Here is a 40592-nt window from a genome sequence, read left to right on the forward strand (position 1 = left end):
ATCCTCACCATCGCCGCGATTTACGGCTGTTTCATCGCCGCGCAATCCATTCTTGTGTATCGCCGGCTAACCGCACGGGCCCGCGCGTGGCGCCCGGGAAAGGATCACCATGAGTATTCTGCACTGTGACAACCTGGTCTGCGGCTACACCCACCCGCTGTTCAGCCCGATCACGTTCACCCTCAACGGCGGGGACACCCTCACCGTCATGGGCCGCTCGGGCGTGGGGAAAACAACCCTCCTCACCACGATTCTGGGGATGCACAAACCCATCTCCGGCACCATCGAGCTAACCGACACCAATATTCACCGCCTCCCCTTCAACCGCCTCGCGCGCCTGCGTTCCACAACCATCGGCACCGTTTTCCAGCACGGCGAACTCATGGCCGGATACACCGCCCTCGATAACGTGATGCTTCCGCGCCTGCTGTGGAACCGTCATGATGGCGACGTCGCCACCGAGGCCAGCGAGCTCCTCGGCACCCTAGGTGTCCTCCCCCAAACGATGGCTGAAAACCTCTCCGGCGGGGAACGCCAGCGGGTAGCGCTGGCCCGGGCGCTCATTAATCACCCGCGCCTGCTGGTGGCTGATGAACCGACCGGAGCGCTGGATACCGAGCTGCGCGATGAAGTCCTCAGCCTCATCCTCGATACCGTGCGCGAACGCGATTGCGCCCTGCTGCTCGTCACCCACGACCCGAGCATCGCCGCCCGCACCGACCGCACCCTCATCCTCCAGCCGATCCTCCCGCCGAACGCCGAGCTAAAGAACGCACGTACTACCGCTGCCGCGGGGTAATCGGGCGTGATAGGTTGTCCCTGAGAACACCGGGGTTCTCATCACTTTCCTCGAGATTGCGAAGAATCATGAAACTCAACCGTGTTCTTGCGATTATTATCCTCATCGGAATCGCGATTGTTATCGGTACAATTCTCTACGCCTCCCAGCTTTACTGGCCCAAGGTTGCCGATGAATATCCCTCAACACGCTCCGATCTGATCGCCCTGGTTTTCTTCGGAGGATTCCTCCTGCTTCCGCTGCTCGCCTCGGCGCTGTGGGCGACGATGCCACAAACATCCACGGCAAAGAAAGCACTCGGCGCAATCGGATGTATGATTCTTGGAATCTCGGGCTTCGTGATTTTCCGGTGGGGGCCGGAATGGATGGATACGCTGCGCGGCTATACCGATTTCCCGGTGTTCTACCGTAGCGTCAATACAATCCCGGAAACAGCTATTGCCCTAGCCCCATTTCTCCTGGTCACGCTGGTGACCGCGATCCTGACCTTGCGAAAGACCCGAAGAACACCACGCGGGCGGTAAAATCGAGGAAAAGCCGAAAGGATGAACGTGACTCGAGCCGCCGCACCCCACCACCCCGCGCTCGCGTGGGAACCCGATCTCCTCGGCGCCGGTTACGAACGCCTCACCCTTCCTCTTCCCGACGACGACGAAGGTGCCGTCATCGCCACCCTTATCCGCGCACTGCCACCCGCGGGCGCGCCTACCCCGAGCTTCGCTTTCCTCGCCATTCACGGCTGGAATGACATGTTCTACCAGTGGGCCCTTGCCGAAGCGGTCACAGCTGCCGGCGGAGCTTTCTACGCAATCGACCTGCGTAAATATGGCCGCTCCTGGGATCCGCAGCGGCAAAGCTACGGCTACACGGATAGCATGCGGGTGTATTTTGCCGATATTGATGCGGCCCTGGCCGCCATGCGAACCGACCTCCCCGCGCGCTTCGGCCCTGCCGCAGCCCAACTCCCTACTATCCTGTACGGGCATTCCACCGGCGGCCTCACCGCCACCCTCTACGCCGGCTCGCGCCGCGGGAAAGATCTGGCTGGCCTGGTGCTTAATTCACCGTGGTTGGATTTGCAGGTGGGTGCGGCCGGGAGCGCCGTCGTCGTACCTGTGGCGGAACTGGCGGCGCGTACCGCACCGAAAAAACCGCTGCCCGTACACGACCCGGGCTTTTACGGGATGGTGCTCGACGCGTGGCGCCCGGAAGGAATGACGCGGGTGCCCGGGGCACCGGAAGGCACCAGCGATCCGTTTTGGACCACCGGGTGGACGCCGGCCTGGGATATGCGCCCGGATCCCGCGCCGATTCGCGGCGGCTGGCTGCACGCGGTTATCCGGGCGCAGCGGTACGTGGCGCGGAATGTGCGGCTGCGGCTGCCGGTGCTCATGCTCACCGCTGCGCGCAGCATCGTGGCCACCGCGTGGAGCGAGGAACTGCGCGGGGCCGATACGGTTTTGGACGTTGAGCAGATGTGGGCGCGGGCCGCGGAAATTGCCAGCGATGTGCATATCCTGAAATTGGATCATGCCGTGCATGACGTACTGCTCTCCCGCGCGCCGGTGCGCGAAGCCGGATTCGCGGAGATTCGGGAGTTTTGCCAGCGGCAGGTGCGGCGGGAGCAGCGGGCGCGCTAAAGGCAGCATATGAAAAGGGGAGGCTCCCGGAAAATCCGGGGCCTCCCCTTTCTCTTGCACTAGGTGCTGCTAGTTGTTAGCGGCGGACGATGGGGGTATCAACACCATCCCCGTCCCAGTCACCAACCAGCATCTGGTCACCAGCCCGGCCATAATGCAAGGTGATATCAGCGTTCCCGCTCTTGAGCGAGTTCGCCACAAACACCTGGTTACCACGCCGAACAGCGAAGGTATCCTTACCATCGCCATCCCAGTCACCAACAAAGATCTGGTCACCGGCCCGGCCGTAGGAGAAGGATGTTTCAGCCTTGCCGCCCGTGAGGGTGTTATTCACGAAGAACACATTCCCACGCTGCACCGCGAAGGTATCCTTGCCATCCCCGTCGAAATCACCGGCGAGCAGCACGTCGGCCTCGCGCCCGAAGCTGAATACCTGGTCGGCATCCCCCGAGCGGATCGAGTTGAGGACGAATACCTGGTTGCCGCGGCGTACCGCGAAGGTATCCTTACCGTCTCCGTCCCAGTCACCAACCACGATGGTGTCATCGGCGCGCCCGAAGGAAATCACTTCATCAGCCACGCCTCCGGTGAGGCTGTTCTGAATGAAGATCTGGTTACCGCGGCGCACCGCCAAGGTTTCCTTGCCGTCTCCATCCCAGTCACCGATCAACACTTGGTCTGCGGCTCGCCCGTAGGAGAAGACCTGCTGAGCAACCGTGGAGACCCAATCGTTGGACAGGTAGAACACGTTCCCGGTATCACCCGGCTTGCTCGGCGTGCCCGGTTCGGGCGCCGGAGTACCCGGCGTACCAGGCGTACCCGGCGTCGGGTTCGGCGCAGGAGTCGGGTTCGGCTCCGGCTGGCCCGGCGTCGGATCCGGAGTACCCGGTGTGCCCGGCTCACCCGGAGTGGGAGACGGCGCCGGAGCGCTCTCCTGAGTCACCGTAACCTTAACGGTCTTGGTCACGGCAGCCCCGGCAGCATCGGTGGCAATGAGGGTCACCGTATTCTCGCCCGGGTTGAGCACTGTGCCCGATGCCAGGGTGAGAGCGGTATCGCCCGCGGCCCCAGCTGCGCCGTCGTCCTTCACCGTGTACTTGGCGAGTACCTCGGCGGCCAGGGCCTGCCGGTCAAGAGCGCCGGCGGGCGCCGTGAGTTCCACGGTGTCCGGGCCCTCGATCACGGGCAGGCTGTCCTTCGTGAAGGAGATGGACTGCGCGGTGGAGTTACCGGCCAGGTCGGTACCTTCCACCGTGAGGGTGTAGGTACCGGCCGCCAGCTCCGCGGTTTCCACGGTGTAGTTGAGAGCGGTCGCGGCATCACCGGTGGTATCGCCAGCTGCGGCGTCGTCGGCAACCGGAGCATCGGCCTCAGCCATAAGTCCAGCCGCATCCTTCACGCCCGCAACCACGCGTGCGGCGTCGTCCTTATCCGCCACGCCGTTCGCATCGGTCTTGACGGCCTTCGCGGCATCCGCACCGTTCGCACCGGCATCGTTTCCTCCACCGAAGTAGGTCTTGACGTCCACGAGGCTGTCCTCAACGGTCTGGCCGAGCAGGCCCGCATCGGTGCTCTGCTCGCTGAGCACGTTCCCGTTGAGGAGAACGCGCGCGGCCTTGAGGTTGGGGTCGGTCACGCTGGTGGCAATGGCAGCGCCGTCGCGAATAACCGCGCCGTCCGTGCCGTCGATGCTCACCGCCGGGCCTTCCTTATCCACCACCACGGGGATGGTGTTGAGCAGGGTATTGCCCATGCTGTCACCGAATTGCACAAGGACCGTATCGCCGTCCGCAACCGGGAATGCCTGGTTGAAGCTGCGGGTATTGGTCTTGGTGCCGCCCACGGTGTGGTCGATAATGCTGCGCACCACCGAACCGTTGATCTTGAGTTCGTAGCCCCAGGCGTCATCGGAAGCGGTACCCGCGAAGGTGACCTCATCCGAATTCGCGTAGAGCACGCCGTTGTACAGGGTCGGTTCCGTGAAGGACACCTTGGGGTACCCGGTATCCCAGAACACGCGCAGGATGCTATCCATGCGGACCTTACCTTCGGTATCGGTCACCTTCATGTGGAAGGCGTTAATACCGGTGGTCACCGGCACCGCGGTTTCGAAGGTGCCATCGGCCTGCACGCTCACGTTAATCGGGTCCGGAACCACGTAGGCGCCGGCCTCGTTCACGGTCACGCGCGGCTGGAGCACAAAGGCGGACACGCCCTGCGCCTTACCGCGCAGCACCAGCTTGCCGTCCGCCGTGGTTTCCGCGGTGGACATATCCGGCAGGCAGGTGGTGCCGAAGCACTGCACATTCGTGAAGGTGGGTGCTTGGTACGACGACGTATCTTCCGCCACGACCTCCCGGCCTTCGTAGGTGACCGTTTCGGTGGTGGTATTCCCACCATCGGAGGCCACCACGGTGGCGCTGACGGCGTCAGCTTCCGGGGTGAAGGTCGTGGTGAATCCGCCGCTGGCATCCACCGTGACATCCTTGCCATTCACCTTGACGGTGAGGGTGGCGCCGGCGCGCTCATCGCGCACATTACCGGTGATCGTAACCGAACCATCCTCAGCCACCGGCTGCTTACCGCCGGCATTAAGGGAGGTAATCGCCACGCTCGGGGCCACCGTATCGTAGGTGACGGTGAGCACCGTGCGGGTGATTTCGCGGCCGTTATCACCGTAGGCAACCACGGGGATCTCCTGGGTACCCGCGGTGAGCGGGACCTGAGCGGCGAAGAATCCACCACCGAGCTCCGCATCGGTGCCGGCCACGCTCACGCGGGCCACCGCATCGGAGGCCAGGCCGAAGACGGTCAGCTTGCCGTCCTTGACGAGGCGGTGATTCGGGGTGAAGACCTGGGTGTTGTAGGTGTTCAGGCTCGGGATCTCGATGGCGTTCGCGCCCAGCACCTTGGTGACCATGGTGTTATTCATGCCCTGGTCAGCCACGGTAACGATCACGTAGGAAACGCCTTCGGGGAGCACCACTTCGAAGGAAGAATCGGAATTCTTGGTAACCGGCTTGATCTGGGTGCCCTTATCCGTTTCCACCATCGGCGAGGAGAAAATCCCCGATCCGGTTTCAGTCACGGTGAAGGGCAGGATCTTCTGGCCGTCACGCTCGAAGGGTTCACCCACGGAAACTTCGGGGGCAACGGTATCCACACCGAAGGGCATATCGAGGGTCTGCCAGTCGAAACGATCACCCAGGCGCGCCTTGACGCGGTAGGTGTAGCGCCCGTCCGGAATCGCCTTGAAGCTCGCGCTGGCCGCATCCCACACCGTGCCATCGAAAGCATGGGTGCGGTAGGCCTGCGCAATATTCTTCGTGCCCAGGGCAGTACCGGCGATCTGGCGGGAAAGTTCCTGTTCCTCACCCACGCGCGTCACGAGCTTGCCGGCCGCATCGTAGATTTCGAACTGGGCTTCTTCCGCGTTACGCAGCTGCGTCAGGTTCGGGACAACCGCATCAACGTTATTGTCCTTATTGGGCGAGAGCCAGAATTCCCCGAAGATATTGTTCTTCATGGGCAGGGTCATCCCGAAGATCGTGGTGGTCAGCTGGGAGGTGGAGGTATTTCCCTCACCCCAGGTCTGGCCCGGAGCCACGAAAATGGGTTCGGCGTTCCAGTCCCCGGCGAAGCCCAGGTAGGGCACCTTAATATCCGGGGTTTCCTGCACGCCTTCGAGGACCGCCCAGCCTTCCACGAAGTGGTTACCCTTGCTCGGGGTGAGCGTGAAGGTGACCTGCGTGGTTTCCCCGGGCGCCACGGTGAGGACCTTGCGGTCCGCCGTCAGCGTTTCCTTGGAAATGAAGGTGGAGGTGGTGTCGTTCGCGTTATTCGTTTCATTCACGACTTCCTGGCGCGGAATCGCGTAGGCGGCTTCCTTATCGCCGTGGTTGGTGAGGGTCACGGTGAAGGACACCGGCCCGTTCACCTGACCCAGGGCCACCGAATTGGCGCCGTCCACGCGGGCGTGCACCTGGGAAGCCAGGGCGTGATCCACGCGCACCAAACCGGCGCCGATCTGGCGCGGAGCGTAAGGAACGCCGTCGTGCCGCGGAATCTCCGCGGTGTTCATGAGCAGCGTTTCCGCCAGGCTGAGGCGATCCGCCCGAGACATCTCCGGGAAGCGCTCACCGAGCACCTGGAGCACGCTGGCCATGGAGCCGGCCACGTTCGGGGCGGCCATGGAAGTACCGGACATTGAGCCGTAGGTATTGGAATTCAGCGTGGAGTAGACGTTGCCGCCCACACCCGAAATATTCGGCTTGAAGTCCAGGTTGGAGGTCGGGCCCCAGGAGGTGAAGTTGGAGGGCGCGCCGGCCGTGGCCGAGGGCGTGGTCCGAGCTTCATCCGTGAGGGCGATGGTGACCGTTGTTCCGGCCTTGATCGCCTCCACGAGGCGCAGCGCATCGGAGCGGAACATCACGCCACCGGGGAAGGTGTATTCGTCAATACCGCCCATGGAGATCATGGAATCCCCGCCGGCTTCGTGGTTGTAAATAATCACACCGGCCGCACCGGCTTTTTGCGCATTACCGAACTTTTCCCCGAAGGTGATGCCGCCACGCTCAATAAGAGCATATTTACCGGCGGTGTTTTCCGGGAATTCTTCCGGCTTACCGGTGCCGGCGGCTACCGCTTCGCGGGCCACATTATCCGGCTTACCGGTGGCAAGTTCGTAGAAAATATCTTCAGACTTGTCCCCCACGGTCACGCGGGCGACCGAGCGGGTTTCGAAATTATTATCAATCGAGGCAACCGAAAGCGTGGCATCGTGAGCCGAGGGCGAGCCAATAACGCCGTCGTCCCATTTACCGAACATATCGTCTTCCCCGCCGCTCGGCGAGAAATTGAGCCCGGAGTTACCGGCGGAAATCACCGGGAGCACGCCCTTAGCGCGCGCTTCTTCAATGGCCAGGCCCGCGCCGTTGGAGTATCCGAAGCCGTTATCGGAGCCCAGCGAGAGGTTAATAACGTCGGCGCCCAGCTTCACGGAATCTTCAATGGCGGCAATAATATCGCCGTCAGCCGCGCCGCCGGCACGTGCCGGGTCATTGGAGAAGACCTTCATTGCCAGCAGCTGGGCATTGGGGGCCATGCCTTCCACCCGGCCGGTGGTCGCGAAGGTTTGGCCTTCATCCAGGCCGTTTGCCGCGGCAATACCCGCCACGTGCATGCCGTGCATGGACGAGGTGGTATCGACGATCTCGAAATTATCATCGGCGTAGTTGTAGCCGTTGGGAACCTTGCACGTGAAAGCGGGATTCGCAGCGGTATTAATATTCTTAATCTTCGCGGTATCGCAATTATCGATGCGCATATCACGGTGAGTCGGGTCGATACCCGTGTCCACAATCGCAATAACCATGCCGGTGCCATCCGCGCCGGCATCAGCCAGGGCCGCGGGCGCGCCCTGCATATCGCGCGAGGCATCTTCGAGGGGCACATTTTCCTGCGGCTGCGTTGCGAGGGCGCCCTGGGCGAGCGCCTGCGTGGCACCCGCGTTCTGGGCGAGCGCGCTTTGGGCGACGGCGCGGGAAATATCCGCAGCGCGCTCGGTCGCGGCCACGTCTGTTGTCTGGTAGACGCGCTCACGCTTGACCGAGGCCACCGCAGCTTCCGCTTCCAGAGCCGCCATCTTATCCGCCGGCATCGTCGCGGCGAAACCATTGACGAGGTAGCCGAACTGGCGCTCAAGCTGCAGACCGTACTTCTCCGACCACTGTGCCACCAGGTCTTCCTGCGTGGCCAGGCTCTGCGCCTCACCGGTATCGCTGCCTAGGCGAGACTGGTCCTTGAGGAGCACAATAACCCGCACCCGCTCATTGGAGCCCTGCAGATCCTGGAAGGCAGCCAGCTCGGGGTTATCGGGAGAGAAGAGACCGGCAAAAGCGCCGGCGGGATTCGACGGCGCTGGCTGATCCGCAGCGAGCGCCGGAGTAGTGAGTACGCTTAAGGCGAGCGCAGCCGTGACGGATAATCCGCCCAGGCGGCGCCAGTTAAAACCTGTCACACCTTCTCCTAACTTCGTGACGGGAGGGATCCCGTCGGGGAATCCGGTGTTGTCATTCCTGCACGGAGGCCAGGGATCGGGAGAGGTAGGGCGACGGCGCACGCGGCGCAGCCTCCCCACCCCGCCGCGCATATCTACCAACCAGTGGAGAAGTTATGCACCCCTCCCGCTCAGCCTCTCACCCTTGAGCGATAGACCGGCAGTGCGTGACGCGTGGGAATACCGGATGCGGGCTATCATCGCAAAGAATGGTGCGCATCCGTCCAGAGCGTCCACAACGTGAACACTTCCGTTAGGCCATTGATATTTATGCGCTTAAAATTCGGCGCGCCCGTTACTGGCGCGGCTGCCGGATCAGCGGCCAGGGATCCAGAGTTTCCAAGGCCGCAACAATAGAAAGCAGCAGCTGTTCTTCCCCGAAGCGGGTGGCGCCCACGTGCACCCCGAAGGGCAACTCCGTGCCATCGACTTCCGCGCGGTGGATCGGGATGGCGACCGCGGCCGGTCCAAACATATTCCAGGAGCTGGTCCACGGGCTCACAATGCACTGGCGCCGGAAATCTTCAGCCGGATCATCCGGGCAGCACACCCAGGCCGGGTCGGCCGGCGGAGTACCGAGCGCCGGACTCACAATCACGTCATAATCCGCGAAAGCCTCCCCCATGCGCCGGGCAATGGCGTACATTCCCTGCAAGCCGGCCATAAGCTGCGGCGCGGATGCCTCCCGCCCGCGAGCGCGCAGCCACCGACTCATCGGGGTGAGGAGCTCCTCGCGTTCGGGCGGGAGCGGAATGGCAGCCGCGCCCGCCTGCCAGATCGGCATAAAGGATTGCCAGGCTTCCGGCCCGAAGGGCCGCGCAATCTGCTCCACCCGCGCACCCATAGCACGGAAATCTTCCGCGGCCCGCGCCACCGCGTCCAGGCAGGCGGGGTGGATCTCGGTATCAACATTGAGCGGTTCGGTGAGCACCCCCACCCGCAGGTCAGCCAAGGCCAGCGCCCGGCTGCGCGATTGCGGCCCGCACCCGAATTCCGCATCCAGGGTGGCCAGGTAGTCCCCCGCTCCCGGGTAGGGGCTCCAATCCCCGGGCCGGCGCCGCGCAATAATATCGAGCCCGGCCGCCAAATCGCGGGCGGTACGAGCCAGCACCCCGGCGGTGGCCAGCCCGCTATCGGAGAAGAAGGAGGATCCGGGTCCGGGTGAGACCAGCCCGCGGCTGGGTTTGATGCCGAGTACCCCGCAGTGCGCGGCGGGAATGCGGACCGAGCCGCCGCCGTCGTTCCCGTGCGCGATGGGGACTACGCCGGCCGCAACCGCCGCGGCCGCTCCCCCGGAGGATCCGCCGGCGCTGCGGGCCAGGTCCCAGGGGGTGCGCGCCGGGGTAAGGCCGGCCGGTTCGGTGTAGCCGACGAAACCGAATTCCGGGGTGGTGGTTTTTCCGATGGTCACGGTGCCGGCGTCCAGGATGGACTGGGCGACCCCGCCGGTGGTGGTGGCGACATTTCCGCGCATGGCCCGCGAGCCGTATTCGGTGGGCAGGCCGGCCACGTCGTCGAGGTCTTTGATGGGGAAAGGCACCCCGGTGAGCGGCCCTCCCCTGCCCTCTTTCAGTTGCGCGGCGGCGGCGTGGGCCTGCCGCAGCGAGAATTCTTCTGCGATATGCGTGAATGCGCCCACCGCGGCGCCGCGGCTGCGGGCCCGTTCCAGCACCCGCTCGGTATGCACGACGGGGTCCACACGGCCGGTGCGCATGCGCCGCGCCAGCTGCATGGCAGAAAGATCCAGGGGGTCGACGTTCTCCTCAAGAAATTCCATGTTCACAGTGTACGTGAGATAGGGCACGTTTGCCGCCGGTGGCATATTAAGTTTCGGTGCAATTCTCTTCGCGTTCCGCGCGCCGCTATTCGGTTTCGGTGCGCTTCTCTGCGGTTTCCGTGCCGGCGCGGGCGGCCCAGGGGCCGTGTTTCGCCCGTTCCACGGCTTCTTCGCGCGCCGCGGCGGTGGGGATGGCCAGGTTTTCCATCAGCTCGGCTATCTGTGTGGCGGCATTATTTTCACGACGACGCCGCAAGCTGGCGGCGGTGGCGGCAATCTCTTCCGTGGATAAGTTCTGGGATAGCTTGGCCTTGCCAATAATCTCCGTGACTTTAATATCCACGCCCACGATGGCGCGCAGCATGCGGCGCAGCTGGTCAGGCCGCGCGTGGGTATCGGGGCGCCAGGTACCTCCGTGGTGGGCAATTTCGTGGGCGTCTACTAATTCCCGCAGGGTGGGGATGAGCCAGGCGGGGTCCTCGTGGATAGTGAGCTCGCCGCGCAGGTGCACGGTGAGGTAATTCCAGGTGGGAACCCGGGCCAACGGCGCATCTGCCGGGCCGGGTGGCATATCGGAGGGTGATATATAGGTATTCGGGCCGGTGACCACCATGAGGCAGGGTCCGCTATCACCCGCCTGGGGATTAATACGTGCCATATGGCTGTGGAGGTGGAGAGTGCCGGCGTCGTCGTACTTAATATTAAAAGGAAGGAGGGTGGCGTCCAGGCCGCGCGGGCCGGCCGTTATTAATTCTCCCACCCCGATTTGGGCAGCTAGTTCCACCGCGCGTTCCGGTTCCAACGCAAAACGACTCGCCACGTACATGACAGCCAGTGTAATGCGCGCGGCTACGGCGTGCGCATGACCTCCACCGGGTCACGGTAGGCCGCGAAAATCGCCGGGGGAATGCAGGCGAGCAGCGCCACGAGCACCGCGAGCACCCCCACCGCCACCGAGAAATCGAGGGCAACCGGATTGCCGCTCAGCCGGCAATAACCCCAGGCCGCGGCGATGCCCAGCGCGGTGCCGCCCACGGCCGGGTAGGCAATGCGCGCGATTACCAAGGCCACCAGCCCGCCGCGGGTGATACCGAGGGTGCGGCGCCGGCCCAGGTCGCGGCGGCGGATAAGCACGTCGGCCAGCACCACCGCGGCGATAAAGAGCGCCCCCACCCCGAGAATGAGGATGAGGAGCGCGCGGCCCATGCCCGCGACCTGCCCGGTCACGGCCACGCCCTGTTTCGCCTGGCTGACGGAGCTGCGGATAATGAGTTTGGCGGGGTCGAAATCCCCGAGGGCCGCGAGGGCAACATCGGTGACCGCGGCAATATTTTCGGCGTCGTTGGCCAGTGCGGTCACCCGCACGTAGGCGCCCGAGCCGCCCCCGGCCAGGAGGTAATTATCGAGGTCCTCGAATCCGCCGCTGGGGGTGAAGGAGCCGACCACGGCCCACTGCCGCCCGCCGCGCGATTCCACGTACCCGCTGGGGAAGGCCAGGCGCAGCTGCGGCAGCATGGCTTCGGGCACGATGGCTTCTCCCGGACCGGGATAACGCCCGGCTGTTAATGTAATTATTTTGGAGATGTCGCCACCGGTTTCCACCAGGGCGAACAGCTGGGAGGCCGGGCCGAGCGGCCCATTGACCACGTCCACCGTGCTCCGGTATCCCACTACCCCGGCCACCCCGGAGGTGCCGTGCAGGGTTTCCAGGAATGCTTCGGGGAGCAGCCCAGCGTTTTGTTGATCGATGAGGGTGAGCTGGCGGGCTTGCGGGCCGGTGAGCTGGCGGTGCAGCTCGGCTTCGGTGGCGGCCTGGCGGCCCACCGTCACGAGCGACGCCGCGCACATCACTCCGAGCACCAGGGCCACCAGGATGGTGGTGACCAGGGCCCCGCGCGCATTTTTCGCGCCTTCGCGTAGCAGAACAGCGAATTTCATAGCCGCACCACCTCATCTGCCGCATTGACCACCGTGGGATCGTGGGTGGCAATAATGACACTGCATCCGGATTCCGCGGCTTCGCGCAGGGCGCCGAGCACGAGGTTGGCATTATCCGGGTCGAGGTTTCCGGTTGGTTCGTCGGCCAGGATAAAGGTGGGGGAATTGACGAGGGCGCGGCAGACCGCCACCCGCTGGGCCTGCCCGCCGGAGATTTGCCCGGGCCGGTGGTCGGCGCGGTGTTCCAGGCCCAGGCCGGCCAGGAGTTCGCGGGCGCGGGTGCGGGTGGCTGCCAGCGAATGTCCCGCGTAAAGCCCGGGTTCCATCACGGAATCGAGAACGGGGCGGGTGGGGTCAAGTTCGGAATCTTGAAAAACGAAGCCGATGCGGCGGGCGCGCAGGCGCGAGCGTTCCCGGTCGGTGAGCTCGCTGGCTGCGGCGCCGTCGATAAGGACCTGCCCGGAGCTGGGCGTGAGGGTGAGCCCGAGGAGGTAGAGCAGGGTGGATTTGCCGCGCCCCGAGGCCCCGGTCACCGCGGTAATGGCGGCGGGGGCGAAAACGTGGGTGAGGCCGTCGAAGAGTTCTTCGGCGCCTTTCCGGTAGCGGAAGCGCAGCTCACGGGTGGCGATGCCGGGCGCGTCCATTACTTCGTGCTTTCCGGACTCGGGGTGGCTTCGGTTTCTGCATCTGCGCCGGGGCCGGTTTCTGAGCCTTCGCTAGTGCCCGTGCCTGAATCTGCACCGGGGCCGGTTCCTGAGCCTTCGCGGGAACCTGTATCCGCGCCGGAACCGCCGGGCGCTCCGGAGCCGCTAGGCGCGCCGGACCCACCGGGCGCGCCGGCCTTCTTCGCGTCGGCCAACGCATACACGCTTTCCCCAGCCCGCACTCCCTCAACTACCGCCAGGCCGCCGGCCACAGTCTGAACCGTGACGGTGCGGGGCGCGGCCTCCCCCACGACCCTCACGCTCACGGTCCCATCCGGCATCGTAGAAAGCGCGGAGACCGGCACGGTAGGCCCGGTCACCGCGGGCACGATCTCAATATCTGTAAGGAGATAGGCTTTTTGGCTGGCCGGCAATTCCCCGCACCGAGTGCCGCACAGCAGCCCGCCATCTTCCGCGGTAACAGGGACCTTGACCTGGCCCCCTTCTGTTTCCTCCGGCTCACCGGTAATACCGATGAGGGGCTGTTCACCCAGCTTGACGCGAATACCCATTCCCGGCTGAATCATGGCTTGCTGTTCGCGCGTGATTTCCATATAAAAACTGGGCGTTCCTGACACCGAGTTAATAATATTTTCACTTCCGTTCAGGGCCGCACCGGGCCATGCAATACTGCGGTCCAGGGTGAGCGCAGCTGGTAGTTGCGGCACTGCCACAAGTTCTCCCAGGCCGACGACGCCGCTCTGTTCCTGCCCGCGCGCTTTTTGCCACGCTTTCGTTGCCGCGGTGGTGGCGGGGCCAAATTTCCCATCTGCCACGGTTTGTGAATAACCGAGGGTGGCGAGGAGCCGCTGGTATTGGGAGACATCCTCACCTTCGGTTCCTTCGGCGAGGGGCCGCCAGAAGGGGGTGGAACCTTCTGCCGCGATTACCTCGGTATTTCCGACGGTGTAGAGGGTGTCGCCAGCGTGGAATTCTCCGTCCGCGGCAACGGAGGTGATGGTGCCGTTGAGCTGGTTCACGGCAACTGGTTGTGCCGCGCGTTCTACCGTAGTGGAGAGTGTGAGGGTGCGGCCAATATTTTGCTCGGTTACGGTGACGGTCATTGTCTCCGCTCCCGTTTGGGTGATCCGCTCCGGGGGTTTCAGGGTGGTGCGGCCCGCCCAGAATGCCAGTGCCGCCACGAGGAGGAGTGTTATCACACCTGCGAGGATCTGAATTATTTTCTTGTTCATGGCAGCACGCCTTTCGTGGTAGCCACGCGATCACACGTGAATGGTAAACATCATGGGGTTATTTTATGCCATAGAGCTCTGTGGCAGGAGGGTCACTGGGGCAAACTTTCCACACTTCCACGGGGATCTGGAATTCAAGAGATCCCCCATTATTAGGCCACCAGCGGTGCTCCGGATCGGTATGGAACTTAGCAACATAAGTTTCCCGAGCGGGACGTTTGGAGGTATCAACCTTATAACCATGCGCGGCGAGGCATGGAATATAGTATTCATCCCAGTAGTCCCAGACCACCCGCAATTGATCCTCCGACCAGTCGGTAAGAAATTCTGGATTGAGGAAATACATCGCATAGCATTCGTAACTAGCCAAGTTATATGCCGCCTCTTGCGATTCTGGAATACTCCCATTGGAAGCGACCCCACCTTTGGGATTGACATGGGATCCAAAACCCTTGCCGGTCAAACACTCAGCCATTTTGATATTCGACTGTTCCAATGATTCTTGCCACTCCACGAGCGGAACATCCGGCGGATCCTCAATTTCCAAAAACTCCGCATCACGTTTCAGCCACTGCGCGCGGAATGCGAGTTTCTCTTCCTCCGTGTGATAGCGCGGCGAGATTTTAATCTTCGCTTTCCAGGTATTCGGATCCCATTCGGATGCTGAAGCCGCAGCGGTGCCGTGACTGGTTGCACCGGCACTTCCAGGATCGGAACCACCCGCGGCGCAACCGCCCACCACTATGAGTAACGAACTAAAAACCGGTAGAACTCTATGCTTCATGCAACACCCCTATCGCCAGCAGATCAGTCAATCCCATAAAACTCTGTAATTGGCGGCGTTTCCGGGCACACCTTCATAACTTCCGGCGTGATTCGGAAAGAAAGCTCACCCTTATTATCCGGCCACCACCGATGCTCAGCATCAGAGTAAAACGTCGTCGCGTAAGCTTCCCGCCCCGGACGCTCGGAAGTATCAACTGTGAAGCCATGTGCCGCAAGGCAGGGGATATAGTATTCATCCCAGTAATCCCACTGCATCCGCAACTGATCCTCTGTCAAATTCGCAAGAAACTCTGGGTTAAGGAAGTACATCGATTTACATTCATAGGCTGCCATACCTAAAGCCTCCTGCTGCGATTCAGGGATCGGAGGATCAAACAGAATTCCCCCCTGCGGGGGAACCTCAGCGGAGAACCCTTTACTCCGCAAACACTCCGCATTCTTTTCATTGTCCGCGCGCGGAGAATCCATCCACTCAACTAAAGCAATATCAGGTGGGTTCATAACTCCGATCGTCTCGGCATTACGCTCCAGCCAGCGTTTCCGGAAAGCTAACTTCTCTTCCTCACTTGTAAACTTAGGAGAAATCTCTATATCAGTTTTCCAAGAATCCGGATCCCATTCAGATGCAGCGGACGCTGCCAATTCACTGTCAGCATTGCCAGCAGTTCCGGAATCAGAACCGCCAGCAGCACAGCCAGTCAGCACTGTAAGGACAAACCAGAGAGTAGATCCAATCTTATGTTTCATGGCCGTACCTCATTCCACGCCATAAAACTGGGAAGCTGGAGGAATCTCCGGACAAACCTTTAACACCTCTGGAGGGATTTCGAATTCAAGAGATCCTCCATTGTTTGGCCACCAACGATGCTCAGCATCACTGTAAAACGTCGTGGCATAGGTTTCCCGAACCGGGCGCTTGGAAGTATCTACTTTGAATCCATGCGCGGCCAAACAAGGAATGTAATACTCATCCCAGTAATCCCATATCACCCTCAATTGATCTTCTGACCAATTGGTGAGAAATTCCGGATTCGGAAAATACTTCGCATAACACTCGTACCAGGCAAGGTCGTACGCCTCTTCTTGCGATTCTGGAATACCCGGGTCAAAAGCGACTCCGCCCTGAGGTGGCACATAGGCACTAAAACCCTTTTCTCTGTAACATTCGGCGTGCTTGGTATCCATCAATTCCACAGAGTTTTGCCATTCAACAAGAGCGACATCCGGAGGAGCTTCAATCCCAGAATATTCTGCATTACGTTTCAGCCACTGCGCGCGGAATGCTAGTTTCTCTTCCTCCGTGTGATAGCGCGGCGAAATCTTGATTTTCGCTTTCCAGGTATTCGGATCCCATTCGGACGGTGAAGCTACAGCTGTTTCACTTCCAGTTTCGCCGGCGCTTCCCGAGTCAGAATTACCGCTTGCACAACCACCCACCGCAATAAATAAGGAACTTAAGGTACATAGAATCCTGTTTCTCATCTCTCACGCCTCATTCCAAGCCGTAAAGCTCTGATTCTGGAGGGATATTAGGGCACTTTTTCCATACCTCAGGTGGAATCTGGGTCAGGAGAGCTCCGTCGTTGCTGGGGAACCATCGGTTTACGGCATCAGTGTGAAATGTTGCAACATATGTTTCTCGGGCAGGCCGCTCGGAAGTATCGACGGTAAACCCGTGCGCCGCCAAGCAGGGAATATAGTACTCGTCCCAGTAATCCCATATCACTCGCAATTGATCTTCCGACCAGTCAGTAAGAAATTCCGGATTAGGAAAATACATCGCTTGGCACTCGTACGCAGCAATTTTATACGCCTCATATTGAGACTCCGGAATAGCTGGGTTAAAAATAACTCCGCCCTGCGGTATCGCATGAGCGCTAAAACCTCTTTCCTTGAAGCATTCGGCATTCTTATTATCCATCAATTCCAGAGACCCTTGCCATTCCACAAGCGGAACATCCGGCGGAGTCTCCAATTCCAAAAATTCCGCATCACGTTTCAACCATTGCGCACGGAAAGCGAGTTTCTCCTCTTCCGTCTTGTAACGCGGCGAAATCTTTATCTTCGCCTTCCAACTATTTGGATCCCACTCGGATGCTGAAGTTACAGCTGTTTTACTTCCAGTTTCGCCGGTACTTCCCGAATCAGAACCAGCCTGGGCGCAACCACCCACTGCCATGAGTAGCGAACTGAAGACCGGTACAATCCTATGCTTCATGCGACACCTCTATCCGCTACGCATCAATCGATCCCGTAAAACTCTGTAATTGGTGGCGTTTCCGGACACACCTTCATAACTTCCGGCGTGATTCGGAAAGAAAGCTCACCGTGATTATCCGGCCACCAGCGATGCTCCGGATCAGTATGGAACTTAGCAACATAGGTTTCCCGCCCCGGACGCTCGGAAGTATCAACGGTAAATCCATGTGCCGCCAGGCAGGGAATATAGTATTCATCCCAGTAATCCCACTGCACCCGTAACTGATCCTCTGTCAAATTCGCAAGAAACTCTGGGTTAAGGAAGTACATCGAATGGCACTCATAGAGAGCCATACCGAAAGCCTCCTGCTGCGATTCAGGGATCGGAGGGTCATACATGATTCCCCCTTGCGGAGCAACCTCAGCGGAAAACCCTTTACTCCGCAAACATTCCGCCTGCTTTTCATCGGCCGCATGCGGAGAATCCATCCACTCAACTAAAGCAATATCAGGTGGATCCACCACACCCATCGTCCGAGTATTACGCTCCAGCCAGCGTTTCCGGAAAGCTAGCTTATCTTCCTCACTTGTAAACTTAGGAGAAATCTCTATATCAGACTTCCAAGACTTCGGATCCCATTCGGAGGAAGCCGATGTTTGAGCATTTTCGGCTCCTCCGGAGCCTTCACCTGTGCAGCCGCTAATCGGGATCACCACAGCAACCACTAAACAAAGAAAAAATCTCTTCATTGAGCTTCCCTCCCCCGCTAAATCGAGTGGGTGGCGAGGGGACCTCCCCCGCCACCCACTACAGGATTCAGAACCATCTACCAGTCAATCGGGGTACAGGTAGCATGGGTAGGCGCACGAAGTAGTTCTTCCGCCGAGGCCCTCCAGTTCCCATCGAAATAACGCGAAACGACGCTGGCCCTCAATCTATCGCTCCGAGAATAAAGCGTCTCCCCACGCACCGCAATCGTCATCAATTCATACGTCTGCTGTTGCGCATATACGCCAACATGAGCCTGGTTGAAGTTACATTTCTTGTAGCCACCCACCTGGATAGCACTGGCTGATGGCATAAACGCCACGATTGATAGCAGTGTTGCTGCGAATGCAGCACCTACTTTTCGGATAGTCTTCATGATCTGCCTCCTGTTCATCGTTGAACGGTTGGGACTTGTGACCCTTAACGACGCTCGGATAAGCGCCGTTAACGCTACGCTAAAGGACGTCTTAACCATCTGTCAATACCTTGGTGCCACTTAATTTCGGCAACCACATCGCGTGCACCGGCATCGCATTTAACGGCACACCTGTCGCAATATCGCGCTCAATAGCGTTGCGACTAACACGCTTCACGGAAACGAACGTCCGGGGTGTGCCGCGTCGGCACACCCCGGACGTAGATAGGGCAATTTAGTTATTAGGATTCAGTGCTGAGCCGCAGGGCATAGCTACGGCCCGAAGTCCCACCACTGGCCGTGGCATTTTCCCGGGTATCCACCCGGATGGTATCCCCGTCATGAGCGTCACCTGCGAGGATCATGCGGGCCAGCTGGTCACCGATCTCCCGCTGGATAAGCCGACGTAGCGGGCGAGCCCCGTAAGCCGGATCGTATCCATCCATCGTCAGGTAATCGCGCGCCGCCGGACTCACATCCAGATGCATCCGCCGCTCACCCAGCCGTTGCTCCAACTGCGTGATTTGCAGATCCACAATCTTGCCGATTTCCTCCATGCTCAGCGGATGGAAAACAATCACGTCATCCAAGCGGTTGAGGAACTCCGGCTTGAAGTGCGCACGCACCGCCGCCATGACCGTGTCATATTGGGCCGCCGCATCCATCGTGGGATCAGCCAAAGCCTGAGAACCCAAATTCGAGGTCAGAATAAGGAGGGTATTGCGGAAGTCCACGGTGCGGCCCTGGCCGTCCGTGAGGCGCCCGTCGTCCAAAACCTGGAGCAGAATATCGAACACATCCGGGTGGGCCTTTTCCACTTCGTCAAGCAGAATCACCGAGTAAGGCCGCCGCCGCACCGCTTCGGTGAGCTGGCCGCCTTCCTCATAGCCCACGTATCCCGGAGGTGCCCCGACCAGCCGCGAAACCGAGTGCTTTTCGGCGTACTCCGACATATCGATACGCACCATGGCGCGCTCGTCGTCGAACATAAAGTCCGCCAGCGACTTCGCCAACTCCGTTTTCCCCACACCCGTAGGCCCGAGGAAGAGGAAGGAACCATCGGGCCGGTTCGGATCCTGCACGCCGGCGCGCGAACGGCGCACCGCATCAGAAACCGCCCGCACCGCATCCTGCTGGCCAATAAGGCGATGCCCGATTTCCTCCTCCATATGGAGGAGTTTCTCCGTTTCGCCCTGCATGAGTTTACCCACCGGCACGCCCGTCCAGGCCGCCACCACTTCGGCAACTTCCTCAGAATCCACCCGCTCAGCAATCATCGGTTCATGATCGCGAGCCTGGCCATCCGCTTCGGCCGCTTCCGCCGCGGCAATCTGGCGTTCTACATCAGGAATATCACCGTTTTGGAGCCGCCCGGCATCCTCATACCGGCCCTCGCGAACCGCTAACTCAAACTCGGTGCGCAACTCATCAAGCTTGACCCGCAAATCACCCACCCGGTTACGCCCGGCCTTCTCATTTTCCCACCGAGCGGTCAGGGCAGCTAATTCTTCTTTGCGATCCGCCAATTCCGCACGGATGGTTTCTAGGCGGTCGGCGGTAGCTGCGTCGTCGTCCTGAGTTTCAGAAAGATAGGACTCCTCCATGGTGAGGCGATCCACCTGGCGCTGCAAAACATCGATTTCCTCCGGGGAAGAATCCAATTCCATGCGCAGGCGGGAGGCCGCTTCGTCAATAAGATCAATGGCCTTATCGGGAAGCTGACGGCCGGTAATATACCGATTCGAGAGCTGCGCCGCGGCAACAAGAGCACCGTCCGTAATTGTTACTTTATGGTGCGCTTCGTATTTCGGGGCGATGCCACGCAAAATTGTGATGGTATCTTCCACCGAGGGTTCACCCACGAAAATCTGCTGGAAACGGCGCTCCAAAGCCGGGTCCTTCTCAATATTTTCGCGGTACTCATCCAAGGTGGTAGCACCGATCAACCGCAATTCCCCGCGCGCGAGCATCGGCTTGAGCATATTTCCAGCATCCATGGCGCCTTCGGAACCGCCACCGGCCCCCACGATGGTATGGATCTCATCAATAAAGGTAACGATTTCACCCGCTGCCTCTCTGATTTCATTCAGGACAGCCTTGAAGCGTTCCTCGAATTCACCGCGGTATTTTGCACCGGCCACCATTGCAGCCACATCCAATTGGATGAGCCGCTTACCGCGCAAAGATTCCGGCACATCGCCATTGACCATGCGCTGCGCCAGCCCCTCCACAACGGCGGTTTTCCCAACACCCGGTTCCCCGATGAGCACCGGATTATTCTTGGTACGCCGGGAAAGGACCTGGACCACGCGGCGGATTTCGCTATCGCGGCCGATCACCGGATCCATTTTCCCTTCCCGAGCCATCGCGGTGAGATCCTGACCGTATTTCTCCAGTGCCTGGAATGTGCCTTCCGGATCCGCGCTATCCACCTTCGAGGTGCGCACGCGCGGCAGGGTAGCACGCAGCGCCTCATGCGAGGCACCGGCGTTCCGGAGGATCTCCCCCGCCTGGGACTGCGAAGCCGCAATCGCCATGAGGAGATGCTCGGTAGAAATATAGGCATCACCCAAACTGGTTGCTTCCTTGCCGGCCTCCGAAATCACCCGCGAGAGCGGGCGCGACGCCCCGGGATTTTGCACCGAATCCCCCGCCGAACGCGGCAACGAAGCCAGCGCCCCGGATACTCGCTCCGCGATCTCCACCCGATTAGCCCCCACCGCTTCGAGCAGGGCAAGAGCAATTCCGCCTTCCTGGGCGAGCAGCGCGCTGAGAAGATGCACCGGCTCCACCTGGGGATTGCCCGCATCCGTCGCCGTGCGAATGGCCTGCGCCAAAGCTTCCTGCGACTTCGTTGTTAGTTTATCCATGACAACTCCTTACATCGGCGGCGGCTACCTGTTCACCACTTCGCCGATCCACTCATAGCAACGCAAGCTTTCTTGAGTCTATTCCACTCAAGTTAGAAGATGTAGCAGTTGCGGGTACCAAGCCACTGAAACGCGCGCAACCCTAATTCTTGGGCGCCGCGATAGATCAACTCCGCAATCGGAGCAATATCCCGATTCAAGAAAAGCTCGCGCAGCGCATCCTGGAATTCCTCGAAATACGCTGCCGGAATAGCTATGGCATCGTATCCGTGGGTCATGAGATACCCGGAAGCCATGAGCCGCGCGGTGCGCTTATTACCATCAAAGTAATACTGTGCCAGCGTGGAGGTAGCGAAAAATTGCACCGCGCTCCGCAGCGGATCGCTCTCATCCAGGCGCGCCAGCGAAGCCGTGAAAATCGCGTGCAGCGCAGCCGGATCCTGGGGTGCTTGGTAGTGCGTACCCGCCACGTCCACATTCCCGTGCTGCCCGCGGACCGCACCTTCTCCCCGAAATACGCCGGAATCAATGAGAGAGTGGTAGGTGAGGGTGCGATGGATGCGGTTCTGGGTGTCCTCATCCATCCGGAACAAACCTGCCCGCACTAGATTTGCGACCAACTCATGGGCGGAAACCATCGCCGCCACATCCTCATCGCTGCGCTTGTGGCCGGGTAGCGGGCGTTCTTCGATCAGGGTCACAACCTCAGGGAGGGTCATAGTTTTACCTTCCAGCGTGGCCATGGACCACACGTGCCCCGAGGTAAGAAAGGCGAAGCGCTCAACCGCTTTTTCTGGCGTGCGGGGTGCAATCGCGGGTGCGGCAGGAGCGGGCAACAGAAAAGCGCCAATGCCATCGCCTACAGAGGCCGGCCGCCCGGTAGCTGCGTCGTCGTACCCGTGATACTGCCGCGACCCGAGGCTATACCGCGACATCATCTTCTTTTTCCTTAATCCAGGTGAGCGCCGCAGGAACGTCACCAACCGCGTACGTATCTACAACCGCGCGCCCGACCCCCACGTAATGTTTGAAGAAATCGATCCACTGCGCTCCCGCGCTCACATCCTCGTCAATCGGGAGCACCCACAGGGGCTGCATGCCGCCCCAGGTGGCAGCCGTTTTATCCAGACGATCAATATCGGCTTGCGGAATATAAAAAATAGGTGTGCCGCTCACCGCGTGATCCAGGCTCGCCGACAGCGCAAGAGCCCCAGAAATCCAATAAGTTTTTGTGATGAGCGCGAGGTTGCGCAATAAATCTTTGCCGGTTTTATCGCTGTAGAGCAGTTGCCCGCCCCGTTCCCGCAGCGGCGCGGCCGGCCCACACGCGGCCAGCAACGACGCGCGATCATGGACGCGCCCGGTTTCCTCCAGCCGAGCCAGCTCGCCCTCATCGGTGGCGGTCAGGCGCCCCTCGATTGCGCGAGAGAAAAGACGTACTGCTGCGTTCGGCTCCATACCCGCTATCCTAGCGGCCGCGTGCCGCGTCGCATATTGCGGGGCCGCGCGGAGCCGCCCCGCGGGGCGCACCCGAACCCGCCCGCCTATACTGGATGAATTGCATACCGAATGGAGGAGGAGCGGTGCCGGAAGGTCACGCTATTCATCGTCACGGACGTATTCTCACGGCGCTTTTCGGTGGGGACGCCGTGGCGGCCAGTTCCCCGCAGGGGCGTTTCGCTGAAGGTGCGGCCCTGCTGGACGGATTGCGCGCCGGGCGGGCCCACGCCTGGGGCAAGCATCTTTTCTGGCCTTTCCTTTCCACTTCCGAACAAGCCGCGGCGGGTGGTATTCCTACCGTTGAGCTTGGCGACCCGCAGGCCACCTGGCTCCATATTCATCTAGGCCTTTACGGAAAATGGGCTTTTGCGGGGCCGGGAGTAGCCGGTTTGCACGGCGCCGGGATTCGGGTGAGCCCCACCGAAGATTCGGGGATGCGCAAAACCATCGACGGCGGGCAAGATGGCACAACGCGCCTGGTCGAGGCGCCGACGGGTGGTCGCGATGGTCTACCGGAAGACAATATTCAAGTCCTGGGAGAATTGGCGACGACGCCGACAACTCGCTTGCGCCTCGCCGGGCCGGAGGCGGTTGCCCAGCTCACCGGCCCTGCCCGCTGCGAGATTCTCAGCGGGGAGGAAGTCCTGGGGGTGATTGCGCGGCTCGGCCCCGATCCTATTCGTAATGAGGAGGGTGACCGGCAGCGATTCGTGGCCGGGGCGCGCCGCCGGAAGATCCCGGCCGGCCAGGTGGTGATGGATCAGGCTGTTGTGGCGGGCCCGGGCAATATTTATCGGGCTGATTGTTTGTGGCGCACCGGGATTTCCCCGCTGCGGCCGGCTAATAAAGTTTCCGAATCCCGGTATCGCGAGCTGTGGGATGATCTGGTGCTGTGCATGGGCCGCGATGTGGATTCCGGGATTATTGTGACGATCCCGCCCGAATTCCAGCCCGATCCGATTCCCGAGGGGGATCCGGAGCTCTCACGCTTCGCGGTGTATCACCGCACCGGCCGCCCGTGCGTGCGCTGCGGCGCAATTATCCGGGAGGAACTCATGGCGGGGCGGCGCCTCTTCTGGTGCCCGGGCTGCCAGCGTTAACCCGCGGGTTTTCTGGGGCCGTACCGCGGCGGGCGGGGTTCACCCGATTGCTTTCTTCGAGGTTCGCCGCGGCGGGCGGGGACCATGCGACCTGCACGGTATCTGCTACCGGGCCGATAATAAGCTGGGCTCGGCCCGGAATATCACGGCGGGCACTCACGCCGCGATAGCGAAAATCTCCGGAGAACAGGACGACCGCCGGGGAGGTAGCCAGGAGCCGCCGCCACAGCGGGAGGTGGCTGAGGTGCGAGGGCTCTGCGGTGGCGAGGATCAGGTGCCACCCGAGTTCTGCGGCATCGACGAGTACCTCGGCGAGGGGTGCGAGCGGAGAACTTTGCGGATCAAGAAGTTCGGCATCATCCACCATGACAATAATCGGTGCGGGTGACGGGGATTGTGGCGGGGCGGGCTCGGTGCGGCGGGTTGTATCTGGAGTATGGGCACGGTCCGCCGTGCTGTGCGTTTGGGTGCGGCGGGCGGCGAGTACCTGGGCGAGGGCTTCCATATCCGCCCGGGCCTGCGTGGTGCTTCGGTAACTTCCCGCGATGAGTTCCGGCGGGAGGTACGTGCGCAGATGGCCATGCGGGTCAATAAGGAAGAGCCGCGGGAGCGGGGATATATGCGTTAATTGCCGGGCGAGGAGGCGCAGCGCCGCGGTTTTCCCCGAACCTGCTTCCCCAATAACAAGAGCATGCCCGGTAGCGGCAAGATCAAGAGTGGCTGGCCCGCGATGGCGAGCGCTCATTCCCAGGTGCAACGAATGTAGCGCGGGCTTGTGGAGGCCGCCTCCCGTGAGTAGGTCCTGGTAGGTGAGGTGGGTGGGAAGTTCCCACAGCTGGGGTGCGGGTGGCCCGGACCAGGCCACGCGGATATTGGCGAGGAGATCACCCCGGTCGAGACCGGGTGAGTCCGGGCCCGAGCCGGGTGGATGCGCGGGCGGCGCGGTTGAATATACGGGCGGCGCGGTTGAATATGCGGGCAGGCTCGCTGCCTCTGAGTGAGCGGAGTACGGCTCGGTGGTGGCGAGTAAAAAATGTTCCCCGGCCGGAGTTATCCCCCGGCCCGGGCAGTCCACCGGCACGGTGGCCGCGCGCCGGTGCGGGGCATGGGAATCATAGGGATCAGCCAGGCGCAGCTCCAGTCGGGTGGTGAAAAAATCGCGCAGGTGCGCGGGAATATCGGTGGGGCGCCCGGCCGTGGTAATAATGTGGATGCGGCTAGCAGGGCCACGCTCAATAAGTTCCGTGAGTGGCTCGTCCAGTTCGGGGCGTGCCCGCAGCACCGACCAACCGCGCAGGAAAATAAATATTTCTCCGAAAGGATCGGGGCTGGGCGATTCCCCGCTGCGTGCGGCTTCGCGAGCGCGAAGCATATTCCTCAGCTCAACCAATCCGGCGCGCATCCGCTCCGGCTCGGAATAATCGACCCGGAAACAAATATGCGGCACATTAATAAGGGCTGCGAGCTCGGCCCCTGAAGCATCGCACAGCGCGTACTGCGCTTCGGCCGGGGTATATCCCAGCGCCAACGCCCCGGCAATAGTCCGCAGGGCTTCATCGCATCCGGCTCCCGGAGCACCGAGCACCAGGAGGTGAGAATCCGCGAGATCAATATGGAGCGCTTCGCGGCGTTGGAGCAGGGGAAGATCGCGCTCGCCGAGCGTGAGCCGGAGCGGGGCGGCGCGCTGGCTCGGCGCATATATCCCAAACCGGGCTGAAGTACGCACCGCGATGAGCTCGGTGAGGTGGCGCGGGCGGGTGAGCGGCTCCAACCAGATCGGGTGGGCCCGCGGCCCGGTCCCCCGCAGCGGTGCGAGTGCCGCAGTGAGTGTGGATGGCCCGGTCTGAACCGTGCCCGCCCCGGAAGCTGCATGAGTGAGCGGGGTGGCTGGTGGCCCGGAGCTGCGTCGTCGTACCGCGGGAACCTGAGCCGGGCGGGCCGCGAGCGGCGCAGAAACATAAAACCCGGTGAAGCGATGCGGCGCACCGCCGCAGGCAAGGAAACCGCAACCGGGCTGGGGTGGGAGGTGGGCGGCCTGCGGGGTGCCGATGACCGCGCGAGATTCGTGCTCGGAAAAAGTGCGCAGCGCGATGCGGTAGGACAGGTGGGAATCCAGGCCGCGCAACCGGCCTTCGTCCAGGCGCTGGGTGGCGAGCAGCAGGTGGATGCCGAGCGAGCGGCCCAGGCGGCCGATGGCGACGATGGTGTCGATGAGATCGGGGTGGTCGGTCAGGAGCTCGGCGAATTCGTCAATAATAATAAGGAGTGGCGCGAGAAGCGGGCCGTCATGGGCGCCGCGAGCGCGCGCTGCCTCGTATTCTCCCAGGTGAGAGTGCTGGCCGTGCTCGGCGAGCAGGTGTTGGCGGCGGTTCATTTCCCCGCGCAGGGTTTCCTCCATGCGCTCGCTCAGGGAGCTATCGCGTTCCAGGTTGGTGACCAGGGCCGCGGTGTGGGGCAGCTCGGCGAAAGGATGGAAACTCGCCCCGCCCTTGTAATCGATCAGGACCAGGTTGAGCTGTTCGGGTGAATGGGTGAGGCAGAGCCCGAGGAGGAGCGTGCGCAGCAGCTCCGATTTCCCGGAGCCGGTGGCGCCCACGAGCAGCCCGTGCGGGCCCATCCCACCGGCCGCGGCCTCGTTGAGATCGAGCCACACCAGGGTGCCTTGCGGATCGAGCCCGAGCGGCACGCGCAAGGTGGCGGCCGGGCGGTGAGTTGGAGAAAGCGAGCCGGGGAGCTGCGGAGCGGAGGACTGTAGAACGGGTGACGAAACGGGCGACGGCGTGAGGGATGGCAATCCGAGCAACTTCGCAAAACCCTGCACGCCGGTGGAATCCTGCGAAGCCGAACCGTGAGCCCGGTAGAGCGCCCGGGCACAATAAGCCGCCCCGTCCAGGTCAAGCAAATCGGGAATCCCCGAGCGTACCCCGGTACTATCGGCGAGGCTGAGATGCGCGGGCTCGGCACCATCCGAATAATCCACAAGCGCGACGAGACTGCCGGGTTCGGGAAGCGGGCCCGCTTCATGCTGGGCAGGCCAGTCGCGTGCGAGCGCGCGGGGTTGATCAGCCGGGCCAGCTTCTTCCGAGGGCCGATTTTCGCGCTCTGATTTTTCCCGGACATGCAAAGCGAGGTGGGAAGAGGAGCCTGGGCAATCAGGCTCCCCGGAAGGCCCCTTAATAATAAGGTGTATGGCCTTTCCGAGCCCCGGTTCCGAGACGGCGTACGGGGGCAGCCAACTGAGCCAGCCCGCCTCGGCCTCAGGCACATGATCGCCCGGGATAATAGCGAGATCACCAGGCGAAAAACTCGCCGCGAGCTGGCAGAGGAGGGCCCGCACCCAGGCCCAGGCCGCCTCCCCACTCACCGTCACAGTGGAATACGAAGGCAGGTCGAGGAGTGCAGGTCCGGGGATCGGGCACTGCACCTCCGTGGCACAGCGGTCCCGCGCCCGGCGGGCGGCGTCGTCGCGCTCCCCCGGAGGATCCTCCGCGAGCGTGACAGTATACGGCGGCGCGAGCAGCGCCTGCCCCACCCGGATCGGGCCCGGTGGCGGTGGCGTGCCGCGGCCCAGGCGCAGCGGGAGCACGAGCGGGGCCGGATAACGTTGCGCTTCCTCGCGAGCACAGGCCTCCAGTATGCGGGCAGCTTCGGCTTCGCACCTGGTCAGGGCGGCGAGGTAGTCGCGCCGCGCGCCGTCGCGTTCCCCGGCGTTACGCCGCAGCCCCACGCCCACGTTGAGGAGCGCGAGCGCGAGCATGAGAACCCCGAGCGTTCCCATGAGGAGAAGCAGATGGGGAGAGCGCCGGGTGGTGGACGTGAGAATCACGAGCATCACCACGGATAGCAGCGCGGGAAGGAACATGACGGCGCTCATTTTCTGCCCACTGCCGCGATAACACGCGGGCGGCGCGGGAATGCACAGGGCCTCCATGGCTTCCTCCTTTCGCGAGCGCGCTCTCCTTGCGGCACACCCTAGCGGGGGTCCGGTTTCTTGGCGAACCGTTATCCACAGCTTCGGTACGACGACGCATTTCTCTCGCAAAGAGCCAGCTGGGCTTGTGGATAACTCTCTGGCCTGTGGATGAGCCCTGGTCAGGTTGCGGCCTTCTTGATACCGTGCCCTCACCCCGCGGCTGCGGCGACATGAGCGGGCGGGTATGCCGAGCGGTATGCCGCGCGCCGGGCGGACGAGTGCTCGGGTAAGCGAGTGCTCGGGTAGGCGGGCGCGGTCACCTAAGAACGCAGAAAGGAGGGCATATGGCCGAAGAACTAGCAGAATCGCGCGGCGCGCAGCCGGCGGATATTGCGATTCCCGTCTGCGTGCATTGCGCGGGGCAGCGCGGCGAATTCGAGCTGGCCAGTTCGCTCTCACTAACGGCGCTTATTCCCGAGGTGCTGCGCCTCCTCGCCCCGGATTTTGCGGCTCCCACCTGGACGGTTCGTACCGCCACCGGGCAACGGCTAGATCCAAGCTTGCCGGCAGGCGGCCAGCTCTCCCCCGGAATCTGCCTTTTTATTGACAGACCTGCACCGCCCACGCCCCCGCGCAGCGACCCGGTTCTCAGCCGCATCCGCCATTCCACTCTGAAGGAGCGCGGCGAACTTTCCTCAGCCACACTCCGCAACTGTGCCACGGTGCTGGTGGTGGTATGCGGGCTGGGCCTGGCCGGATATACCGCGCGGGCCGCGCTCCCCCACATGCTCGCCCTTCCCGTACTGGCCGGGCTCGCGCTTGTTTTCCTCGGTCTTGCCCGCGTGAATTGGGCGCATGCTCGCCGGTGGGAAGGCCCAGGTGGGAGCACGCGGGCGCAGCTGGTGGTGTTAGCTCTACTCGCGGCCAGTGGCTGGACGGGGGCAGCCTGCGGATGGCGCGCGGCCCCGCTGGTTTTACCAGGTGCGGGACCGCGTGGGATTGCAGCCGGGAGCCTTCTCCTTATCATCGCGCTGCTAGCCCGGGCGATAGTTCCCGTGCCGGGCGGCCGCAGTATGCTGCTGAGCTGGGCACTTTGTTTGGCGGGCTGGGGCGGCAGCGCCTTGCTTCACGCCCGACTTGCCGAGCCGGCTGCCCTCGTGATCGTGGTGGCCCTGGTGTGCACGGCCCGCCTGATTGCGCCGATTATCTTGCGGTTGAGCGCGCCCCCGCCGGAGGTGTCCGCCGCCGAAATAGCGGATTTACCGGCGGAGCACAGCCCGGAAAACTGGGCCCGCATTCTCATCCTCCGCGCCCTGGGCGGCGAAGCCGGCACGGTCTTCGTGATCGCCGCGCTGCTACCGCTGGCCTACCGCCCGGATATCCTCAGCGCGGCCATATGCGGCACGGCAGTAACTGTGCTCGGGCTGCGTGCCATAAGTATGCGCGCCGACGCCGCGTTTGTACTTCGGCTTGTCTTCTTCCTTCTTCTTGATGTGGAGCTCTGCGTGCTGGCCATGCGGAATCCGGCAGCGCACGCAGCACCGGGCCTTCTTGCTTGCCTGGCCGCTCCGGCGCTGGTGAGTATTCCCGCTCTGTTCCTCGGATATCGGAGCCCTCGGGAAACATTGGAGACACTGGAGAGCCTGGGGGCTACCGAGCATCGGGGCCGCGGCGAGCACTCTGAGGCCCAGCTTCTTCTCATCCGGCGGATGGAGATCGCCGAGCAGATTCTTACCGCGCTGCTTGGCGCCGGGATAGTTATTGCGATCAGCCCATGGTAAACGCGCGCACGATTATGAGCTCCCGCCGTTTTCGGCGCCGCAGTATTGCGGGCGCGTTGTGGTGGGGGCTGCCGGCTCATGAGGAAGCTCCCCGCCCGGGATTAGCAGGGCTGGCCGGAGCCCTTGGGCTTGCCCTGGTGACTGCGGCCGGTACCGGGGCAGCGCGAGCGCTCTCACCGCAACTTCCCGACGGCTGGGAAGATGGCGCTGTTCTCATCGCTGCGGAGAGCGGGGCGCGCTATCTCAGTTCCGGTGGAATTCTCCATCCCCTCACCACCCTGGCTGGCGCTTATCTTTTGTATCCGGAAGGCGTGGCGACCCATGTGCTCCCGGCTGCCCGGCTCGCAGATGTACCGCGCGGGGCGCCCGTGGGAATTCCGGGTGCTCCCGATTCTCTACCAAGCGCAGCCGAGCTGCGTGACCCGTGGCTGGTGGCCTGCCCCGTGACTGTTACAGATTCACGGGAGGGCAACAAAGAAAATATGCAGGGCACGGCCGCGCCGTTATCCCTGGCGGCCTCAGCCCCACTCCCTGAATTCGGTGGGGCGGTGCTGGTGCGAACAACAAGTGGTTTGTGGCTGGTTGCTGCTGAGCAACGCTACCGGGTGGATATACCGGAAGCCGCTTTCCGTAGTGAGTTTCCGGGCTTACCGGTGCTTGAGGCGCCACCGGCGTGGGTGGAACTCTGGTCAGAAGGCCGGGCCCTCACCCCGCTCAGCGTTCCCGCTGCTGGCGAGTCGGCCGGGTATCTTCCTGGCATCGGGGAGGCCCGGGTTGGTGACCTGGTTGTTTTTGCTGGAAGTGATGGCACCCGCACCTGGTTCCACATCAGTTCGGGCGGGGTGCTCGAACCGCTCTCCCCCACCGCGTTCCACCTGTACCGGCTCTCCGAGCACAGCGCTCGGGCGCGGGTATACGCCCTTGATCCGGCAGCTCGCGCCCATCTTAGTTTTCGCGAAACCGGCCCCGGAGACGGCTGGCCCGCTGATCTCGGCGCGCTCACCGCCTCGGCTTCCGCCCCGACTGCTGGTGCGACTGCCGGTATGGATTCCGAGCGTGGTTCCGCTACCGCTTCAAGCCCAACTTCCGATGCCGCGCAGCCCGGCCCCGCGCGGGTATGCACGGCTTTCCACGCGGGAAGCTCGTTCCTGGTGCACGCACCTGATTCCCCGCTGCTACCCAGCGGAGCTGCGCTCGTGGCCGGCACGGATGCGGGAAGTGCCACCCTCTTGCAGGGAAGCACCCTCGTAGATATCGCCGATCTTGACCAGCTGCGCCGGGCCGCGAATTGGGAAAACATCACTCCGCTTGAGATTCCGCCCGCCTGGCGCGCACTCCTTCCCGAGCCGGCCGTGCATCTTTCCGTCGATGAGCTCTGCACCGATCCTGGCGGTACCGCCCGGACCGATATTGCTGCCTGCACCCGGCACCGGCCGTGAATGACCAGACCCACAAGCCCAGGCCGGGGAGAGGATTTTTCCTCCCCGGCCCGGGCTGTGAGTGACACACGTTGGAGATAGTTAGTGGTTGGTTATCCCGGATTTAGCGGGTGGCGCTGGAGCGAGAATTGGCCCGGTAGCGCAGGGTCAAGCCACCGGCAAGCGCGGTGAGCCCGGCCAGGAGCCAGCCCGCGAGTGCCACACCGGTGCGTTGCAGCTCCGGAGGAGTAGCGGGTGGCGTAGCCGGCGGAGTGGTGGGCGGGGTGGCCGGCGGCGTAGCGGGCGGCGTCGTCGGAGGTACCGGTGGTTCTTCGAAGCGAACGGTCTGTTCGCTATCGAGAGGATCGGTGTGCTCGGAAATGAGCCGGTCGCCCAGGTACACCCATTCGAAAAGAACCACCTCGCGGCCGGCTAAAGCACTCGCATCAAAGTCCAGCTTGATGCGGGCGCATTCGCTGGGCGAACCGGGAACGAAGTCGCTGACTTTGCGTACCGGGGTGCCATCCTTCCCGAGCACCGGCGTCCCATCGGGGAACATGGCGGCCGTTTCGATCCGGTAGGTTTCCCCGGGAATAAGCGCTCCGCTGAGTTCGCATACCTCATCGGTGATCACCGCGTCCGCGGTGGCGCTCAGAATCTGATCGCCGCCGGCACCATTTGTTCCCTCGGTACCATCGGTGCCCGCCGAACCATCTTTGCCGCTGGCATGATCAGCAGCACTCGGAGCGCCATCCCGGGCGCGGGTGGCCAGGCGCGTGAACGTCACCGTCTGGTTGGTATCCTTCAGGTCAGCATGCACGGCAATATCCCGCCCGTCCTGACGCAGAGTTTCCGTGGCTACCACCTTGGTGCCGGCCAGAGTTGCGGCGTCGACCTCAAAAACCACCTCGACGCTACCGTTGGGGTGCTCGGGCACGAAGCGGCTGGTGCTGGTGAGCTCGCTGCCACTGGTATCGCGCAGCGGCTGGCCGCTAGCCGGATCCAGGAGCGCCCCGTGGACCTCGTATTCTTTACCGGGAAGCAGGTGCTGATAAGAAACAGTATCCACCAGGGTGACGGTGCCGGTATTGGGCGCGATATGGGTGTCCTCGTGGTGCATGGTGGTGTGGAGGGACGGTTCGCGGGTCACCGTGAACTGCTCGGTCACATCGGTCACGCTGGTGGCCAGTGGCGCCGCCCGATCATCGCCCGCGAAATCGGAGACCACTACGTAGGTGCCCGGCAGGTTCTCCCCGGCCTCATCCTGCTCCATAATCCAGGACGGGTCGCCCACACTGGGATAGAAACCGTTACGGGCGGGAAGTACCACCGGCTGCCCGATTTGGCGGGCGGCCGCGCGGTTCTCATCGGTGACCGCCTGGCCTTCCGGGAAGAACAGCAGGGTGTGGGTTAGCGTCTGAGTATCCGCCCCAAATCCAGCCCCGCCGGTGAAATCGGGGTGGTTCGCGGGTAGGCCGCTCACCCACACATCATCGACCAGGTAGGTGCCGGACTTCGTTTGGCGAATCGAGAGAGCCGAATCGATCTTCCCGGGGTAGCGCACCGACGTTGTTTCATCGGCCAGCCCGAACGTATCCGACCAGCCGGCCTCAATCCACGGCGTGAACTCGGCCGGTTGGTCCTCCGCGAGGACTTCCCACACCCAGGTGTACATTCCGGGTTTGCTCACCGGCTCGCTCAATTCTGCCCGAATCGGGCCCGGACCTTCGGCAACCACCGTTACCGACCCGATTTTTTCCGAGCTGGCCGGGACCACGCCCGGCTCGGGAACGGCCGTGGGTGAGACATACCAGGCGGTGGCCCGGTACGTAACCGGAATAAAGGGGCCATCCTCAAAAGAACCGTTCGTTCCCGGGCGGCGGCTCCATTCCCCATCCCGGAAATTCTCATCGGCGCGGGCCACGAAAGTATCGCTGAGGACCGTGCCGGTATCTACCACTTTCGCATCAGCCACGTGGGATACCCCGAGAGGCCGGAAGGGGAATTCTTCCCGGGAGGTTTCCTCCGGAAGCCCGTAATGATCAGCCCAATCGGCGTGAATATAGCGGGAGTTCTCCCCCTGCTCGTTTTTGCGGACCTCCCATACCCAGGTGACGAAACCGCGTTTGGGAGTGGAAAGTTCCGCGGTGAGAGTCTGCCCCGGGCCGTTCGCTTGGACCGTGACCGAGCCCAGCACCTCGGCTCCTTCAGGAACGGTATCGCTGCGCTGCGGGGTGGTGCGACCCGCCCAATAGGCGGTAGCCCGGTAGGTGACGGGCACATTTTTCCCCCTCACCTGGGTCCATTTTCCGTCCCCGTAATCCTCCTTGACGGCGGTGGTGAGGGTATCGCGAATAACGCCGTCGGTATTAATAGGACGGGTACTCACCTTCGAGGTGCCAAGCGGCTGGAAATCATAAATAACTTCCCAGGTGCGGCCCGGAACATTGCGAGTGAGGGGATCGCTGACCGGGCGGTGGCCGTAGGTGATGGTGTCTTGAACAGTGCCATCAGCCCCGAAAATAGTCAGGGTGGTGCGAACCGGGGTATCGAAAACGGCTGTATAGCTCACCTGGCCATTCCCGGTGGCCGACCACGCCAGCTCCAGCGGCTTGCTATCGGTCACCCCGCTCCAGGTTGCGCTTCCGCTCGCGTCAAAAACCGCCGGGCCGCTGAGGGTAATAACCACGGGAATTCCGGGCAGCCACGCCTCGGAATCATCCGGGTGCACACCGATACCGCGGATGACACCGCTGCGGTCCCCTTCGCCTTCCACGATTCCACTCACGTAGCCGACGGCGGCGCTGGCGCGCGCTTCCCGCACGTAGCTCTGGGCCCGCTCCTCAATATCAGGACGCTGGGTGCGCACCGCCTGCACCAGTTCGTTCACGGTCTCTTGGGCCCGCCCCGGACGCCCCGGATATTCCTTTTCGAAATTAACGTGGATGAGGTAGCTCAACGCAGCCAGGTTGAGATCATCAGCGGTATTTCCTTCATAGCGGTTGAGCAGCCAGGCCATTTGCGGGGTGCTCAGCTGCAATTCCCCCGGCCCGAGCGCCCGGGATTCGGTAAGGGTCGTAATATCGACCATTTCCCCGGGGCCAGGATCGGCATATTTCGCCTGGATACACCAGATGGGATAGCCTTCCACCGCCACCCCGTTAATTGATTGCGTTTCCGCGTAATGGGGGCCGAGGCGGAGGTGGCCAACAATATTCACACCTTTAATTTCGATGCCGCGGCCAACAGAATGATCCCAATCGGCGCGCGCTCCGGCACCGCCGAACAGACCGGCGCCCGCCAGAGCGAACACCATGAGAAAAGCAAGAAATACCCGAATCACATGTGGGGTGGGTTTCGGGCCCGTGGTTATTGCCATGGTGGATACGAGTCCTTTCACAATATTATTTTTTGCATGACGAAATAGAGCCATGATGAAGCTGCTCTACCCGAAGAGGCGAGCCACCGCCCGGTCAGCCGCGCGATAGTTCTGCGAAGCGCATTCCACCTGCTGGCCAATGCGCGCGTATATATCATTCAGGGAACGGGCCGCGGCATGCCATCGCGTTTGCGCGGCTTCGTAGGCTGCCTGAGACTGCCCGTCCCAATCCGCCATCGCGGTGCGTATTCGCGCATCGAGCTGCGCGAGCACCCCCTCGATGCGGGAAGCGTGGGCAGCCATATCAGCCGCCCCCGCGGAGAGTTCCCCAAAATGAGCACGAAGCTCGGTCATAACAATCCTTTCTTTAAGTGTGCGGATACCCCGGCGAGCACGCTGACACAGACGCACCGACGCGATCACGCTGAAACGGGCACTACCACGCCGTTGAAGCACGGGCGGCCGGAGCTATGACGCAGCGCTATTACGCCGCCGGCAGATCCCCGACTAGCGCGGCCATGCGGGAAAAATCCGCGCGGGTGGCCGCGTCTGTTTCAGCGACGGTGGCATCAGCGCGGCCCAGGCGCGCCCCGTAATCAGCCAGCAGAGCAAGCAGTTTTTCGCTGGCCGCGCGGTATTCCTCCAGCGCAGCGGCGAAAGTTACCGGAGCGGTACCCCGCCAGCCGGCATGCCAGGCGGCAATGCGGTCCATAGTTGAGTGCAGGTGGGCGCGCAACTCCTCCTGAGCCTGGGTAACGAGCGCGCGAACGGTGAGAATCGAATCATTAGCGACCCGCAATTGTGCGGTGGATACAGCCATACATCCCCCTGAGGTACGTAGGTGGTGGCGCGCGGGTGGTGAGAGTTCCGCGCTTCGGACGCCGGCCGGTGAGGACCGGTGTTCCAATGGTGGCTGATAAAAGTGGTGCTTGTCGAGAGGGAGAAAATGTTATCCACAGGCACGAGCCCCGCGGGCGTGTCACCCACAGGCAGACCGGCTTTGACCGGCCTAGCGTACCCGTGCCCGGCGGCGCCGTCGTACCTCATTACCCTGTTTTAGGGCGACGACGCCGCGCCGCTTCCGCGGCGCCCTATCCGGCGCTACAGGAAATAAGCCACCAAAGCGACCATCGAAATAACGAAAGCGATGCCGATAATGGTGGCACGTTGCCAGAAGAGGCGGCGGCGCGGGTAGTAGCTCTGCCCGGGCTGGTAGCCGCCGAAATCATAGCCGCCGCTCAGTTCTTCTTCGGATTCGATAGCGGGATCTTCCCCGGTGGCACTGCCGCGCTGCTGGTCATCATGCCGGCGGCCGAATTGGCGTTTCCTCACGGTTTCCTCCGTCTCCGGGTGGCTGGCTCCCGGTAGGAATATGGTAGTGCATCCATATGAACATGAGGGCTACTATCCTGGACGTATGTCGTCGAAGAAAAATAAGCCGGCCGGGACTCCGGCCCTCCTCGCCCTGGAGAAAGCCGGCGTAGAGTTCACGATTCTTGAGTACGAACAAAGTTTGCATCACGAGCACGGATTCGCCCTCGATTCCGCCGCTGAGCTGGGGATGGATCCCCGTGTTATTTTCAAAACCCTGCTGGCGCGGGTGGATGGGAAGGCGGTGTGCGCGGTGGTGCCGGCTGCCGCCATGCTCAATCTCAAGTCCCTGGCGAAGGCGGCGGGCGGCAAAAAGGCCGCGATGATGGATCCGCATGATGCCGAGAAACTCACCGGCTACGTGACCGGGGGTATTTCGCCGCTGGGTCAAAAACACCGCAGCCCGATTTTTATTGACGCCTCGGCGCGCGAGCTGGAGGCGATGGTGGTGTCGGGTGGAAAACGCGGACTCTCGGTGCGGCTGGCTCCGGCTGATTTAGCGGCCGCGGCGCGCGCGACGTTCGCGCCGGTCGCTGATTTTAGCCGGCACACTTAAGCCGGCCCGGCGGGCCGGGGCGCGGCGGCTCAGCGGCGTGGCGGCTCAGCACCGCCCGCCCGCTCATACCTCCCGCTTACTCAGCCGGCCCGGCTTCGAGCGCCGCCACGTCCACGTACCAGGGCCCGCGGCGCAGCGCCTGAATATCCAGCTGCTCGGCGAAGTCCGCGGCCGTGCGCACCTCCAGCCCCAGCGAACGCCCAATGAGCGCCAGCACATCGGCTGCGCTCCAGCCGTATTCGGCGAGCGCCCGCATGGTCACGGCCCCGTCGCGTTTGGCCAGGCGCGCGCCGGCCTGGTTGAGAACCATGGGCACATGCCAATATTCCGGGGTGGGCGCCCCGAGCAGACGCTGCAAATACACCTGCCGGGGCGTGGACGGCGCCAAATCTGCCCCGCGCGTGACCTGGGTAATATGCTCAAGCGCATCATCCACCACGGAGGCAAAATTGTAGGCGTAACGACCATCGCCACGCCGAATCACAAAATCGTCGACGACGCCGCTTACCTCCCCGCACACCTCATCGTGAATGCTCAGTTCTTTCACCTCGGTGCGCAGCCGCAGGGCCGGCTGGCGGCCCACCGCCGCGAGCTTGGCGCGCCCGGCCCGACGGCCGGCCGCGCTCAGGTCCCGGCAGGTGCCCGGGTATACCCCGGGCGCCCCGTGGGGCGCCCGGGCGGCGTCGGCTAAATCACGCCGGGTGCAATAGCACTCGTAGAGCAGTCCACGTTCCCACAGGGACGCGAAGGCGGCGTCGTACCCCGCGGTGCGTTGGGATTGGATCTGGACCGGGCCGTCCCAGGTGATGCCAAGGGCGCGCAGGTCCGCGAGCTGGCGCTCCTGGAACTGCGGGCGAGACCGTTCGTCCATATCCTCCACGCGCATGAGGAAGCCGCGCCCGCTGCGCCGGGCCAGAGCCCAGGCGAGGAGCGCGGTGCGGAGATTCCCGAGGTGCAGGTCTCCGCTCGGCGAGGGTGCGTATCGGCCGTACTCCACGGTTTAGGCCAGCGAACCCATCGGATCCCAGGCGGGCAGCACTTCCGGTTCGGTTTCCAGCGCGGCCAGCAGCTCGGCGGAAAGGCGATCCTTGGTGACCGCAACTTCGAAAACGTGCTGGTCGAACCAGGAATCGTTCATGGTCCAGAAGCCCTTATCGGCGTGCTCATCGCCCCAGGAGTTTTCGATGCGCCAGCGGCGCGGGCTGCCATCTTCACGCAGATCAACGCCGGTGAACACCATGGCGTGCGTCATCATCGCTTCGCCGTAGTAGAGCTCATCGGCCTTGGAAAGCGCCAGGTCAATCCCGTAGGTGCCTTCGTAATCGTAGAGCTGGCCGTCCCAAATACCGCGTTCGCGATCCGACTGCTTGCCGGTATCGCAACCCATCCACACGGGCTGGCCGTCCTTGAGGGTGGCGATGGTGGCTTCGCGGATGACCTCGATAGGCACATTGAGGTAGGTGACCGGCTTGGCGCCCACCACATTGCCGAGGCGATCCACGGTGTAGAGCTTGCCGTACTCATTACGCGGATCGTTGACGATGCACACGTACTGGTCCAGATCCGGCAGGTACTTCTGCGCGAATTCCACCGGGGTCATCTTCCCTTCGCGATGGAAGTTCCCCTCCTCATCTTCGTACTGCCATACAAAGCTTTCCGGCGGGGTGCCCAGGTGAATCGCCAGCACCCGGTAGACCTGCCCCATGAACTTTTCGCGCACGGCTTCGCGCTGGCCGGCTTCGGCTTCGCGAATATCATGGGCGGCGCGGCGCAGCAGCATTTCCAGGGTGCGGTTCATGAGCTGGGTATTGGAAGAGGATTCCGTTTCCGGCATCGCGAACTTCGGGCAGGCCCCGTACTTGTCCACCAGGGCCACGAACATATTCCACTGCCCGCCGTCCCCAATGGGATCGGACAGCAGGTAGTGCACGGTGCGGTCATCAACCGGGCGGTCCGCCAGCTCAATCATGGAGGTGAGGAAATAATTGGCCTTCTCCAGCTTGTCGTAGAAATGCTGGAAAGACTGGGAGAACTCGAAGTTCTTCAGGCCGGTGGCGCGATTGACGAGCATCTTCAGCGAGCTGAGCCCGGAGAAAAGCCAGCAGCGCCCGGACTTCTTCTGGTTATTCACCTTCCAGGTGTCCACCTTCACCGACATGGACGGATCAATCGCGTTAATAACATCGCGATCCTGCGCGACCTTCGTGATCGAGGTCTGGGTGACGGCGTTCTGGACGATGCGAGCGGTGCGATCCGCCGCGAAATCCGCCGCAAACTTCTTCACCATATCGGTCTCAAGTGCCTGGGCCATTCATAACTCCTTCATTGTCGTAACTGTGCCAAGGTCCCTCACTATGCTACCTTGCAGGCGCAGGCCCGCCACGGGCATGTGTCCCGAAAGGTTATGTATGCGTTTTTCGATTGGTCGTTTCGGTGCGCCTCATCGTTCCGGTGCATCTGGGAACCGCGTCCGCGCATCCGGTGCTCCCGGTGCTTCCGATGCCTCCGAGCGCGCATCCGGTGCCGCTTCCCCTTCGCCGCACCGGCGCATGTGGAACGTGATCGCCGCGCTGCTGGTGGTCCTCGCGGTGGCGCTGATCCAGTTGTGGCGCGCTGATTCGGATTCGGCGCCGGAGCCTGGTGGTGCTGGCCGCGCGAGTGGCGCGGCGGGCAGCGCGAGCAGCGGCGAACTCACCGCGTCCGAGGCACTTTCCGCCCTGAGCGAGCTCCCCGGGGGTCGCCCCGATTCCGGGCGTGGTTATTCGCGCGCCGAGTTCGGCCTGGGAGATGGCTGGCCCGATACCGACGGAGACGGCTGCACGGTGCGTAATGAAGTGCTGCGCCGCGATCTCGCGGGAGTCACCTTTTGGTCGGGGAAGTCCACGCCGCCCGGCTGCGTCGTCGCCACTGGAACCCTCCGCGACCCGTATAGCGGAACGGTGATTTCTTTTGACCGCGCCCGCGCCCCCGAGGCGGTGACGATTGATCACGTTGTTGCGCTTTACGATGCGTGGCGGGCCGGGGCGCAGGACTGGGACGCGGATACGCGCGCGCAATTCGCCACCGACCCGCTCAATTTGCTGGCGGTCTCCGGGGCGGCGAATAAGGAGAAGGGTCACGCCACCGCCGCGCAGTGGTTGCCGGATAACCCGGCTTTTGTGTGCGAATACGCCGCGCGGCAGGTGGCGGTCAAGCGTGCGTACGGGCTTCGGGTCGACGACGACGAACGTCACGCCCTGCACGAGGTGCTATCCGATTGCGTCCGGTAAGCCGAGGTTGCGGGTGGGGCTAGCTCTGGCTTACTCGGGCAGCGCCTGCTCGTAGTGGCTTTGGAGATTGAGCCAGAATTGCTCGGTGGTGCCGAAGAATTCGCTGAGCTGCCGCGCAATATCTGCGGTGATCCGGCCTTGGCCCCGAATAATCTCGTGGATGCGGGATGCGGGAATTTTCGCGGATTTCGCGAGTGCTTCAGGGGCGATACCCATCGGTACCAGGAACTCTTCGTTGAGGATTTCTCCCGGATGAATCAAGGCAATTGTGCCGGTCATGATGCCTCCCTGGGCTGGGTGGATACGGTACCTTCGCACGGCGATGCGGCGGAGCAGCTGCGGGTCACGGGCGCAGCACGATCACGCAACAGCTACCGCAAGCCTATCCGGTTATTCGCTTGGCGTCACGAGCTTAAAATGCGCCTCCGCGACGCTTGGAGTACGCAAAGTGCAACCTGAGGACATCGGGGCCCACAGGATGTGAGTTCTGGACACTGCCTCCCACAGGATGTGCGTAAGGAACACGAAACCGGGTGAAAACGGTGCTCTCCCGCACACTTTGTTTTCCGGGGCTGGCTTGGATCCTGTCTAGAGCCGGGCCGGGTAGTATCGGCGCCTGATTGGGGAGGAGCTGACACGAATCCCGTCCTGCGACGGTGTCGACAAAGTGGTACTGGAGAACATCGGGCCTGACAGAGTGGTACTACACGACAGAAAATCGGGGGTTGGTTGTAGCTCCAGTACCACTTTGCGATCCGGCCCGATGAGAGACGGGTGGGTGCTGGAACTCACGGTCCCGGCACCCACCCGTGTTGGTAGAAATATGGAGGTTAGCGGCGCACCGTTGGGGTGTCGGTACCGTTACCGTCCCAGTCTCCGATGAAGAGCTCATCGCTTACCCGCCCGTACGGGAGGGTGTGATCAGCGTTTCCGCTCACCAGGGAGTTATTGACGTGGATGGTATTGCCGCGGCGAATCGAGAGGGTGTCCCGGCCATCGCCGTCGAAATCTCCCGCGAGGGTGGCATCGCCGGCTCGGCCGTAGGAGAAGGAGGTATCTGCCGCGCCGCTGGCCAGCGAGTTCTTCACGTAGAAGACATTCCCACGCCGCACCGCAAACGTATCAACACCATCACCATCCCAATCACCGACCAGGAC

General features: G+C 62.5%; 32 protein-coding genes and 1 pseudogene (1 of these 33 cut by a window edge). 9 read left to right on the plus strand and 24 right to left on the minus strand.

The genetic code is table 11. From position 1 onward, the window contains the following. From ACRQDJ_RS04500 to ACRQDJ_RS04515, 4 genes are all read left to right on the plus strand, one after another. A protein-coding gene (locus ACRQDJ_RS04500) for a hypothetical protein (RefSeq protein WP_435717829.1) crosses the window boundary here: on the plus strand, positions 1-129 show its end. It extends 798 nt beyond the left edge of the window; 129 of the gene's 927 nt are visible here — the last part of the coding sequence; its start codon lies off the left edge, out of view; the stop codon is at positions 127-129. Then, positions 110-799, plus strand: a complete 690-nt coding sequence (locus ACRQDJ_RS04505; protein WP_435717830.1) for an ABC transporter ATP-binding protein — start codon at positions 110-112, stop codon at positions 797-799. Before ACRQDJ_RS04500 ends, ACRQDJ_RS04505 begins: the two co-directional genes overlap by 20 nt. Positions 800-867: 68 nt before the next feature. Then, on the plus strand, positions 868-1323 hold the full coding sequence (locus ACRQDJ_RS04510) for a hypothetical protein (protein ID WP_274735688.1): 456 nt from the start codon (positions 868-870) through the stop codon (positions 1321-1323). 21 nt (positions 1324-1344) lie between these two features. Further along, positions 1345-2439, plus strand: coding sequence for an alpha/beta fold hydrolase (locus ACRQDJ_RS04515; protein ID WP_435717831.1), 1095 nt, complete (start codon positions 1345-1347; stop codon positions 2437-2439). A 76-nt stretch (positions 2440-2515) separates the two neighbouring features. Here ACRQDJ_RS04515 and ACRQDJ_RS04520 read toward each other — a convergent pair whose 3' ends face one another. The 15 genes from ACRQDJ_RS04520 to ACRQDJ_RS04590 form a co-directional block, all read right to left on the minus strand. Continuing rightward, complete coding sequence (locus ACRQDJ_RS04520; protein ID WP_284904281.1) at positions 2516-8458, minus strand: S8 family serine peptidase; 5943 nt, start codon at positions 8456-8458, stop codon at positions 2516-2518. A 334-nt stretch (positions 8459-8792) separates the two neighbouring features. Next, the gene (locus tag ACRQDJ_RS04525; protein WP_284904282.1) at positions 8793-10274 is read right to left on the minus strand and encodes an amidase; all 1482 of its coding nucleotides are present in this window, start codon (positions 10272-10274) and stop codon (positions 8793-8795) included. 85 nt (positions 10275-10359) lie between these two features. Further along, the gene (locus tag ACRQDJ_RS04530) at positions 10360-11094 is read right to left on the minus strand and encodes an FMN-binding negative transcriptional regulator (protein ID WP_435717832.1); all 735 of its coding nucleotides are present in this window, start codon (positions 11092-11094) and stop codon (positions 10360-10362) included. Between the two features lie 29 nt (positions 11095-11123). Continuing rightward, on the minus strand, positions 11124-12212 hold the full coding sequence (locus ACRQDJ_RS04535; protein WP_284904286.1) for an FtsX-like permease family protein: 1089 nt from the start codon (positions 12210-12212) through the stop codon (positions 11124-11126). Beyond that, complete coding sequence (locus tag ACRQDJ_RS04540; RefSeq protein WP_016441826.1) at positions 12209-12856, minus strand: ABC transporter ATP-binding protein; 648 nt, start codon at positions 12854-12856, stop codon at positions 12209-12211. Before ACRQDJ_RS04540 ends, ACRQDJ_RS04535 begins: the two co-directional genes overlap by 4 nt. Further along, positions 12856-14109 (minus strand): peptidoglycan-binding domain-containing protein, encoded by a 1254-nt coding sequence (locus ACRQDJ_RS04545; protein WP_284904287.1) that lies wholly within the window; start codon positions 14107-14109, stop codon positions 12856-12858. The genes ACRQDJ_RS04540 and ACRQDJ_RS04545 overlap by 1 nt, the downstream gene beginning before the upstream one ends. Before the next feature lie 58 nt (positions 14110-14167). Continuing rightward, the gene (locus tag ACRQDJ_RS04550; RefSeq protein WP_284904289.1) at positions 14168-14893 is read right to left on the minus strand and encodes a hypothetical protein; all 726 of its coding nucleotides are present in this window, start codon (positions 14891-14893) and stop codon (positions 14168-14170) included. Between the two features lie 23 nt (positions 14894-14916). Continuing rightward, positions 14917-15642, minus strand: a complete 726-nt coding sequence (locus tag ACRQDJ_RS04555; protein ID WP_435713464.1) for a hypothetical protein — start codon at positions 15640-15642, stop codon at positions 14917-14919. A 9-nt stretch (positions 15643-15651) separates the two neighbouring features. Beyond that, positions 15652-16377: a hypothetical protein gene (locus ACRQDJ_RS04560; RefSeq protein WP_087069961.1), complete on the minus strand. Its 726-nt coding sequence runs from the start codon at positions 16375-16377 to the stop codon at positions 15652-15654. Positions 16378-16387: 10 nt separating this feature from the next. Then, positions 16388-17113 (minus strand): hypothetical protein, encoded by a 726-nt coding sequence (locus ACRQDJ_RS04565; RefSeq protein ID WP_435713465.1) that lies wholly within the window; start codon positions 17111-17113, stop codon positions 16388-16390. Between the two features lie 23 nt (positions 17114-17136). Beyond that, positions 17137-17844: a hypothetical protein gene (locus tag ACRQDJ_RS04570; RefSeq protein ID WP_435713466.1), complete on the minus strand. Its 708-nt coding sequence runs from the start codon at positions 17842-17844 to the stop codon at positions 17137-17139. 77 nt (positions 17845-17921) lie between these two features. Further along, on the minus strand, positions 17922-18239 hold the full coding sequence (locus ACRQDJ_RS04575; RefSeq protein WP_087069963.1) for a hypothetical protein: 318 nt from the start codon (positions 18237-18239) through the stop codon (positions 17922-17924). 281 nt (positions 18240-18520) lie between these two features. Beyond that, the gene (gene clpB / locus ACRQDJ_RS04580; protein WP_284904291.1) at positions 18521-21148 is read right to left on the minus strand and encodes an ATP-dependent chaperone ClpB; all 2628 of its coding nucleotides are present in this window, start codon (positions 21146-21148) and stop codon (positions 18521-18523) included. Positions 21149-21240: 92 nt separating this feature from the next. Then, positions 21241-22086 (minus strand): Fic family protein, encoded by an 846-nt coding sequence (locus ACRQDJ_RS04585; protein ID WP_435717833.1) that lies wholly within the window; start codon positions 22084-22086, stop codon positions 21241-21243. Further along, on the minus strand, positions 22070-22606 hold the full coding sequence (locus ACRQDJ_RS04590; RefSeq protein WP_284904295.1) for a hypothetical protein: 537 nt from the start codon (positions 22604-22606) through the stop codon (positions 22070-22072). The genes ACRQDJ_RS04585 and ACRQDJ_RS04590 overlap by 17 nt, the downstream gene beginning before the upstream one ends. 125 nt (positions 22607-22731) lie before the next feature. Between ACRQDJ_RS04590 and ACRQDJ_RS04595 the strand changes: the two genes are divergently transcribed. Further along, entirely contained in the window at positions 22732-23748 is a 1017-nt protein-coding gene (locus tag ACRQDJ_RS04595; RefSeq protein WP_284904296.1) for an Fpg/Nei family DNA glycosylase, read from the plus strand. On the opposite strand, the gene ACRQDJ_RS04600 is transcribed toward ACRQDJ_RS04595, so the two are convergent. Further along, positions 23702-27679: an FtsK/SpoIIIE domain-containing protein gene (locus ACRQDJ_RS04600; RefSeq protein ID WP_284904298.1), complete on the minus strand. Its 3978-nt coding sequence runs from the start codon at positions 27677-27679 to the stop codon at positions 23702-23704. The genes ACRQDJ_RS04595 and ACRQDJ_RS04600 overlap by 47 nt on opposite strands. Before the next feature lie 326 nt (positions 27680-28005). Here ACRQDJ_RS04600 and ACRQDJ_RS04605 point away from each other — a divergent pair, with 326 nt between their 5' ends. After that, on the plus strand, positions 28006-29442 hold the full coding sequence (locus ACRQDJ_RS04605; RefSeq protein ID WP_284904299.1) for a hypothetical protein: 1437 nt from the start codon (positions 28006-28008) through the stop codon (positions 29440-29442). Then, positions 29436-30881 (plus strand): type VII secretion protein EccB, encoded by a 1446-nt coding sequence (locus tag ACRQDJ_RS04610; RefSeq protein WP_284904300.1) that lies wholly within the window; start codon positions 29436-29438, stop codon positions 30879-30881. The genes ACRQDJ_RS04605 and ACRQDJ_RS04610 overlap by 7 nt, the downstream gene beginning before the upstream one ends. Positions 30882-30984: 103 nt before the next feature. Here the strand turns inward: ACRQDJ_RS04610 and ACRQDJ_RS04615 are convergent, their stop codons facing one another. From ACRQDJ_RS04615 to ACRQDJ_RS04630, 4 genes are all read right to left on the minus strand, one after another. After that, positions 30985-34260, minus strand: coding sequence for a VaFE repeat-containing surface-anchored protein (locus ACRQDJ_RS04615; protein ID WP_284904301.1), 3276 nt, complete (start codon positions 34258-34260; stop codon positions 30985-30987). Positions 34261-34305: 45 nt separating this feature from the next. Continuing rightward, the gene (locus tag ACRQDJ_RS04620; RefSeq protein ID WP_284891526.1) at positions 34306-34593 is read right to left on the minus strand and encodes a WXG100 family type VII secretion target; all 288 of its coding nucleotides are present in this window, start codon (positions 34591-34593) and stop codon (positions 34306-34308) included. A 130-nt stretch (positions 34594-34723) separates the two neighbouring features. Further along, positions 34724-35059 (minus strand): WXG100 family type VII secretion target, encoded by a 336-nt coding sequence (locus ACRQDJ_RS04625; protein WP_284904302.1) that lies wholly within the window; start codon positions 35057-35059, stop codon positions 34724-34726. Between the two features lie 281 nt (positions 35060-35340). Then, positions 35341-35571, minus strand: a complete 231-nt coding sequence (locus ACRQDJ_RS04630; RefSeq protein ID WP_087069974.1) for a hypothetical protein — start codon at positions 35569-35571, stop codon at positions 35341-35343. A gap of 85 nt (positions 35572-35656) precedes the next feature. Between ACRQDJ_RS04630 and ybaK the strand changes: the two genes are divergently transcribed. Beyond that, complete coding sequence (gene ybaK / locus ACRQDJ_RS04635; protein ID WP_284904303.1) at positions 35657-36166, plus strand: Cys-tRNA(Pro) deacylase; 510 nt, start codon at positions 35657-35659, stop codon at positions 36164-36166. Positions 36167-36242: 76 nt separating this feature from the next. Here ybaK and gluQRS read toward each other — a convergent pair whose 3' ends face one another. Both gluQRS and ACRQDJ_RS04645 read right to left on the minus strand, forming a co-directional pair. Then, complete coding sequence (gene gluQRS / locus ACRQDJ_RS04640) at positions 36243-37163, minus strand: tRNA glutamyl-Q(34) synthetase GluQRS (RefSeq protein ID WP_284904304.1); 921 nt, start codon at positions 37161-37163, stop codon at positions 36243-36245. A 3-nt stretch (positions 37164-37166) separates the two neighbouring features. Further along, complete coding sequence (locus ACRQDJ_RS04645; protein ID WP_284904305.1) at positions 37167-38477, minus strand: C1 family peptidase; 1311 nt, start codon at positions 38475-38477, stop codon at positions 37167-37169. Positions 38478-38574: 97 nt separating this feature from the next. Here ACRQDJ_RS04645 and ACRQDJ_RS04650 point away from each other — a divergent pair, with 97 nt between their 5' ends. Further along, the gene (locus tag ACRQDJ_RS04650; protein ID WP_284904307.1) at positions 38575-39435 is read left to right on the plus strand and encodes an HNH endonuclease family protein; all 861 of its coding nucleotides are present in this window, start codon (positions 38575-38577) and stop codon (positions 39433-39435) included. A 30-nt stretch (positions 39436-39465) separates the two neighbouring features. On the opposite strand, the gene ACRQDJ_RS04655 is transcribed toward ACRQDJ_RS04650, so the two are convergent. Beyond that, a complete protein-coding gene (locus tag ACRQDJ_RS04655; protein WP_284904309.1) occupies positions 39466-39714 on the minus strand; it encodes a HigA family addiction module antitoxin in 249 nt (82 codons plus the stop codon). A 551-nt stretch (positions 39715-40265) separates the two neighbouring features. Next, a pseudogene (locus ACRQDJ_RS04660) lies at positions 40266-40592 on the minus strand (ExeM/NucH family extracellular endonuclease); the annotation flags it as partial.

Source organism: Actinotignum urematis (assembly GCF_051264595.1).
Lineage (GTDB): Bacteria > Actinomycetota > Actinomycetes > Actinomycetales > Actinomycetaceae > Actinotignum > Actinotignum timonense_A.

Coding starts and splice junctions, on each gene's coding strand:
- ACRQDJ_RS04505 (WP_435717830.1), top strand. CDS start 110: ATGAGTATTCTGCACTGTGACAACCTGGTCTGCGGCTACACCCACCCG.
- ACRQDJ_RS04510 (WP_274735688.1), top strand. CDS start 868: ATGAAACTCAACCGTGTTCTTGCGATTATTATCCTCATCGGAATCGCG.
- ACRQDJ_RS04515 (WP_435717831.1), top strand. CDS start 1,345: ATGAACGTGACTCGAGCCGCCGCACCCCACCACCCCGCGCTCGCGTGG.
- ACRQDJ_RS04525 (WP_284904282.1), bottom strand. CDS start 10,274: ATGGAATTTCTTGAGGAGAACGTCGACCCCCTGGATCTTTCTGCCATG.
- ACRQDJ_RS04535 (WP_284904286.1), bottom strand. CDS start 12,212: ATGAAATTCGCTGTTCTGCTACGCGAAGGCGCGAAAAATGCGCGCGGG.
- ACRQDJ_RS04540 (WP_016441826.1), bottom strand. CDS start 12,856: ATGGACGCGCCCGGCATCGCCACCCGTGAGCTGCGCTTCCGCTACCGG.
- ACRQDJ_RS04545 (WP_284904287.1), bottom strand. CDS start 14,109: ATGAACAAGAAAATAATTCAGATCCTCGCAGGTGTGATAACACTCCTC.
- ACRQDJ_RS04550 (WP_284904289.1), bottom strand. CDS start 14,893: ATGAAGCATAGAGTTCTACCGGTTTTTAGTTCGTTACTCATAGTGGTG.
- ACRQDJ_RS04555 (WP_435713464.1), bottom strand. CDS start 15,642: ATGAAACATAAGATTGGATCTACTCTCTGGTTTGTCCTTACAGTGCTG.
- ACRQDJ_RS04560 (WP_087069961.1), bottom strand. CDS start 16,377: ATGAGAAACAGGATTCTATGTACCTTAAGTTCCTTATTTATTGCGGTG.
- ACRQDJ_RS04565 (WP_435713465.1), bottom strand. CDS start 17,113: ATGAAGCATAGGATTGTACCGGTCTTCAGTTCGCTACTCATGGCAGTG.
- ACRQDJ_RS04570 (WP_435713466.1), bottom strand. CDS start 17,844: ATGAAGAGATTTTTTCTTTGTTTAGTGGTTGCTGTGGTGATCCCGATT.
- ACRQDJ_RS04575 (WP_087069963.1), bottom strand. CDS start 18,239: ATGAAGACTATCCGAAAAGTAGGTGCTGCATTCGCAGCAACACTGCTA.
- clpB (WP_284904291.1), bottom strand. CDS start 21,148: ATGGATAAACTAACAACGAAGTCGCAGGAAGCTTTGGCGCAGGCCATT.
- ACRQDJ_RS04585 (WP_435717833.1), bottom strand. CDS start 22,086: ATGATGTCGCGGTATAGCCTCGGGTCGCGGCAGTATCACGGGTACGAC.
- ACRQDJ_RS04590 (WP_284904295.1), bottom strand. CDS start 22,606: ATGGAGCCGAACGCAGCAGTACGTCTTTTCTCTCGCGCAATCGAGGGG.
- ACRQDJ_RS04600 (WP_284904298.1), bottom strand. CDS start 27,679: ATGGAGGCCCTGTGCATTCCCGCGCCGCCCGCGTGTTATCGCGGCAGT.
- ACRQDJ_RS04605 (WP_284904299.1), top strand. CDS start 28,006: ATGGCCGAAGAACTAGCAGAATCGCGCGGCGCGCAGCCGGCGGATATT.
- ACRQDJ_RS04610 (WP_284904300.1), top strand. CDS start 29,436: ATGGTAAACGCGCGCACGATTATGAGCTCCCGCCGTTTTCGGCGCCGC.
- ACRQDJ_RS04620 (WP_284891526.1), bottom strand. CDS start 34,593: ATGACCGAGCTTCGTGCTCATTTTGGGGAACTCTCCGCGGGGGCGGCT.
- ACRQDJ_RS04625 (WP_284904302.1), bottom strand. CDS start 35,059: ATGGCTGTATCCACCGCACAATTGCGGGTCGCTAATGATTCGATTCTC.
- ybaK (WP_284904303.1), top strand. CDS start 35,657: ATGTCGTCGAAGAAAAATAAGCCGGCCGGGACTCCGGCCCTCCTCGCC.
- ACRQDJ_RS04645 (WP_284904305.1), bottom strand. CDS start 38,477: ATGGCCCAGGCACTTGAGACCGATATGGTGAAGAAGTTTGCGGCGGAT.
- ACRQDJ_RS04650 (WP_284904307.1), top strand. CDS start 38,575: ATGCGTTTTTCGATTGGTCGTTTCGGTGCGCCTCATCGTTCCGGTGCA.
- ACRQDJ_RS04655 (WP_284904309.1), bottom strand. CDS start 39,714: ATGACCGGCACAATTGCCTTGATTCATCCGGGAGAAATCCTCAACGAA.